The organism is Serratia sp. M24T3 (genome assembly GCF_000257645.1).
Lineage (GTDB): Bacteria > Pseudomonadota > Gammaproteobacteria > Enterobacterales > Enterobacteriaceae > Rouxiella.
Genome location: NZ_AJHJ01000002.1, coordinates 172,044 through 229,714, shown reverse-complemented (window position 1 = coordinate 229,714; position 57,671 = coordinate 172,044). Strand labels below are relative to the sequence as shown.

Sequence of the window (57,671 nt, the reverse complement as noted above, 5' to 3'; positions counted from 1 at the left end):
GCGGACAACCGGTGACATCACGGATTTTTATCGCCAGCAGTTCGGTACTCCAGCGGGAACGCTGATAACCGAAATCGCCGGGAGAATGCTTAACAAGCTCACTCAGCAATGCGCAAATATGTTCGAACGGCCAGCGTCTCCCACGTCCTGACGGTAATGACTTCAGGCCTTCAGCACCAGACAGCGTGAACCAGTTAATCCAGCGACCAATCGATGAGCGGGCACAGCAGAGCGTTCTGGCAACATGACTGACGGTGTCACCACGATGCAGCATCAGCATAGCGGTGAGCCGGCGGGCTTGGTTTTTGTCCTTTGTTTTATGGATAGTTTTCTGCATCAGGCGTCGTTCAGTTCTGGGTATTGGTGCTATGATCGGCATTGCTCAGTCCGGCTGGTGATTTGGGATATTCAGCGATTGATCAGATCGCATAAACCGGACTGAGTTCCCCCTGAGTGATCTACTATTCCGAGCAGTTATTTAGATTCTATGCCGTCAGCAGGTCATAGCTCACAAGCGATTAAGATGCTTAGCAAGATGCCGAACTCGGACGTCAGCACGATACAGCTCATGATATATGTATTCGATGTTTACCAGAGGCCGCTTTATGTGATCCGGTAGGGACAGGGACAGGGACAGGGTACAGGTCAGTAAACCAGCCTGTCTCCATCAGTAGCATGCATGCCGAACCTGGGGACATTGTGGAGGTCGATACCAGCGGCGTGGTGATTGTCCTATGCGCAAAAGCTGAAGATTGTCGATAGAGTCTCTCATGAGATCGAGAAAACGAAGTCGCGGATGAGTGCATTGGACAATGAAGGTAGCAGAGCGAATACGGAAAACCTGACGCGCCTTTTATGCCAGCTCAATGCTAGGTGTTTAAAGGATTTTCCTGGGGGGGTAGTATGTTCTGGGCAATAACTTAAGTATGCCATCACGTTGATGCCGGACGTCAGCCAGAGAAACATCGGAATAAGCGCTCAAGGCACCGGAGCATGAAAAGCAAGAAGCCCGTTTACTAGACGTGCTTCTGAAATTTGGTCAAGTATTCAAAGTGTTGATTGTACTGTAAGATCACCCTTTTGACAGAGTCTATCGAATGGCAAAAGTTGATGTGAAGTGCCCATTTTGTGAACAGACTGGACCCGTTAAAAAACACGGTCTGGGAAAAGCCGGTCATCAGCGTTTTCGGTGTCAAATGTGCTGCCGAACTTTCCAGCTCGATTACGCTTATCGCGCTTGTCACCCGGGTATGAAAGAGCAAATCCTTGACCTTGCTATGAACAACTCAGGTATCCGCGATACCGCACGGGCGCTGCATATCAGTATCAATGCTGTTGTGCGCACCTTAAAAAACTCTCGCCGCGATGTGTAACTACGCTGCCACTGGACAACCTGCAAATCCAGCTCATCTGCGAAGTTGATGAAATGTGGTCATTTGTAGGCAACAAGAAGCAGCAGCGCTGGTTGTGGTATGCATGGGAACCCCGTCTCAAACGAATTGTGGGTCTTCCGTAACTTGGGTGGAAGAAAATAAATGAAACTTATTAGTTAACAAGGATCTAAGTTGTTTTAAGTTAGCGACAACAAATGACGTCACTTCAGGCTCTGTTACAGTTGCCGCGCGGATGGCTGGTCTTCCAACAAATCACTAGCCCACTCGGGGTGAGTATCAATCTCCGGGCTACCCGGAAATCAGCCAATTGCCCTGAATGCCTGAAGCGCAGTAGTTCCGTACATAGTTGCCGACGGCGGCGTATACAGCATCTTCCGTGCTCAGGACAAACGCTTTATCTAACTTTTGCTGTCCGCCATTGGTACTGCCGTAACCCGGCGTGCTCGCGTAAAATCTTCACTGAATCTCTGGTCCCTTTCGCTGGTTCTAAGCAGCAATCCTCAGAGGCTCTGCAGAATTTACAGCATCAACTGGGGCTAATCGCCGGTGGCGAGGCCGGGAAGCGGGCCGCAACAGCCACCGGTATCCAAACCAGCGCTGATACTCTGTTGCGCAGAGTGGTTCAGGCGTCTGAACCAGTACAAGCTGTAACCCCGCATGTAGGGATCGATGAGTGGGCATGGCATCGTGGTCATCGATATGGCACGTTGATCGTCAATCTTGATACTCATCGCCCTCTGGTACTTCTTCCAGGACGCGAACAACGTGCCTTGGCGGCCTGGTTCAGAAAATATCCGGAAATACAGGTTGTCTCACGCGATCGCGGTGGCATCTATGCGATGGCCGCACGTGATGGTGCTCCGCAGGCCAGGCAGGTCGCCGATCGTTGGCACCTCCTGAAGAATATTGGTGACGCATTGGAACGGATGATGTACCGGCATATGCCACTGATACGACTGGTTGCCACTGAACTGTCGCCCAAAAAGAATGATCCTGAAGTTCAATCAGCAACCTCACCAGTACTTCTCCTTCCGGAACGGATCAAGCAGCAAAGACGTGAAAAGCGGCATGAACGTTGGGTGGAAGTGAGCTCACTCCATAAAAATGGGCGAGGGATCAGGGAAATATCTCGTATCACCGGGTTATCGCGGGTGACTGTTCGCCGATGGATACAGTCGGTTACGTTCCCTGAGATGTCAACCAGGCCACCGAAGGCGAGCCTTCTTGACTCATGGCGCGTCTGGTTGGAACAACAATGGGAAAATGGTAACCATAATGCCAGCCAGATATGGCGGGAAATGGTGACTATGGGCTTCACCGGCAGTGAAACAACAGTCAGAGATGCCATTACCAAATGGCGGAAGGGGGGGACAGATCCGATCATTGCTTCAGTCCGTCTTCCCTCAGCCTCAAGGGTCAGCCGCTGGTTGATGCCCTGGAGAATAATCAGAGGGGAAGAAAACTACGCATCACGGTTCATCGGGTTGATGTGCGAAAAAGAGCCTCAGCTGAAAATGGCACAGCAGCTGGCACTCGACTTTTACAGAATGCTGAAAACGAAAAATAAAACACTGTTAAACCCGTGGTTCATCAATGTAAGCGAAAGCGGGCTTATTGATCTGCAACGGGTTGCTGCAGGAATGGAATCTGATGCAGCCGCAACAGTTGAAGCTATCTGTTCCAGGTGGAGTAACGGAGTTGTTGAGGGGCATGTAAACCGACTGAAGATGTTGAAACGCCAAATGTATGGTCGTGCCGGGTTCGAGTTGCTGAGACGGCGAGTAATGAGTCCTCTTGCATGATCAGATCCACCCAAGTTGCGGAAGACCCATTTTACATCGGTAGCGACAGATACTCAAAATCAGTAGAAATGCATGACAAAATTATCGGTACATTCATCGAGCGTGAGTATTACCTACAATGACTAAATCTACACATTGAATACGTGACCCAAATGATACTTCGTGTATTCCACTGCCTGCACTCGCGTAAACGCCATTAAAGCCGATTGAATTCAGGTCCGTTTTTCGCTCATAACTGACCTAATCCGTTTCCGTGGATAGTTCTAAATGATAAGCGGACCTAACACTTTCGATTCACGCAGGTCAATTCGGTTGAAGATGCTCATAAACGGCTTAACAATTTCTTCGAGTTGAAGCCAGAAAAATGCCGAATCAGTACCAGACTGATACGGCTATTTCTGTGGTTTATTTTGTCAGAAGGGTTATCCCATTGTGCAACTGATTTCCTTCCCACAAATATAAGGTGGAGCATACGCTTTCCGGCACATATCCAGATAATCCGACCACCATTGCATCATCGCTTTACGGGCATCGAGATATTCTGCTTTATGGATGTAAGCCGCTCGAACGCTGTTACGCTCCTGGTGACTCATCTGCCGTTCAACCGCATCCTGTGCCCATAGGCCAGACTCCATCAGGGCACTACAGGCCATTGCCCGTAATCCGTGGCCGCAGATTTCATTTTTTGTGTCATATCTCATCAGGCGCAACGCCTTGTTGACGGTGTTTTCACACATTGGCTTATACGGATTATGGTCACTGGGGAATATCAGCACGCGATGCCCGGATATTTCCCGTATCTGTTTCAGAATAGCGATGGACTGACGGGAGAGTGGAACGATATGTGGTGTGCGCATTTTTGCACCACGCCCAGAGTAGCGGACACCAGGGATGGCCTCGCGAGTGGCAGGAATGGTCCAGATTCTATTTTTGAAATCGATCTCAGACCAACGGGCGAAACGCAGCTCGCTGGAACGGATGAATAGGTGAAGGGTGAGTAATACGGTCAGACGGGTTAACTCTCGTCCTTGCTTGTAGTCCTCAATGCGAGCCAATAGTTCCGGTAGCCGCTCCAACTGAAGGGCAGGGTAGTGACGTTTAACTGGAGGGGAGATTATACCCTCCAGATTTGCCGCGGGATTGTGCTCTATCAACTCCTGATGTACGGCATGACGCATGATGTTGCACATATGCTGCCGGGTACGTGCTGCGACTTCCAGCAGACCTTTTTTCTCAATGCTTTTCAGCAGGTCGATAAAGTGACGAGGTTTCAGTTCAGCTACCGGCAAGTGTCCAATCACAGGAAATATATGATTGTTCATGCTGGCAAGCAGGCGGGATGCGTGGTTCTCAGACCATGTTCGGTTGCTGTTATGCCAGTCCAGTGCCACATGTTTGAAGGTTTCTTCTGGTGTGGAAGTGGTTCTTTCAGCAGAGCGCTGTTGTGCTGGATTGATATTTTGCGCGAGGAGTTTACGGATACCATCACGCTGTTGACGAGCATCAGCCAAAGACACGTCAGGGTAGGCACCTAAGCCAAGGCGAGATTCTTTTCTATTGATACGATATTTGAGATACCAGAGACGTGAACCGCCTGGATTAACCAACAGGTACAGACCATGGGAATCGGAAATTTTGAAGGGTTTTTCGGATGGTTTTAAGTTGCGGATTTTTGAATCGTTAAGAGACATTTGGGGGTCACTCCGTCATCGAACCAACATGACCCCAAATCTGACCACCAAATTCTCCCGATGCAGAGGGAAAACTAAAAATGCATCGGGAAGATTTTTCGCGCTAACTTATTGAATCTAAATCACATAAGGATTCGCAAAGAGGCATGAAAACAAGAATTTGGCTCCTCTGACTGGACTCGAACCAGTGACATACGGATTAACAGTCCGCCGTTCTACCGACTGAACTACAGAGGAATCGTGTGAACGGGGCGCATCATATCCAGAGAGAGATAGCGTGTCAACGCGAAATTACGCCTTGGCGTTCGACTGCTCATCTACTGAACGATATTGATGAAATAACGCCTTTTTCAGCCCTCGCTGCTGAAAAATCAGCAGTCAGCAATCTTGCCGCGAGCTTGTCGCATCAGCGGGTCCTGTTTGTAAAATCGGCTGAAATGGCCGTAAACCAGGGGGAAGCGTTGCGAAAGTAGCTCCGGTGCGCTAAAAAAATATTCCGATAACACGGCAAAGCATTCGGCGGGGTCAGTGGCGGCATAGGCGTCCATGCTGGCGGCCTCTTCGCCCACCATATCGATTTCGTCTTGCAGATTTTCCATTGCTGCAAACAGGTCGTGCTCCCAGCAGACAACCTCTCGCAGAGGAATTGGCGGTATGCCGGTTGCCTCACCGCCATTGCGGATATCAAGTTTATGAGCAGCCTCGTGGATAATTAGATTGAAGCCGGACTTATCGAAGGAGTCTTGCACGTCAATCCAGTTCAGCACAATCGGCCCCTGATCCCAGCTTTGCCCCGACTGCACCTGGCTGCCTGAATGAACAATGCCGTTTTCATCCTGCCATGGAGTATCAACAATAAAGGGGGTCGGGTAGAGCAAGATTTCATGAAATCCGTCGAGCCATTCCGCGCCCAGCTCCATCACCGGTAAGGCAAACAACAGGGCAATCCTGGCTTGCATCATTTCATCAAGTGAGACGTCTTGCAGCTGGAGCAGTCTTTTTTGCTGTAAAAGTTGACCGGCAACGCGAATAAGTCGCTGCTGTTCATGGTGATTTAAATCCGATAGCAGCGGGATCTCAAGAGCCTGTTGCCAGACTTCGCTTTTATCGATTTTTAGTTGGTTATTTTTCCATGGCCATTTGATCATCTTTTTGCTCGCAAAGTGTGAACATTCAGTCGGTTATAATTAACGCATGTCCAAAACCCGAAGAATGGTACCAGCAACCGCAGCTTATGCCACTTGAGCGTTCATCTTATCAAACGTAGCTCACGTTAATGTTGCTGTCGTGAGGAATTCTAAAAATTTCTTTTAACTAAAAGGCTGTGGATTGATGAATATATAATATGTCACTCTTTCTGATTCAATCCTGAAAACAAACCCATTATTATTTCCACTTAATGCCGTATCCTGGCAATTTATCAGGGATTATCAGATGCTCTTTTCAGTAAAAAAATTACTCTCCGTTTCTCTACTTGCTGTTGCTATGACTTCTGGTGCTGCGGTTGCGGCTGACGCACCAAGCTACGGTCCGCAGTTGCAAGGCTTTGATTATCCTTACCCGTTGCAGCATTTTTCTTTCAATTCTCAAGGTACTCCGCTGCAAATGGGGTATATGGATGTTCAGCCGCTGGGGAGGAAAAACGGTCAGACCGTGGTGTTGATGCACGGTAAAAACTTCTGTGGTGCAACCTGGGGTGGCACCATCAAAGCTCTGCTGGGGCAGGGTTATCGTGTGGTGGCTCCAGACCAGATTGGTTTTTGCTCCTCGACTAAACCTGAGCATTATCAGTACACTTTCCAGCAATTGGCCACTAATACCAACGATTTGCTGAAAAGTTTGAAGATTAATAAAGCGGTAATTGTCGGGCATTCTACCGGTGGAATGCTGGCAACGCGCTACGCGCTGATGTTTCCACAACAGGTTTCAAAACTGGTGCTAGTTAATCCAATCGGTCTGGAAGACTGGAAAGCCAAAGGCGCGCCTTACCGTACCGTTGACCAGTGGTACGATCGCGAGCTTAAACTTTCAGCAAAAAGTATTCACGATTACGAGTTGAAAACTTATTATGTGGGTAAATGGAAGCCGGAATACGATCGCTGGGTTGACATGCTGGCAGGTCTGAATGAAGGTCCAGGACACAAGCTGGTGGCCTGGAACTCGGCGCTTATCTACGACATGATATTCACCCAGCCGGTGTTCTATGAGTTGAAAAACTTGCGCGTGCCGACCACGTTAATGATTGGTACGTCAGACACGACGGCAATCGGCAGCGATATCGCCTCTCCGGCGGTTAAAGCGCGTTTGGGCCACTACAATGTGCTGGGCAAGCAGGCCGCGAAATTAATCCCGCACGCTAAACTGATTGAATTCAAAGGACTAGGCCATGCTCCGCAAATGGAGGAGCCAGAGAAGTTCAATCAGGCGCTGTTTAAGGTCTTGCGCTAATTATTCACGTCCTTAGGGGATCTGCTGAGTTGGGATCCCCTTGTAGCAACACTTTCAAGTTGAGGAAAGCAAAGTGACTCTCCAATCCTCAGAATGGTTTAGCCGCAACGGCATTGAATGTTCGCGTATTAAAGCGAGCCAATCCTGTTTCCCGAAACATACTCATGATGAATATGTCATCAGCGCCAACCTGAGTGGTACCGAAGAGATTTGGCTCTCTGGAAAAGTTTCTACGGTGAATAGGGGGCAGGTTACTTTATACAACCCTGGTTCAATTCAATCCTCACGTTTTGGAAATGAAAGTGTTGAATTTATCAGCGTGCATCTTTCTCAATCATTGCTTAAAAGCGTGGCTGAAGAGGGTAATCTGTCAAGTCAGCATGGCGCGCCGATACTGTATGAAGGCGTATTCGATAACTCGATTCTGTTTAATGCGATAGGTCGCTATGCGGTTTCTGCTCGTCATTGCGATAGCGACGCCCAGGAACAGGAGCTTATCAGGCTGTGTGGCGAGCTGATTGATTCGCCAATCATGCCTGAAGGTGACGAGGAGCAAGCTATTAAAAGAGCCGTTGAGTATTTACGCGAGCATCTCAACATAAGACCTAAGTTAGAGGTTTTAGCGGGAATTTCCGGGCTGAGTAAATATCACTTTGTGCGTCGTTTCACGCAATATACGGGCATGCCGCCTCTGCAGTATCATATGCAGCTTCGCTTGCTCCGTGCGCGACATCTTTTGAGAAACAATGTCCATCCAATAGATGCGGCCAACGCATTAGGTTTCTACGATCAAAGTCATTTTATTAACTCTTTCAGGAAAATGATGGGCACAACGCCTCAACATTACTCTTCTCAGGTCGGCTCTTTTGTCGCTGTATCAGGTTGCAATAAATTCTCGATACCCTGAAACAATGACGTAGAGGGCAAAGTAGCTAAAAATTATTGCCGAAGCGATATAGGAATACTTAAGCAAGCGGTGGCCAAGCAGCTTGCCGCCAAAGCTGCCGACCAGGCAGAGCACGCAGGTCCAGAACACGCCAGCAATAAAAAACCCACCCAAAAACTGTGATGATGCCGTGGCGTTTTGATGGCCCATGCGAGAAATCAAAGCCCCTCCTACAGTGGCGAACCACAAAATTGCCGTTGGCGAGGACATGGCCAGCAGCAGCCCACGGGTAAACTCGCGCAGCAATGATCGAGGCTGATGTGCTTCGTTGACGTTGAGTTCAATTGCCTGACGCACGGCAGCAATAATCATTTTGACCGCAAACCACACCAGCATGGCCCCGCCGCCAATCCACAGCACCCAGCGCACGGCTGCAAATTGCAATAACACCGCCATGCCAGCCAGTGCGAGCAGGGCGTAGATGAGATCTCCTACGCAAGTACCGATCCCGAGCCAGAACCCGTGTAAATAACCGCGCTGCATAGCCAGAGTGATCATCGCAATGTTGGCAAGGCCAATATCAAGACATAAAGAAAGGCTTAGCAGAAAGCCATTGGAAAACGGCAGCATAAAAAAGGGCCTCAATGGTTATTAAGGCCCCTAATTAATCATGTCAGGTCATTCTTGTATTGGAAGGAATTGCGATGTTTAGGAAATTAGCGCAAATTTTCAGGAAAATTTTTCGGTAACTCGCTGGCGGCGCAGTTAATCACCTCTTCATTATTCGCACCACAGTCGCGCACGAATGTAATGGTGGCGAACTCGTCAATCACCTCAGTGGGATAGGCCGGTCCGGCATCGCGATAGGCTTTCATCTGCGGAATATGTTCATTCTGGAAGCAGACGGTTTTTTCTGGATTATTCATTACCCAGCGAGGGAAGAAAATTGTGCCGTGAAACACGTTATCGCCTAAATTAACAATCAAACTGACATCAGTCCCGGTCGGTTCGGTCCATGATATTTTAAATACCTGCCGGGCAACGCGAACAATATACGCCTGCTGGCCTTTGACCCAGCGGTTGCCAACTATGCCGCTGTGGATGCGGTAGTCTATAGTTTCGGCATTTTTGACGTATATCTCGTAATTCCAGCCGTTATCATAGGTATAGACTACATGTTTGCCGATAAACTCGCTTAAATCTGATTTATCAAAACTGCTCATCTTTAGCTCCTTGAGGATGTACAAACCGGTAGCGGGTGCGATATCCCTACATTACTCCTTGCAAATTCGATTGAATAACGCTGATATGTGATGATAACAATCTAATAACTAGATGGATTGGATTATGGAATTACCCCACACCACGCTGGAACAATGGATCGTATTACAGACGGTCGTCAATGAAGGAAGTTATGCTCAGGCTGCAGACGTGCTCTACCGCAGTCAGTCTTCGGTAAGTTATGCCCTCGCCAGTTTGCAACAGCGGTTGGGATTGCCGTTATTGCAGATCGTGGGTCGAAAAGCCGAGCTGACGGAACAGGGGCGGGCATTACTTTCACAGGCTCAACCGCTAATTACTGCTTTTGCCCAGCTCGAGGCGCGAGCCGTGGGGCTTCGGCAGGGAGTTAAAACGCAAATTAGCCTGGTCGTAGATGCGGTGTTTCCGAAAGAGAATCTTTTTTTGTCACTTCAGGTTTTTCAGCAACAGTTTCCAGATACTCGGCTTCAGCTCACTGAAATCTTGCGTAATGAAACCGACCGGCAATTGCAGGAACGCGCCGCTGATCTGTATATCACGACTCAGCCCGCCGAGAATGCGCTTAACAGCCGCTGGCTGATGGACGTCGATTTTGTGCCCGTTGCGGCCCGCGAGCATCCTTTGCTGTTAAAACCCGACACGCTGACCCACGCTGAATTAGCGCATTATCCTTTGATCACGCTGGTGGATCGCGATTCACAGCGTGATGAAAAACGTAAGGCCTCTCAGACGGTTAACTGGAGTTTTACCACTATAGAAACCGCTATCGAAGCGATTGTTCATGGCGTGGGGTATGGCTGGGTTCCGTTGCATGTGGTGCAACAGCGTATTAATAGCGGAGAGTTGGTGCGTCTGCCGTTAGGGGAGCGTGCAGTAAGAAAAACTGCACTTTATCTGACATATAACAGTGAACAGCACAGCTACGATCCGACGCTCAATGCTTTGGTCGCAGAGCTTGAGCGCCGGAAAGATTAAGGCCTTTTATTGCGCCGTTTTACAGGTTTTAAAGATATCAAGCGTAGGGTCGATCACCGAAGTTTTCACGTCCATTGCGTCAAGCACGGTATGGAACAGATTATCCTGTGAGTAGTCGTTTTTCGCGGCCTGCTCTTGTAAACAACTCAGCGAAAGGCCCTGTGCAGCAGTGTATTGCGGCGATAGCCAGAACATCATGGGAACATGAGTTTGCTGTGGAGGTGCTACGCGGTACGGCGTGCCGTGCAGATACAGGCCGTCTTCACCCAGAGATTCACCGTGATCGGACAAATAAATCATCGCGACGTTATATTTGTCCTGATACTGCCTGGCCTTGGCAATCACTTGGGTCAGCACGTAATCGGTGTAACGCACGGTGTTATCGTAAGTATTAACCAGCTGTTCGTGAGTACAGTTCTGAATGTCGCTGCGCTCACAGTCTGGTGTGAAGAAACGGAAATTATCCGGATAACGGCGGTAATAAGCCGGGCCGTGGCTGCCAATCAGGTGCAGGCCAATGAGTTTATTTTTGCCATCATCGATGATTTTAGCGTCTAAACCTTCCAGCAAGGCGGCGTCATAGCAGGTTTCACCATCGCAATATTTGCCGTCTTTAGTGGTTGGAATGGTGACATTTGGCACACGATCGCACACGCCTTTACAGCCTTCGTCGTTGTCTTTCCAGTAAACCGACACGCCAGCACGTTGCAGAATATCCAGGAAACTGTCGCTGCTGTGGGCTCGGTCATTATCGAAATCGACACGTTTCATATCCGAGAACATACAAGGCACGGAAACCGCGGTTGCGGTGCCACATGAGCTAACGTGATTGAAGAATACTACATCAGGCGTTTTCTGCATGAAGCTGTTGGTTGGGCGATCGTAACCATTATAAGACTGGTTTTGAGCACGGCCGGTTTCACCTATCACCAGGAACATTAGCGTCGGTTTCTGACCCGGTTTTTGCACCAGTTTGGCGTCGGTGCCGACTTTCTCATATTTCAGCGGCTTGACCAGATACTTGTGATACAGGTATTGCCCGGTGCTGTAGAGGTAGTTAGTTGGCAGGATTTCGACGTTTAGTGTCCGATTGTTACGGCCAACCGAGGCGTAATCTTGATAATACTGGCTCGCGACACCGGCAATAATTGCCAACGAAACAATCATCGAAGCAATGCGAACGCCCAGGCGTTTTATTATCGTCTGGTTATATTTGATAGGCACCAGGAACAGTAATATGGCCGGTAATACACCGGTAATGACAAACCAGGAGATCACCGAAAAGTTTAAATATGAGGACGCTTCGCTTTGCTGAGTTTCGAAAATGTTTTCAATCATTCCACGGTCAAACACCACGTGGAAGGTCAATTCTGAATAAGACGCCAGTCCACTGGTAAGCAATAGAAAGATAAAGAAAATTTTGAAAATCGGCTTGAAGGTAAATGGCGTGAATACGAAGTTCAACGCGGCAAAAAGAACGACGGGAATAGAGAGCGCGAATCCAATTTTATAAGCCGACAGGGCATGTAATATGTTGTAGAAGTGCAGAAGAACCGGGAAGTTAACGATAAAAGTAAAGTACAAACTAATCAACAATGTCAGCCAAAAGTAGCTGATTTTAGGGATAAAGTTGCGCAATGTAGGCTCCAAAAAACACGAATTGGCAACGTGTGCCACAAGAAAGAAACAAATGGAGATCCCTTAAAGATCCCTCAAGGCAATATAAAGCGACATATCATGGCCCCTCAATCTGAAGAAAGCCTTAATTTTTTAATTTTAACATCAGTATTGGTAGCCGAGTACACAGTGTTTTTGTTCCCAAAGGTAAATTTTTTTAAGATTGTGAAGTTAAACAACAGAGAGAGCCTGACAGTCACATCGGCGGTTGTTTTATTAAACTCAAAGCACAAAAAGTTCAAAAAATAAATAAATTAAACAATGCTGGGTTGTAACACCTTTTTATCTATTCTGCTTGCATTGATATGCCCGTTTTTCACTAAGGTTCTGTGACTTGATCCATTCTTCGGCTGTTATCGCAAGAAACAGTATTATTGAAAAAGGTGCCATCATCGGGGCCAATGTTCGTATCGGCCCTTTTTGTTATATCCAGTCAAATGTCGAGATAGGCGAGGGGACGGTTATCCTTTCTCATGCCGTGATTAATGGCCATACCCGCATTGGTCGCGAAAACATCATTGATAGCTATTGCTCACTCGGTGAGATTAATCAGGATTTAAAATACGCGGGCGAGGCGACCCGTCTTGAGATTGGTCATCGTAATCGTATTGGCGGAAATGCGACTTTTCATCGCGGAACCGTGCAGGGAACCGGTGTTACGAAAATCGGTGACGACAACGTTTTTATGGAACAGATTCACCTCGGCCACGACTGTGCCGTTGGCAACTTTACGCATTTTGGCCTGGGAGCCGTTCTGGCAGGTCACGTAGAAATTGATGATTACGTTCAGCTTGAACAGCAAGCGGCGGTGCATCAGTTTTGCATAATCGGCACTGCTGCGAAAATTTTGGCCCTGTCATGTGTGGTACAGGATATTCCGCCCTTCTTCTGCGTAGAAGGTAACCGCTGCCGACCGATTGGCATTAATGAGCAGGCTCTGGCGCGGCTGGTTGACCAAGCCCCTTTGCGGCAAATTATTCTCAACCTTTATCAGCGTATGTATTATTGTGGTGAGGCTCTGGAAACCGTGCGCGAAGAAATCGTCGAGTTGCAGCGCGAGTATCCTTTATTACAATGCTTTGAACACTTCTTTGCTCGGTCTAAGCGTGGTGTCACACGTTAGCCTGAAAATCTCTCTGCGAAAGTAAGCTGTCGCAGAGAGAGGAAAAAACTTACGCTTCTAATGCCAACAGAGCAAAGGTCGCCAGCCAGTGCTCTCCGGCATAATCACTATCAAGATGATCCAGCGCGCTGGCAAGATGTTGACTGGCCGAGGCATTGAGCAAAGCAATACGTGGATCACCTGCCGGTAACGCTGCCGCCAGCGACCGCTGACACCAGGCGCGACTGAGATTTAAACCATCCAGATGACCTATCTTACCGTCGCTGCGGTCGGTAACCGTGGCCGGAGTAAACAGTGTCTCGGGCTTGCCCTGCGCCAGATGCGGTAAAAATCTACCAAACCAGGTGATAAAAGCCTGCGGGGCCAGTACCCGCCGCATCAGCTCTGCCTCCATCAACGATGGCGATAAAAACTCATCACCACCGGGCTCCCACGCCTGACAGTTGACGTCTTCCAGATGCCAGCGCAAAGCCGTTTCTTCAATCATTCCAGCCAGCTTTTTTCGCGAGGCGCTGCGGGCATAATCGAGTGCCAATGCTAGCGCAAACGCGGTGTTAAAATGGCTACCCACTCGCAACGGGTAAGTCGCTTTGGGCAAAAACTCACAGAAGCTTTTTACAAAAAATTCGGTCATGGGTGCCAGCGTTTTTGCCCAGCCTTTAGCCTGTGGCAGTGACATACCTGCCAGCTGTTGGCTCAACGCCAGAAACCACGCCCAGCCGTAAGGGCGTTCGAAACCGCTGTGCTGTTTTTGCTGCAAATAGTGCATTTCGCCCGCGACGTTTTCCACAGTAAAATGTGCTTCAACGACGGCAATGATTTTGCTCGCTTCCGGCAGATCGGGATAGCTATCGAGCAAACGCAGCAGCAGCCAATAGCCGTGCACGCAAGAGTGCCAGTCGTAACTGCCGTAAAAAATCGGATGTAGCGCACGCGGCCCCTGAATATCGGCCGAACTCGCCATGGCGTGAGTCAGTTTGTTGGGATATTCGCGGGTGAGATGGTTTAAAGCCAATGAGGCAAAACGCGACGCCATTTCTGGCGTCGGTTGCAGGTTGGTTTGCTCAGTCAAATTATAGTCCCCATGAATGTTCGGCTATCAAAAGCGGAAGACAAAGAAATACATAAACGCGGTGTTGACCAGCAGCAGCAAAATACCAGTCAGTGCCTGAGCCTTGATAACCCCATGTTTGTCTTGCAATTCCAGCAGTGCGGCCGGGACAATATTGAAGTTGGCGGCCATCGGCGTCAGCAGCGTACCGCAGAAACCAGACAGCATGCCGATTGCGCCCATAATCGCCGGATTGCCACCTAACTGATGCACGATGAGCGGCAAACCGATACCCGCCGTCATCACCGGGAACGCTGCAAAACCGTTACCCATAATCATGGTAAATAGTGCCATACCAAAGGTGTAGGCGATCACAATAGCCAAAGGTGAACCCATCGGGATCACGTCTTTAACCAGATTGGCGACGACACCGCCAACGCCCGCCAGCGCAAACAGTCCACCCAGCGCCGCCAGCATCTGCGGCAGAATAGCCGCCCAACCGACAGTATCCATGATTTGCCCACCGGCTTTAATCGCTTTTAACGGCGAATCACGCAGCATCAGCAAGGCGACGACAAATGCCACGATAGTCGCCAGCACCAGCGAAATAAGCGTGACATTTTTAGCTTCTACCAGCGGGGTATACTTCAGCGTCAGTGTGCCGACGAGTGTCAGGACTGGGATAAGCAGGGCTGGAATAAATAATTTGTTGCCGAAACGTTTGGCATTGGCTTCACGCCTGACCGCGACCTCCGGTTGGTCAGCATCGGTCTTCCCTTTGCCCAACTGGCCTGTTCCGGCGATTACTGCCAGCAGGATCGCCATACAGCCGGTCACAAAATGCGGTAACTCGGTGCCTATCAGAAAGCTGACTGCGTAAACGCCCCAGAACAGCGCATTCACGTAGCGTTTAGGATTGGTATTGTCGCGCAGATTAAAAATAGCAAAAGCTGCAAACAGCAGACCGGCAATAAAGTAAACAGTGTTTAAAGTAATCATTTACCGACGCTCCCTTGCTGCGCATCAAAGCGTTTGGCGAGTGAGCGGTCGAGCAACCAAAGGCGAATAAAGTGAATAATCAATGCTGCGATGGCAGTGGGGATCGCCCAAACAGAAAGATGCAGCGGTTCGACAAACACGCCATTTTGGTCGAGGAAACCTTTAATCAGCAAAATTGACTGCACGGCGATAAAAATATCCTCGCCGAAGAACACTGCAACGTTGTCTACCGCCGCAGCATTGGCGCGGATTTTTTGGCGCACGTCGTTAGGCAAATCACCGTATTTGGTGACGGCGGCCGCTTCAGCCATTGGGGCAATTAGCGGGCGAACCATCTGCGCGTGACCACCAAGTGAGGTGAGACCTAGTGCGGCGGTCATCTGGCGGATAAAGAAATACATCATCAACACGCGACCTGTAGTGGCGGCGTGGATTTTGGAAATCAGATGTTTGGCCTGTTCACGCAGGCCGCTGCGCTCCAGAATGGCGATTACCGGTAATGTGAGCCAGACAAGCCCCATGTAACGGTTATCGATAAAAGCTTTACCAAAGGCGCTGACGATTTCAACGGTGTGCATGCCGCCCGCTAAACCGGTTGAGATCCCGGCGATGGTCACAACTAATAGCGGATTAAACCGCAGCGCAAAGCCAATCACTACGATTGGTATGCCAATAAGAACCCACATTTTATATCCCCTGTTTCTGAATGTTCATTGCAAAATGAATAAGGTGTTTGAACTGTTTTATTTCATATCGATTTGATTTATTGGAATATATTTTTCATTAAATTTTTTAATAAAAAAAGCATATAAAACAGTAAGTCCGGAAAGTAACAAGCAGCAACGACTTAAGCAAGTTTCAACCAAGTAAAACTCATACGAATTAATGATATTGAGGAGGGGATCATAAGATAGGGGAATAACCCGGCCAGAAACCGGGTTGAAAGTAGGGCATTATTGACGATTATTGGTCGTCTTCATCACCATAATACTTAACGCCGAGCTTAATCAGCGGACGGCCTTGCTCCTTGCGGTGCAGGTTGGTATCACGCAGTGAATAAACGCAACCGCAATATTCTTGCTGGTAAAAGTGCTCACGTTTACTGATTTCGACCATGCGCGCCGCGCCGCCTTTTTTCCGCCAGTTGTAATCCCAATACACCATGCCGGGATAAGGCGCAGCAGAGCGCTCTCCGCAACCATTGATCTGCTTCATGTCTTTCCAGCGCGAAATACCCAGCGAGCTGGAAATAGCGGTGTAGCCATGCTCAAAGGCATAGAGTGCGGTGCGTTCGAAGCGCATATCAAAGCACATCGTGCAGCGGATACCGCGCTCTGGCTCTTTTTCCATTCCGCGTGCACGTTCGAACCAATTATCGGTGTCGTAATCTGCATCAATAAAGGGAATATTGTGCTGTTCGGCAAAGCGAATATTTTCTTCTTTGCGCAGCAGATATTCTTTCTGCGGGTGAATATTGGGATTGTAGAAAAAAATGGCGTATTCGATGCCGGAAGCTTGAATGGCCTCCATGACCTCTCCAGAACAGGGCGCGCAGCAGGAATGCAGCAACAATTTACTGTGGCCGGGAGGAAGCGAAAGTTTTTCACGAATAAGTTCGGTCATTAGTTGGCCTGTTGGTTCACGTTACCAGGGTAATGATAGGGAATGAAATTTCCTTGTCAAAAAAACAGCGGATCTATGCCATTGAAACTTCGGTGCTATGATGTTGTTAAGGGCGGGAAACAAACCCGCGTTTTATCAAAGTAAGGACGCAGCAATGCAAATAATGAGACCGCATCATATCCGCTGGTTGAGCCTGTTGATTATTATGGGGGGGCTTATCCTGGTTCTGCCGCTCCATCTTTTGGGATGTCTTATTTCCGGTTTTATCGTTTATGAACTGGTTAATGGGCTGACGCCTTATTTTCAGAAAATTATTCGCGGCGATCGTGCCCGCTGGTTGGTAGTGGCGCTTATCAGCACCATTGTGGTCAGCCTGCTCATATTGGCAGTGATGGGGATTGTGACCTATCTGTTGCACGATGTGCGCAACCCTGAAGTATTTAATAACAAGGTTAGCCAACTGTTAAGTGACGCGCAGAGTCGGCTGTCACCGGTGATGCTGCACTATCTGCCAGCCAATCTTGAGGAACTGCAGCGCGAGTTTATTCAATGGATGCGCGAAAACGTGACTATGCTGCAAACGGCGGGTAAAAATGCGGCTCACACATTTTTAACCATGCTAGTGGGGATGATCCTCGGGGCGATTATTTCACTCCAACACAGTGGGGGAGAGGATCAACACGCGCCGCTGAAAAATGATTTGGTACAGCGCATGCGTTTGCTCAGCCAGTCATTTCGCAACGTGGTGTTCGCACAGTTTCAGATATCACTGATTAATACTGTGCTGTCTGCGGTGTTCCTGTTTGGCGTGCTGCCGCTGTTTGGCATCCACCTGCCGCTGTCAAAAACGCTGGTGGTCTTTACCTTTGTCTGTGGCCTGCTGCCGGTAGTGGGTAACCTTATTTCCAATACGGTAATTTGCATCGTGGGGCTTTCATTATCACTATGGGTTGGCGCTATCGTACTGGCTTACTTGATTATTATTCACAAAGTTGAATATTTTCTTAACGCGCGGATTGTCGGCACCAGCATCAATGCCAAGTCCTGGGAAGTGCTGCTGGCGATGCTGATTTTCGAATCGGCTTTCGGTCTGCCGGGCGTAGTGGCGGCGCCGATTTACTATGCTTATTTGAAAAGTGAATTGAAAGCCGCAAGGCTGATTTAATCCCCACTCGCCGAGCGTTGCCTATAATGTCTGGTGCCATGCTCGAGCCTGCTCGTTGCATAGCACTTAACCATAAATCCTGAAAAAAACAGGTTTAGGCAAGTACTCGCGAGGATCGTTATAACGATATTCCTTTATTTCCCTGCATACTTTACCTCGGTGGCGTTCTGGTGAGCGCTGCCCGTAATACTTTCGTTTACCCCTCAGGAGAAAAACAGATGACTCTTAACGTCCGAGGTTTTGCCGCCCAGTCCGCAGAGACTCCGCTGGCACCCCATAACTTTGTCCGCCGCGACCCACGCGATAATGATGTTGTTATCGACATTAAATACTGCGGCGTTTGTCACTCAGACATTCATCAGGCGCGTAACGAATGGCATCAGAGCGTTTATCCGCTGGTTCCTGGCCACGAAATTATTGGCCACGTGACGCACGTAGGCTCTAAAGTCACTCAATTCAAAGTCGGCGATTCCGTCGGTGTGGGTTGTATGGTTGACTCCTGTCAGCATTGCGAAAACTGCGAAGCCGATCTCGAGCAGTATTGCCTTGAAGGCGCAACCATGACTTACAACACCCCGGACCGTCATGACCATATGATGACCTACGGCGGTTATTCCGAGCAAATCGTAGTATCCGAGAACTTTGTTCTGCGCGTACCAGAAGCTCTGGATTTCAAAGCAGCGGCACCTCTGCTGTGTGCGGGTATCACGACTTATTCTCCTTTGAAGCATTGGGGCGTTAAAGCGGGCCACAAAGTTGCTATCGTAGGTTTGGGTGGTTTGGGTCACATGGGCCTGAAATTTGCTCATGCGATGGGCGCAGACGTGACTCTCTTCACGCGTTCCGCGGGCAAAGAGCAGGAAGCACGTCGCCTGGGAGCCAACCACGTGGTGCTGTCCACTGATGAAAAACAAATGGCAGAAGTAAAAGGCCACTTTGACTTTATCCTCGACACCGTTCCACATCAGCACGACCTGAACCCATACCTTGATACCCTCAAGCGTGATGGTGTGCACATCCTGGTTGGCCTGATTGAGCCAGTAGAGCCTGCGGTTCATGCCGGTAAACTTATCATGGGTCGCAAAAGCCTGGTGGGTTCACTGATTGGCGGTATCGCTGAGACTCAGGAAATGCTCGATTTCTGTGCCGAGCACAACATTGGTTGTGACGTAGAGATGATCAAGATGGATGAGATCAACGAAGCCTACACTCGTATGCTGAACAGCGACGTTAAGTACCGTTTCGTTATCGATATGGAGTCTCTCAAAAAGGCATAACCCTTACAGGTTAAACATTTTTTGAGATTTCAAGCGCCTGTCTGACGTATTAGACAGGCGCTTTGCTGTTAAATTTCACCTTTCCCCGCGTTGCCGACTTCTCGCCTTGTTGTCTCAGTGGTATTCTTCTGCTTTCGCCGAGCGAAGGAAAATCAGTGGCCAAGAATTTTGATGAACTAATCAGAGATATCGATCTGATTATTGAACATGTTGACAGTCTGAAAAATCTGCCACCGCGTGAACAGCAGACCCCACAGAAGCCACCCGCCGAGAAGCTGGCATATGATTCGTTCTCAGAAATCTATGCGCTCAAGGCGGTAATGAGGGCGTTTATTTCTTCTGTTGATACCATCGTAAAAGTGCAAATTGCCCACAAGGTCGAGCAGGACATCGGACATCTTGAAAATCGGGTACGCTCAATCGGTGGCGACAGCGCAAAGGCTGAAGATCTGGAGCAGATAACCGCCTATGTGCGACACGCGGTGTCGGAGATAATGGAATAGGTTTTGTGTAGCAACTTCCTGACGCTGAATGCTTTTCTCACCTTTTTAAGACAGAGAAAAGCATTCAGCGTTTTTTAATTTCATTTTTTCATAACACTTTTTACAGCAACTTATTTGAAAACAGGGACATAACTGGTGATTTATCAAGCTAAGTGCTGGTTAGTTCGACGATTTAGGGTGATTGCTACCAGTTACTGTCAAAAAGAGTTGCTATTAGTGAGCAGTCATGAGTAAATAGCTCTCGGCCTGTGGTACAGACCTATTTATGCACGACATCCTGAGTAAAGTGGTTCAAATTTAATGCGTTATCCTTGATAACACTGATCTGACGAATTTCCTTCTTAGTGCCTCCATAAGTAACGACTGAAATCCGGCTATAACATGCCCATGGTGGCAAAATTTATATTTAAAAGGTAATTCGCATGTCAAATTTGATGAAAGGTCAAGTTAAGTGGTTCAACGAGTCTAAAGGCTTTGGCTTCATCACTCCTGCAGACGGCAGCAAAGATGTATTCGTACATTTCTCTGCAATCCAGGATCAAGGTTTCAAGACCCTGGCTGAAGGCCAGAACGTACAGTTCTCTATTGAGAACGGTGCTAAAGGTCCGTCAGCGGCTAACGTTACCGCTATCTAATCTCTCTTATTCGCTGTTTACAGCGTGTAAAGAAGATTACTAAAACCCGCTAAGGCGGGTTTTTTATTGCCTGTAATTTCTCGTTTTTTATATATTCCTCGCCAATTTTTGCTCTTCGTCATCTTTTGACCCTCGTGTACTAGAATAAAATACAATAAAGCCCCAGCAGACGCTGTAAACGCTCATCAGGATGTAAAGACATGAAGGTTGACGATCTGGTTACAGTTAAAACTGACGGCGGCCCACGCCGTGAAGGCAAGGTTCTGGCCGTTGAGGCATTCTATGAAGGGGTAATGTATCTGGTGGCGCTGGAGGACTATCCAGCCGGTATCTGGTTCTTTAATGAGACACAGAGTAAGGATGGGACTTTCGTGGAGCCGAGAGAGGCTCTCTAAGAGTGCGGCAATAACTTGTGCTTAACGGGAGAAAGCTCCCACTGATGTATTAATCCCTACAGTGGGAGCCGTTAAAAAACACTCAACTGACATATATTCCCTCGGTCAATGAATCACTCAATCGTACAACATGATAAATAATGTGTTTGTTCTGAGTTTTGATTTTTCTTTTTATGCTGCCCTTGTAAGACGACACTGTTTTAACCTTAATGCGCAATTTATCAGAGATTTGAATAGTGCCTTCCCCTGACATCCACATTTTAAGCATGTTTGACTCACTACGGCTAAGCACCACCGGCGAATCATCAAACAGACTGCTTCCAGAACCTGCCAAATTGTGTTGGCAAATATGATGGCTTAACAGCTGGTTGAGAGAGGTCGTTTTGATCGACTTGGAGGTAATAATCACATTCTTACGCACAAAAACGTATTCCTCAAAGTGGTTCCTGGTGCTAGACATAAAAATAACAAACAAACATTCGGGGTGTTCGCCGATAAGACTGCGTATTTTACTGCAATTTTGTGACTGCGGTGACAGACAGGTTTCGTTGATAAAAACAAATCCAGGCTGCAGTTGCTCACAACTAATTTTAAGTTCATCGAGGTCGTTGGGGTAACTGATATCCCTAGTATTGACGCCGTTCACATCCAGCGAATGAATTAAACCCAAACGAGTGAAGCGACATAAATCGAGGATTATTGTCTGCATAGTTTAGTTCCTTATGGACATCCATGTACTGCATTTGATTTTAGGTTAGAGGGATGAATGTCTTAAGACGAGTAAATATAAGCCCGTCTTGCGTATCCTTTTTGCTCTTAAAATGGACGAAATACAAAGGGAATTTTTTTTAGTAAACCAGTTAACCGAGATCATATAAATTTAGCTTATGGAATTTAAAATGACGGGAAGATACCGGGGGGACTATATCGTTACTGAACATTAACGATTGCCTACACATAGCAATTTAAACCACAATTAAACAAAATTAAAATAGTTGTTAAAAGTTAGTTACAGCGCTATCTGTTAGTTTAGTTAATAAAAATTATTCACAGATCATCTGCTCTCTCTCAACGGTGTTAAGGTTAGTTAACACCGCTGAGAATCGTGCCTTTAGAGCTCTTGGCGGCAGTGAGCCATAGACTCAAAAGCTTTTTCGATGTCTTTTTCTTCTGTCATCCAGTTGACCAGCGCTGCGCGAATGCCGGGCTTATCATTTAAGGAGGTGGCCGTACAGCGAACAACGCCTGCCTGATCGAGCTTCTTAAGGAATTGATCCCGTTTCGCGCGCTCGTTTGGCGTATCATCCGCGCTGTCGAGAGCAAAACACACCACGTTCAGTAATACCGGCGCAAGCAGAGTGAATCCGGCCGCCTGCTCAAGTTTATCGGCCAATTTGTAAGCCAATTCAACGTTACGCTCAACGATTTCTGCGATCCCACTGCGACCATACGCCTTTAGCGCCATCCACACCGGCAGCGCGCGAAAGCGCCGGGAGTTCTCTGGCGTCAAGTGCAAGTAGTTGTCTGGCCTGACACTGGGAGGTTCAAGATAGGCAGAATGATTTTGGAAAACCTGTACCTGCAAAGCTAAATGTTTTTCAAGGGTGAATTGAACCGCGCTGTCATAAGGCACATTCAGCCATTTATGAGCATCAATGGTGATGGAATCAGCCTGCTGCCAACCATCAAGAAGCGTGGCGTAGCGGGGAGAAGCGGCGGCGATACCGCCAAAGGCCGCATCGACGTGTAGCCAGAAGCCAAACCGTTCGCGCAACGCCAGTAAAGCGGGCAGGTTGTCGAAAGCCACAGTATTGACCGTTCCTGCACTGGCCAGTACCAGCGTAGGCAAGTCGGTAGCAGCCAGCAGAGCCTGCTCGAGCGCTTTGGGGTCGATAGCTTCACTTCCAGGTAAAGTTGCCACGCTGACCAACGCATCGCGGCCAATACCCAGCATACTTAATGCTTTGATGCTGCTGGAGTGGGCCGCCGCAGAGATAACCCTGATTGGCCCCAAAGCATGCAAACCCTGCTGTGCAACATCTACGCCACGCTGTTGCCCCAACCACTGGCGGGCGATGGCCATGCTCACAAAGTTGGCCATCGTCGCGCCACTGACGAATGAGCCACATTGATTATCCGGTAAGCCCAGCAACTGCCTGAGTTGTCCGATGGTCGCCAGTTCAATCGCCGACGACACAGAATCAAAGGTGAGTTGAGTATTCTGATCGATAGTACTGACTAACCAGTCGGCAGCCAGGGCGGCAGGCGTAGCCCCACCTGTGACGAATGCAAAATATCGCGGACCGGCGCTGGCAGAAAGCCCGGCCGAGTAGTCTTGCCAGAATTGTTCAACCGCTCGCTGTGCGCCGACGCCTTGCTCTGACAGTATCTCGTCACCGGCTTTGAGCTGTTGGTAAGCTGAGGGCGCGCAAGCCGGCAGTATCGGTAATGCGTTCAAATGCGTTAATGCAGTATCACAAGCTTGTCTAAGTATTTCAGGTAAATGTTCTAAGTCATGTTGCAAGAGGGGATGCATAAATAACGTCCTGATAAAGTTAGGATTAGCGGTCAGGATGACTAGAATCTACGCTAATGGATTTATGCCGGAAGTAAAAACGACTTATTTTCATGTTGGCTGTAACAATGAAGGTAATAAAAGCTTACAGATTGCGACCGTATTGCGTGAATCAGCATCAAATTAGATAAAGCAGCTATTAGCAGAATGCTCTTAAAATTCAATGAATCCGGCCATTAATTCGCCGCTTGTTTACCGGTTTTTGACAGATGCCGATTTTATCCGCAGCCCCCGCCAAATCTTGTTCTGACGAGCCCGGGCGCGGCAATGTTGCAAGTACTTTTTTAGCTGAATGCATTCAATTTGTGGTACTCGTAATGTGAATTTTAAGTTAGCCTTGTGGTCGTAATTTTTAACACCGACTGCATGCTTCCTTAAATGTTTGAGTTTCTCACATCACAGGGCGCGGTCGGGTTCATACACTTGCTGAGCCAAAGGAAACCCTTCCGGCATGGAACGTAGAGCATTTATTAAAGCTTCAATGGCGTTTGCCGCCTATTGTGGTGTGCCTGCCATGGCATCACTGTTCACCGGTTCGGCTGAGGCTGCGCAGGGAAGTGTGGCCGACGGCGGTGCGTCCTCCTTCGACTTCTCCGTGTTGCAGAAAATGGCCGCGTCACTGGCGAAACAGCCTTATGGCGGCGCACCTGAGCCTTTGCCTGCTACCTTGGCGAACCTTACGCCTCAGGCTTACAACAGCATTCAATACGATCATACCCATTCTTTATGGCACGATATTCCTAACCGCCAGCTTGACGTAGAGCTGTTCCACGTTGGGATGGGCTTTAAGCGCCGAGTTAAAATGTTTGCTCTTGACGGTGACAAACACCAGGCGCGTGAGATCCATTTCCGCCCTGAATTGTTTAACTATCACGATGCCGGAGTGGACACCAAACAGCTGGAAGGTAAATCCAACCTTGGTTTCGCTGGTTTTAAAGTCAATAAAGCGCCTGAACTGACTTCGCGTGACGTGGTCTCTTTCCTCGGAGCCAGCTATTTCCGCGCTGTCGATGACACCTACCAATACGGTTTGTCTGCTCGTGGCGTTGCAGTCGATACCTTCACCAACCAACCTGAAGAGTTTCCTGATTTCGTTTCCTTCTGGTTTGAAACTCCGAAAGCTGATTCGACGACCTTTGTGGTTTATGCCCTGCTGGATGGCCCAAGCGTGACCGGTGCCTATAAATTCACTATCCATTGCGAGCCGACTCGCGTGGTAATGGAAATCGATAAACACCTGCATGCCCGCAAGGACGTTAAGCAGCTCGGCATCTCACCGATGACCACCATGTTCAGCTGTGGCACCAACGAGCGCGGCCGCTGTGACACTATTCACCCGCAAATTCACGATTCCGATCGTCTGGCGATGTGGCGCGGGAACGGTGAATGGATCTGCCGACCGTTAAACAATCCTCAAAAGCTGCAATTCAATTCTTTTGCGGATGAAAATCCAAAAGGTTTCGGCCTGTTACAGCTGGATCATGACTTTAATGATTATCAGGATGTGATCGGTTGGTATAACAAACGTCCTAGCCTGTGGGTTGAGCCGAAAGGCAACTGGGGCAAAGGTTCGGTTAACCTGATGGAGATCCCGACGACCGGGGAAACACTGGATAATGTTGTTTGCTTCTGGCAGCCGGAAAAACCGATCAAGGCCGGGGATTCACTAGACTTTAGCTATCGTCTGTATTGGAGCAATGAACCGCCGGTCCGCAGCCCAATGGCAAAAGTGCTGGCAACTCGCACTGGTATGGGCGGCTTCCCGGAAGGATGGGCGCCGGGCGAACATTATCCAACTGTGTGGGCGCGCCGCTTTGCTATCGACTTTGTTGGCGGTGAACTGAAGGCCTACGCTGACAAGGGTATCGAGCCGGTAATTAATGTGTCTTCTGGCAAGGTCAGCAGCATCGAAATTCTTTACGTTCAACCGTTTGATGGCTATCGAATTTTGTTTGACTGGACACCAACCAGCGACTCGGTTGAGCCGGTAGAGTTGCGTATGTTCCTGCGTTCGCACGATCATGCGCTGAGCGAAACCTGGCTTTACCAGTATTTCCCGCCAGCGCCGGACAAGCGTAAGTACGTAGACGACCGTCAAATGTCATAATTGAGTTTGAAACTGGAAAGTTTCTGGTTCTAAAGGGGATCTTGAAACTGGAAAGTTTCTTGTTCTAAAGGGAATCTTGGAACTCGAAAGTTTCGGGTTCTAAAAGACGTTAAAATCGGCCATGGGAGAAATATTATGGTCGATTTTATTTTTTAATTTCAAATTTTCTTTTTTAAATTCAACTTCTTAAATTCAAATTCAAATTCAAATTCAAATTCATGCGCTTCGCTTACTGGGTTGCGACCCAGACACGCCCAAAGGGTATTCCAAGGCAAATACCCTTTGGAATCCCGTGCCTTTTAGTGTTGTTTACACGTACGGCACCAGTCGATGAGTTTATTTCAGTGGCATTCGTGTATGGCGTTGGTCGCGCCGCTACGCGGTTCCTTCACGTCGCTCGAAAGCCAAAAACGTCTTTCTCTCCTCCGTTCAGCGCCGCCCTGATGCCGCCAATTTGGGCATCTAAATAAAAACCGGCAACTTGAAGTTAGGTCAAAAGATTTTTCTTCAAGAAAAAGACTTTTCTTTAAAGATGACGTTCTGTGGCGGCTTCTTAAGCAGTTAATATTCTGTTTTTTCTAAGTTAAAAAACGCATGCAAAAATTGAATTTAACTCCGAACAAACTTAAAAGATGTGGGTTGAGGGATCGGTTTTTGACTGCTGTAGAGTTGCCGGTTTTTCTTGTTAGCTACTATTGGCGGCCTCAGGCCTACGCTGAGCGAGGGGAAGGGAGACGTTTTTGGCTCCCGACTGAGTGAAGGAAGCCCGAAGGGCCGTGGCCAACGCCACGCGTGGGGGTAACTGAAACGATCTCCTTTTTTTGCACTAATCTAGTCGCGAGGGATAAAACGCGGGAGTCCAGAGGGCGCGCGTTTATGCGCCTTCTGGCTGGTCTGGGCCAGCGCCCAGTAAGCGAAGCGCATGAACTGCACAAAACTGAATTCGGCTCAGTCCAGCCAAAACTTCCCCCTGCATAAATTAAAAAGCTTTTGCCATTAATCCGTTTTTTACATCGTGACCCAGCTTGAGCAAGTTCTCAAAAGACTGCTCGGTTTTCTTGAGCTGTTCCATGAATTCCTGTGGCGTGAAATCATGTGCTTTGCTGCTCATATAAGCCAAGGCGAGTTCTTTGGAGTGATAGCGTTGAAAGTTATACATAAAAATCCTTAATAATCATTTAAGTAAAAGATAGCTGACAACGTGCTTACTTATGCAACTTACTATCTAGCGGTCAATGGGCTTATTTTTACGGATTATGCTTATAAGGTAAAAGCGTTTTCATTGATAGATTTGATAGCTGAAATTAAGCAAACTTTAGCTATTTAAATAAATAGTAAGGAATCAGTGGGCAAATAAATGAATAAAACCAGGAGATAGTTAATATATTGTTAATATTGATCTAGAAATGTTGATCCAAGTATTAAGTTAATTAGTTGAGAGAGGTTGCTATTACAAACTGTTGATACAAATGAAATAACTGCATTGATTAAAAATGCGATATCTAAAAAAGTGTAATGAGTTTAATACCATGCGGGACTAAGCTTAAAGGCAGGATATTTAGCAAGACCGATTTACCTATCATAAAAATTCCACTACTGAGGTGTTAATTATGAGTAAATTTATCTTCTCGTCTCCGCGTAAGTATGTTCAAGGCCGTGGTGTGCTCGACGATCTTGGCGATTATTTACCTGCGTTAGGCGGTAAATCTCTGTTGATTGCCGATGAAATGGTCTGGAGTATTGTTGGTAGCCGTGTCAAAGCCTCGCTGGACAAGGCCAACGTTGATTTTCATTATCAGCAGTTCAAAGGCGAAGCCTCAACCAATGAAATTAATCGATTGATAGAACTGGCACGCAAAGAAGGTACCAAAGTGGTGGTCGGGATCGGCGGTGGCAAAACTCTCGATACCGCCAAGGCGATAGCCGATGAGCTAAAACAAAACGTTGCCATCGTGCCAACTGCGGCTTCAACCGATGCTCCTTGCAGCGCACTTTCAGTGATTTACACCGACGACGGCATTTTTGACACTTACCGCTTCTACGATAAAAACCCCGATTTAGTGCTGGTAGATACCCAAGTCTGCGCCCAGGCTCCTGTGAGGTTATTTGCTTCCGGGATCGCCGACGGTTTGGCAACTTTCGTTGAAGCTCAGGCCGTGCTGCGCTCGCACTCATCTTCCATGGTAGGGGGTTCGCCTACCATTGCGGGTATCGCTATTGCTGAAGCCTGTGAAAAAACCCTGCTGACCTACGGCTACAGCGCCTATACCGCCGTTGAACAAAAGTTGGTAACGCCGGCGGTCGAAGCCGTGGTCGAGGCGAATACTCTGCTTTCAGGCCTCGGCTTTGAAAATGCCGGACTCGCAGGCGCACACGCCATCCATAACGGTTTTACGGCTATAAAAGGTGACGTACACCATCTCACCCACGGGGAAAAAGTTGCCTATGGCACCTTGACGCAAATGGTTCTTGAGCAGCGCCCTGATGAAGAAATTGCCAAATACGTTCGCTTCTATCGCTCGATTAATATACCGACTACCTTGAAAGAAATGCATCTCGAAAAAGAAAGCTACGAAAATCTGGTCAAGGTCGGGGCATTGGCGGGCGGCGAGGGGGATACGTTAGGGAACCTGAATCCTAATCTTTCGGCAGAAGACGTGGCTAACGCGATTTTAGCGGTAGATGCGTTTAGTAAAACAGTGAAGTAATTTTACTCGCAAGTCGCCCGCCATTGCCGGGCGACTATCTGAACAACTTGAACATTATTTTTGCAGTGCTTGCCACAGCAGAGGCAACGCCAAAGGAAGCTGTGAAATCAGATAAAGTATCAGTCCAATGCCTGCACCCACCAGCGTACCGTTGATACGGATAAACTGTAGATCTTTGCCGATATTTAACTCAATCTGCCGCGACATGTCCTTTTCATCCCAACTCTTTACCGTATCGCTAATATGGCGAGTCAGGAATTGAGCAAAGTCGGGGGCCATTTTTTCTGCCAGCACTTCCATTTGCTGATTCAACGAACTGCGCAGTGCCGGATCTTTACTTAGCGAATTACCTAGCCACAATCCCGCCTCGGCAACGCGTGCGTGCAGCCTTGAATCCTCACTATCCAGATCCTGCTTGATCCAATTACGCAGATCGCTCCACAGCTCGACAATATATTGACTGAGTTTGGGATCGTTTTTCAGATAGCTTTTAATTTCTTCGGCTCGGACGGCCATTTGCGGATCATTTTGCAGACGGGCTATAAACTTCTCCAGTATGCGGTCAAAACTTTGGCGGAAAGCATGACCGCGATCGCTGCCTATATCGTCCAGTAAAGAATTAACCGCATTCGATACCATCGACGCACCGTTTTCACCTAACCATTCTGTCGGCAGCATTTTCGATTTAATTGGATGCTCGCGTTTGACCCAGCGAATAATCTGAGTCGCGATAAATTGACGGCTAGCAGGCTGGTCGAGCAAAACAATCAACTTTTGCATAGCCTGATCCAGCAATGCCTGATGGCGGCTATCTTTGGTCAGACTTTCAAGCAAAGCGGCGACAGATTTAGTCAGGTCAACCTTATCAATTGCGGCATACAGAGCATCTTTAACCCATTGCTGAATACGCTTGTCGTCAGTGATATCCAGAAAGTTTCGCATAAAGCTGAGCAGATAACTGCCGAACTGTTTTGTATTATCCTCCGAGGTTAGCCATTTACCAATAAACTGCGCCGGATCGTGCTGGCGTATAAGGCGAACCAGCGAACCTGGATCGAGAAACTTTTCCTGCACGAAGATGGCCAGATTATCGGCAATCTTATTTTTGTTTTTTGGGATAATAGCGGTATGTGCCGCGATAAAGGGAATAGGTACGCGCTTAAATAACGCGACTACCGCAAACCAGTCAGCCAGTGCCCCAACCATCGCCGCTTCACTGATGGCTTTGACGCCGTTGATCCATAGGTTTTGCGGCAAGAATAGGGTGACAACAAACAGTGCTGCGGCAATTAACAGCAGCAACAGCGCATTGCGTTTACTTCTTCTGAGTTCATTTTCTTTGTTCATTACAGAAGTTTAGGACGATGTTCACACCTCTGTCAGCTTTTTTACTCGCCAGCCACTTAATGAAAGTGAGAATTAGTCTTGATCTCATTATCGCGGCCATTAAACTGCGTCCAGTTCAAATAAATCGAGAAAATCCCCATGGAGCTTTTACGCGTCGTTTTCAAACAATATCGCTGGCCGTTTATTGGCGTAATTGTATTAAGTCTGGCCAGCGCTGCGCTATGTATTGGCCTGATTGCCTTCATTAACATCAAGCTGATTGAAACTTCTCATGCTTCTATGGCGGTGCTTCCCCAGTTTCTCGGATTCTTATTATTGTTAATGGCCGTCACGCTGGGTTCTCAGTTGGCATTAACGACGCTCGGTCACCATTTTGTTTATCAACTGCGTGGGCAGTTTATTAAACGAATTATGGATACTGATATTGAACGCATTGAGCAAATTGGTAATGCGCAGCTGCTCGCGAGCCTGAGCAGCGATATTCGCAATATTACTTTAGCCTTTGTTCGCCTACCTGAATTACTGCAGGGCATTATTCTTACTCTCGGCTGCGCAGCGTATCTTGGCTGGCTGGCACCTAAAATGCTGGCAGTGACTGTGGTGTGGCTAGTCATCACTCTCTTTGTCAGTTTTAAACTGGTGGCGCGCGTCTATAATCACCTTAATCATGTTCGTGAAGCTGAAGACCGGCTGCAAAAGGATTACGAGACGGTGATTCAGGGGCGAAAAGAGCTGGCTCTGAATCGTCAGCGCGCGAAGCAAATTTATCAAGATGACTATCAGCGTAATGCAGCGGAATATCGCAAGCACGTCATTGGCGCAGACACTTTCCATTTAAGTGCGGTTAACTGGTCAAATATCATGATGCTCGGTGCGATCGGTATGGTGTTTTACATGGCAAATTCGCTGGGATGGTCAGATAACGCTGTCGCCGCGACCTTCTCGCTCACGCTGCTGTTTCTTCGCACGCCGCTGCTACAGGCCGTGGGGGCTCTGCCTACTTTACTCAGCGCTCAAGTGGCATTCAGAAAGCTGAAAACGCTGCGCCTGGCTGAATATCAGGCCGATTTTTCTCTTCCGATGCCGAATCGCCAATGGCAGCAGCTTGAACTTCGTGACCTGTGTTTTGCCTATGAAGGGCAGGGATTCGGCATTGGGCCAGTTAACTTGACCATTAAACGCGGTGAAATGATTTTTCTGATTGGTGGCAATGGCAGCGGTAAATCGACACTGGCGTTGTTACTTACCGGGCTTTTCACGCCTAAATCAGGGCAAATCCTGCTTGATGGAGTAGCTGTAGACGCCAGCAGTCGCGAACATTATCGCCAGCTCTTTTCAGCGGTATTTACCGATTTCCACCTGTTTGGCCAGATGATCGGTCCTGACGGTCAGGCGCCTGATAGCAGGTTAGTTGATGAATGGCTGCAGCAGCTCAAAATGTCTGAAAAGCTTAAAATCGAAAATAACAGGATTGCCAATTTGCAACTCTCGCAGGGGCAACAAAAACGCGTGGCGCTCCTGTTGGCGGCTGCCGAAGGTCGAGATTTCCTGCTGCTCGATGAATGGGCGGCCGATCAGGATCCGCAGTTTCGTCGCGTATTTTATCGCGATCTGTTGCCGCGCCTTTCGGCATTGGGAAAGACGGTACTGGCTATTAGTCATGACGATCATTATTTTCAGCATGCCGACCGCCTGCTCGAGATGCGCGATGGACACCTGCATGAGTTAACTGGTAAAGACAGAGATCAGGCTTCCCACGATGCTGTGGCAGCCATTAACTGATCGACGTAGTGAATTGAGCGAGAACGGGAGCAAAAACCCTCCTGTTATTATTTTTTAATGTGATTTCGTTTTTTAAGACTTACCTTACATAGCATCGCACCCAGTAACAGTTTAAGATTTACTTTAGTTAGTCATGCTTTCTTTCCAGAAAAATAAGACGCATTTTCGACACATGAAACTTTGGGTAATCCACTTTATGCAAAAGATTTTCCGGGCACCGTTCTACGTTGCTCTGTTATTGGCGTTGATGTTTTCCCCACTGCTGGCGAGCGCCGCTGCTGATTCTTCGCCGGATCAGGAGCAAGCAACCGCGGACAGCCAGCCAATTGATGCGCCTGCTGCATTGGCGTCGCTACAAAAGCGGCTCGATACTATCAAGCAACAAGTCTCTAACGTTAAGACCAGCAAGTTACTCGATGGTCTTAATGATGATGCAATAAAATTGGCCGCCGATGCCGACACATTAGGAACGGCATTACAGCCACTGCGTGCGCAGGTTCAGGCCAAGCTCGATGTACTAGGCCCTGCGCCTGCTGCGGGAGCATTGCCTGAAACGCCTCAGGTGATTAAGCAGCGAAAAGATTTTAATGCCAACAAAGCCACACTGGATAACCAGATCCAGCAGGCGGGAAGTATTAAAGCCAGCGCCAACAACCTGTCTGCGCAAATTGTCGGGTTGCGCCGCGACCTGCTGAAAACCCAGCTGGCGCTGAATACCGGAAGTATTTTTGGCCCGACATTCTGGTCTGCTTTAACCTCTCCGTCTGATGACGATCAAGAGCGTTTTGGTGAGTTCAGGCAGCAAATTAAAGATGCCTGGCACCTCGCGTGGCAGCCTGAATGGCGCATTGGCACCGGACTGCTGTTGATCAGTGCGCTGCTGCTGGGCGTGTTTGGCGGTCGGGTGCTTGATGGCCCGTTGGCCTGGCTAACGCCGCGCTGGCTGCCGGTTGGTCGCCTGCGTCGCAGCTTCTTTGCCTTTGCTACGGCGATGATCAGTATTATGGCCCTAGGCGGCGCGGCTAAGCTTTTCTCACTGGCCTTTACTCGCATGCCAGACGTCAGCGACTGGGTGCATGAGACTGGCGACCTAATCGTCAAGCTGTCTATTTTCTCCGCGCTGATCGTTGGCCTTGGCCGTGCGCTGCTATCACTGGCGCACCCTAGCTGGCGCTTGCCGGGCATTGCCGATCCGGTGGCGAAAACGTTGGATAGCTTTCCGAAAATGCTGTCTGCTTTTATCCTGATTTTTGGCTTTATCGAACAAACTAATAGTGTGGTCGGTACCAGCGTCGCGGTAACCTTGTTTGGTAACGGGCTTTCGGCTTTGCTGGTGGCTTTCAGTGCCGGTTTTGCGCCAATGCGCGTCAACCGTCTGCGTCGCAAGCTGCTGGCAAAAGGTGAGCAACCGGAAGCGCGTTCTACCCTCGCGGGCCTCCTGCATCTGGCGACCAGCCTGGTGGCGTTGGCGATATTTATCGCGCTGGTGATTGGTTATGTGCCGCTGGCACGATTCCTGACCTATGAACTGCTGTGGATTGGTACGGTCATTGCTTGCCTGTATATCCTGATGCATCTGGCCATCGACCTCAGCGAAAGTCTGTTTTCCCCATCGACTACTACCGGAAAACTGCTTAAACATTCACTGAGCGTCAGCGATCGTCATCTTTCGCTGGCCGCAACACTGGTTTCGGCGGTGGCTAAAACCATGCTGCTGCTGATTGCGATCACCTTGCTGCTGGGCGGTAATTTCGGCACCACCACGCCGCTGGAGATTTTCAGTAAATTAGTCGATGTCTGGGGAGGGAAGGGGCTCGAACACCTGAACATTATCCCTGGTCACATGGTCAATGCGCTCATCTTCCTGATCGTCGGTTTCTATGTGTTGCGCTCTGCCAAGCGCTGGCTGGACGTTGATTTCCTGCCGAAAACCAATATGGATACCGGCATGCGTGCCTCACTGGTGACCCTGTTTGCCAACGTGGGTCTGGTGTTGGTTATCCTGGTTACGCTTTCGGTGCTGGGGATTGAATGGAACCGGCTGGCGTGGATTGTCAGTGCATTGTCGGTGGGTATCGGTTTTGGTTTGCAGGAGATAGTGAAGAACTTTATCTCGGGGCTGATCCTGCTTACCGAGCGCCCGGTAAAAGTGGGCGATTTAGTCAGTATTGGTGGAGTTGAAGGGGATATTCGCCGCATCAACGTCAGAGCAACCGAGTTGCAACTGGGCGACCGCTCGACGGTTATCGTGCCAAACTCGCAGTTCATTTCGCAAAACGTGCGTAACGCCACCATGGGTAACGCGCAGGGTGTGGCAACTATCGCGCTGACTTTCCCGCTGGATATCGATCCAGAAGCGGTGCGTAATATTCTGCTTGAAGCTTATCAGGCGCACGAGTCGATTCAAGACTCGCCACCGCCGTCGGTAACGTTTAGTCAGTTAGGGCCGGACGGCATTGTGTTGAGTGTCACCGGTTACGTCAGCAGCCCTCGCGTTGTCAGTAAAACCAAGAGCGACTTGCTGTACGAGATCCTTAAAAAGCTGCGCGTAGCAGGCGTCTCGCTCGGCCGTACTCAGACTATGATTTTGGCCAAGCAGGATAGAAATCTGGTGGCGGCAACTCAGGAAGAGGAGCCAAACAGCTAATCTTTCTGCAGACTTGATACTTTCCCCGCGTTAACAGCGGGGAAAGACTTATAGCCAACCCGACTTTTTCAATTTCACATATAACGCCACACAGCCCACGATAGTTATCCCAAGCGTTACCGGATATCCCCACGCATCGTTCAGTTCGGGCATATCTTTAAAGTTCATGCCATAGAGGCTGAAAATCACCGTCGGGATCGCCAGAATCGCTCCCCAGCCCGCCAGGCGTTGCACCACTTCGTTTTGATGGACAGAAACCAGCGCCAAATTTACGTGCATGGCGTTGGCCAGCATCTCGCGCATATCGTCAGTGGTAGTGACGACCTGATGAGCGTGATCCTGCACGTCGCGTAAATAGGCACGCAGCGTTTTCGGCACCAGGCCGTCATGATGCTGAATCAGCTGATTGCAGATGTCACCCATCGGCATCGCTGCGTTATGTAAAGACAGCAGCTCGCGGCGCAGGCGATAAACTTCATGGACGGCATTTTGATCAAACTCGGATTTAAACATCCGTTGTTCAATCTGCTGAAACTGCTGAGTGTACTCATGCAGAATAGTCAGATAATTATCGACAATCATGTCCAAAATGGCGTAAAGCGCGTAGCCGGGACCTTTCGCCAGCAAGTCAGGGCACTCTTCAGCATGTTTGCGCACCTGCGCGTAGCTTGTAGATGCCCCATGGCGAACCGTGACCAAAAAGTTTTTACCGACAAACAGGTGGGTTTCGCCGTATTTGATCACATCACCGACCAGCTGCGCGGTTTTCGCCACGATAAACAACGATTCGCCGTATTGCTCGATTTTAGGTCTCTGGTGCGCGGTCAGCGCGTCTTCGATGGCGAGATCGTGCAGGCCAAACTCCTGCTGGATCTCACGCATATATTCATTGGTGGGTTGAACCAGTCCCAGCCAGACAAAAGTATCGGGTTCTTTGATAACTTCACTGATGTCTTCGATGGTCACTTGCTGCAAAACCTTGCCATGACTATAGGCAACGGCGCTTATCACCGATTCTGGGCGTTTTTGGGATGGGGCAGTCATGTCGTTCATGAGAATAGCCAGAGTTTGAGTCGATCGTTTGAAAGTAAAAGGCCGGAGATTAACTCCGGCCTGCCTGACAATTACTGGTTTTTTACCGTTTCAGCCGGTCCAAAAACGCTGTAAGTCGGTAACTTCACGTTCTGGTAAGGCTCCCAACCGCCGCCCAGTGATTTATATAATGAAACCAGATCGGTGCTGGTTTGCACTTTGGCTACCGCGCTCTGCTGGCGCGCCTGTGCCAGCTGGCGCTGGGTATCCAGCACGGTGATAAACGAGGTCAGTCCTTTGCGGTAACCGTCAGTCGCCAGTTCGAAGCTGTTTTGCAGCGCGTTGGCCGAATCTTCCAGGCCGTTAACCCGATCCTGATCGGTGCGATAGTTGACCAGCGAGTTGTCTACGTCCTGCAAGGCAGTCAGCACAGTCTGGCGATAGTTCAGCACGGCATTGGCCTGTTGGGCGCGGGAAACTTGTACGCCAGACACCAAACGTCCTCCCTGGAAGATGGGAATGGAAACCGTAGGCCCGAAGGAATAGAAATTACTGCTCCAGTTGGTCAGATAGCCGGCATCGGTGTTACGCATGCCAAACTGGCCGGTCAATGAAAGGCTTGGGAACAGCTGCGCCACGGAGACGCCAATATTGGCGGTTGCTGAATGCAGATCTGCCTCGGCCTTGCGCACGTCAGGACGGCGACGCGCCAGCTCCGACGGAATACCCACGGCCACGGCATTTGGAATAGTAGGCAGCGGTTTAGGCTGCACCAGCTCTTTGTCCAGCGAGCCGGGGATCTGCCCCAGCAACACGGCTAAACCGTTCATCGCCTGTCGCTGTTGTGCCTCATACTGCGGCAACTGAGCGCGCAACGAACCCAGCTGTGCCCGCGAGTTCTCGACATCTGTCTGCGGCGCAAGTCCGTGTTGAGCCTGGCTCTGCGTCAGACTCAGCGTTTGCTGGGCAACGTCTATCTGAGTCTGGATGGTCGCCAGTATAACCTGGGCACCGCGCAGTTGCAGATAGGTGCGAGCCACTTCTGCCTCGAGCGATACCAGCGCATCGTTGCGGCTTTCTATCGAAGACTCGGTTTCTGCATTGGCCATTTCTACCGAACGACGAGTGCCACCAAACAGGTCAAGCTCCCAGCTGGCATCGAAACTGCCCTGATAGACATTAATCGGCCCGGTGGCAGAATCGATCGCACTGGCCGCTTGTGGACTAATGTTTTCAATTTGGTCCTGCAAGCCGGTGGATTTCAGTTCACCTTTAGCGCCCAACTGCTGGCGAGTCATGCCAACGCTACCATTGACGCTGGGTAGCCAGGCACCTTTCGCCTGTGTCACCTGTTCGCGCGCGCCAACAATACGCAACACCGCCTGTTGCAGAGTGAGATTGCCGGCAATGGCCCGGTCAATCAGGCTATCAAGCTGCTGATCGTTAAACGATTTCCACCATTGAGGATTCGGCTGTGACGCGAGAGCAACAGAGTCAGTCGGATTCTTCTTTGGTTGGTTCATGTCATTAAACGCGGCCGGTGTTTTAGGCTGCGGGGCCTGATAATCAGGTCCGACCGAGCATCCGGCTAATGCCAGCGCCAGTACTGAAAGAGTAAAACGTGATACGTAGGCCGACATAGTTAATGGGCTCCGGCACTGCCTTCGCTCTTGACTGGCGAAAGCAGAAAACAAAATGGGATCAAAATACAGGCAAGCATGACGCAGTAGCTGAACGTGTCGATGTAGGCGAGGATCTTCGATTGCGAGACCATCTCCTGATACATACGACTGGTCGCCAGCGACGTCGGATCGCCGACAATGCTGGTGAAATCACGTATTGCCACCGCACTTTTCTGCACCGCAAGATTGAACTGCTCATTCAGCGGCGTCATGTTATGCACCATGTGTGCGCTGTTGGCCTGCGTTCGCTCGGTGATACTCGCCGTCGCCGCCGAGATTCCAATCGAGCCGAACACATTACGGAACATAGTAAATAGTGCAGCGCCATCGGCGTTCTGACTCTGCGGCAGCGTGATAAATGCTATCGTTGTCAATGGCACAAACAGGAAGCCTAGCCCCAATGACTGTGCGCTGCGATACATAACCAGCGTGCCAAAATCAATGTTCGGCACCAATGTCATTGAGTACACGAATGAAGCCGCCATGATTGAAAAACCGAAGGCAATCAGATAACGAGTCTGAATTTTCGGCATCATCAGCAGCACCAGCGGAATACTCAACACCACCACCACGGCACCCGGAGTCATGACTAACCCGGACAGGGTCGCGGTATAGCCAAGCTGCTGCTGGGCAAGCTGAGGGATCAGTATCGAGCTGGCATAAAGAATCAGCGCCATGCCGCTCATCAACACGCTGGACACTGCGAAGTTGCGGTCTTTCAGGCAGCGTAGGTCAACCACGGGTTTCTTGGCATAAAGCAGCCAAAATACCGCGCTGACAATTCCCACCAGCGCCAATGCGGCAAAGGTGATGATAAAGTTCGAATGGAACCAGTCTTCATCTTCTCCGCGGTCCATCATGACCTGCAAACAGCCAAGTCCCAAAGCAATCAGGCTGATACCGATGTAGTCGATGCTCAATTTATCTTTGGACTTCTGCTCCCACGGTGGATCTTCCAGCAGGTGATAAATCGCAATCAGAGCCACTATCCCAATAGGAATATTAATCAGGAATACCCAGCGCCAGGTGTAGCTGTCAGTAATGAAACCGCCCAGCGTAGGCCCAAGGATCGGGGCGACGATAATGGCGATAGAGGACAGGCCAAACGCCTTGCCGCGGTCTTCTTTCTTGAAGTAATCCAGCAGTACCGATTGCTGTACCGGCTGCAGGCCGCCGCCGAAAAACCCCTGCAATAGACGGAACAGGATCATTTGCCACAGCTCGGTGGCAATTCCGCACAGGAAGGAGCAAACGGTAAACATCAGAATACAAATCATGAAATAGTTCTTGCGACCAAACGTTCGGCTGAGGAACGCCGAGATGGGCAAGACAATACCGTTGGCGACCAGGTACGAGGTAAGTACCCAGGTGGCCTCATCGTAGCTTGAAGACAGCGTTCCCGCGATGTGCGGCAATGCCACGTTCACAATGGTGGTGTCGAGGATCTCCATAAATACCGCGATGGTGACCACGATGGCCACCGCCCACTGATTATTTTTGGGGACCCAACTGCTCCGTTCGTCACTCATTCAACAGTTACCGTCGGGTCAACAGACAGGCCCAGCGGCAAGGGTTTTTTTGGATCCAGACCACTGTCGATCACTATTTTAACCGGTACGCGCTGAACGATTTTTACGTAGTTACCCGTGGCGTTTTCAGCCGGGAAGGCCGAGAAACGCGAGCCGGTACCTTGCTGGATGCTGTCTACGTGGCCGTGAAGTTCGATATTCGGATAGGCATCGATTTTAACGTCCACTTTATCGCCAGGATTCATGCGTTCCAGCTGCGATTCTTTAAAGTTGGCAGTGATCCAGATATCCGGCGAAACCAGCGAGAACAGCGAAGATCCGGCTTGAACCAGAGTACCCAGCTGAACGTTACGCATAGTGACGAATCCGTCAAACGGTGCGCGAACGTCGGCATAGGAAAGGTTAAGGTTCGCGGTTTCCAGCTGTGCTTTAGCCTGCTCAACCTGCTGCTGACGGGCTTCGACGTTAGCGGCGGCATTGCGGATATTTAACTGTACCTGCGCCGCAACCAGAACCTGTGCCTTGGCATTGGCCAAATCGGCATTGGCAGAACGCATCTGTGCGGTTGCGGTATCAATATTTTGTTGCGAGGTGGCACGTGGATCAACGCCGTGCTGACGACGATAATCGGCAGTTGCGTTCAACAGGTTGGCTTCGGCACGAGCTTCCTGCGCCTGAGCCTGAGCCAGCTGTGCAGGATATTGCACTTTGGCCAAATCGTATTGAACCTGTGCCTGGTGCAGCTGTGACACGGCCAGACCAAGCTGTGCAGTGGCCTGATCGCGCTGGGCGGTAGCATCTCGCGGATCAATCTGGACAACCAGCTGACCTTTTTTCACAAATTCGTTGTCCTTGACCGCCAGATTAACCACATAACCGGCAATTTTAGGCGCGACGGTCACGGTGTTTGCCTCGGTAAAGGCATCATCGGTGGTTTCAAGATTGCGATTCAGGAACCAGAAAATCAAGGCGGCGATCACGATTATCACGACCACAATGCCCAAAATGATTAGCGGTTTTTTACCAGGGCCTTTGCCCTTTTGGCCTTCCTTGTCGTTGTCGTCCTGTTTTTGATTGTTAGTGCTCTCATCAGGGCTACTATGGCCTTCGCCAGATTTGACCTGTGAGGAGTTAATCGCTGATTTGCTGCTGTCCGTTGCATCGTTGGCGTGCTGGGTGGTTTCTTTTTTGTTATCAGTCATATTGTTATGATCGCTGGTTGTGTTGCTCATCGAAGAGTGGGCACGCAGGTTGCCTTGATAAGTATTTAAAAGAAGCTCGCTTTACCCTAGAAGATCTTGATGTAAAAGCAAGTAAATTTAAGTCAGTACGTTTACCTTTTAGCCAATTGCTTATCGATTGTTTTGGCGAAAAGGGAAAAATCTTTATGGCAAGTGCAAAAAGTGGCAAACTAGCCCCCTCTGCTGCGAAAACCTTCACATAATTCAATTACCTTTATTAGGGTTTAATTTCCACTTCCTTTCAGCATTGCGAACTCATTTCTTATTTAAAATTATTCAATTTTTAGGATAGCCGTGTGACAAATTTAGAGACTTCTTCTGCGGGCAATGACCGAAGTTTAAAAGGTCTGACTCGAATTGCTTCGATGGTGTCACTGATCGTGGCTTTGGTTTTGGTCGGAGTCAAAGTCTGGGCTTGGGTTGCAACCGGTTCCATTGCATTGCTGACCTCTGCAGCCGATGGCCTGGTCGACGTGCTTGCTTCTCTGGTGACGCTGATAGGCGTGCGCTACGCCGGTCGTCCTGCTGATAAAGGTCATCGTTACGGGCACGGCAAGGCAGAAGCGGTAGCAGCCTTTGTCCAGGCACTGTTGCTGGGAGCTGCGGGCCTGGTGCTGGGCATTGAATCGGTAGGGCGTTTGCTGGATCCGCAGCCTTTGGCACAGCTGGGGCTGGGTATCTGGGTGATTATTGGCAGTTCACTGGCCGCCGTGGGTTTGGTGATGATGCAAACTTACGTGGTCAAACGCACGGCTTCGACTGCAATTGCCGCCGACCGCGCGCATTACGTGACTGATGTGGCGGTGAATGTTGCAGTGTTGCTGGCGCTGGTGCTTGAACACTATTTTGGCTGGACGCGTTCCGACTCCACCGGCGCGCTGCTTATCTCTTTCTACATGATTTGGAACGCCAAGGGCATGGCGGCGGATGCGTTAAAGCAACTGCTGGACCGTGAGCTGGATGTTGAAGACCGCAAACGCGTCAGAGCCGCAGTCATGGGCGTTGAAGGCGTGAAGGGCGTGCATGATATTCGCACCCGCAACGGTGGCGATCGGGTGTTTGTCGAATTTCATTTAGAGGTAGATGGCATGCTGTCGGTAGACGTTGGCCACGATATCGGCGACGCAGCCGAGGCCGCTGTTATGCAGCTTTTCACCGCCGCCGACGTCACCGCACACCTCGAACCTGCCGGCATCGACGATGACCGGCTGGACGATTTATTTAAGTAGTTGTTACTCTTCCAGAAAACGATCGTCGATGGTGGCTTGCAACGCCACCATCGCCCTCTCCGCATGGCACATATGTTCAGTCATAATCTGCTCGACCTTCTGCGCATCCTTACGGCGCATTGCATCAATCAATCGATATTGAAACTCAATGCCTTCACTGCGTTGTACCGGTTCTGGGCGTTTGTAAATATCTTTGCATACTGCCAGGTCTTTCAGCAGACGTTGCAAGAAATGGCAGATGAACGCCAACAGCACGTTATCGGAATAGCTGGCTACCACACCATGAAAATCCAGTTCGGCCATACGCTGGTCCCAGCGCTCCTGGTCATCTGCCGGTTCGTGGTCATAAATGCCGATCAGCTCGTGTAATTTGTCAAAGCCTGCCTTGTCGATGTTTTCGATGGCGCTGACTGCGACCACCGGCTCCAGGGCTTTACGCAGGGCATAGATATCGCTGATGGAAATTTGTCGGGTAAACAGATAGTTCGATAGCAGGCTCATCGCGCGGGTTTCGCTCATCGATTCGATAAACGCGCCGCCGCCCGGTCCGGTACGAGTGCGAATGAGGCCTTGGACCTCCAGGGATTTCAGCGCTTCTCGCACAGTGCCTTTGCCAGCTGCAAAACGGGTGGTGAGGTCTTTCTCCTGCGGCAGTCGGTCGCCGGGCACCAGATTATCGTTAATGATGGTTTTTTTAATCTCATCGACAATTTCATCGGTGCGCTTTCGTCGCGCGGGGTCGGCGACAGAGGCACTTTCTTTCGACATTGATTCGTTGGTCATAGGTTCCTTTCCATTAACAAGGGATTGTCGGTAAAGATTATTCCGTTGCGGCAACCAGTCTTGGCGCACTGGCCAGCAGGCTTTGAGTGTAAGGATGGGATGCCTGGGCAAAAAGCGTCTGGCTATCTGCACACTCGACCCATTCTCCTAAATACATCACGGCCACGCGGTCTGCGACTGACTCCACCACAGCCAGGTCGTGACTAATGAATATGTAGGATAGGCCAAATTGTTGTTTTAGTTGATCCAAAAGTAATAAAACTTGTGCCTGTACTGAGACATCTAACGCGCTGACTGGTTCGTCGAGCACCAGAATTTTCGCTTCGGCAGCCAGCGATCGGGCAATCGCCAGCCTCTGAGCCTGTCCTCCCGAAAACTCGTGGGGGTAGCAGGCCAGTGCATCCTGTGGCATGTTCACGGCCTGCATTAACTGCTGCATTTTCTCGCGCTGCTGGAGGCTGGAATAGCCGCAAAGCTGTGCCAATGGCACCGCCAGCGTTTCGGCAATAGTCTTGCGCGGATTGAGTGAGGCAACCGGGTCCTGAAACACATACTGGATGGTTTTGCCAAAGGCTCTGGCCCCTCGTTTGCGCCACTGTGCCGCATCCTGACCCATCAATTTAAGCGAGCCGGAGGTGGGATGTTCGAGCCCGACCAGCATCCTCGCCAGCGTACTTTTCCCCGAGCCGCTTTCACCGACGATCGCCAGCGTTTCACCCTGTTGCAGGCTAAATGAGACGTTTTTCACCGCCTGAACCTGATGCTCGGCGCGAGAAAACCAGCGCTTGTCGCGACCAAAGGTTTTAACCAGATTGCTGGTTTCAATTACCTGATTCATGCTTGCTCCTGCCGGGAAGAATACAGCGATTTTACACGCCCAAGAAACTCACGGCCCTGACCCAAATGTGGCACGCAGGCGATCAGCCGCTGGGTGTAGGGATGCTGAGGATGGTTCAATACGCGACTCGTTTCGCCGGTTTCAACGATTTCTCCATGCTGCATCACCGCCACCCGATCGCAAATCTGGCTGACTACGCCAAAATCGTGAGTAATAAACAGCAGCGTGAGTCCGCGTTCGCGCCGCAGTTGCTGTAACAGTTCAAGGACTCGCGCCTGCACCGTGACATCCAGCGCGGTAGTGGGTTCATCGGCAATAATAATTTGCGGATCGTTGGCCAGCGCCATAGCTATACCGACACGCTGACGCTGTCCCCCCGAAAGCTGATGTGGATAAGCCGCATAGCGCTGTTCGGCTTCGTTAATCCCCACGCTATCGAGCAGAGCAATCGCCTGTACTTTGGCCTGCTGCTTATTCAGTGGTTGATGGGCAATAATGGCTTCGCTGAGCTGATAACCAATGCTGAACTGCGGGTGCAGCGTGGTTAGCGGGTCTTGAAAAATATAGGCCACGCGAGCGCCGCGCCGTTGTTGCAATTTTTGTGATGGCAGAGACAGCATTTCTTCGCCGCAAACGTAAGCCGCACCGCCGACAATCACTGCGGGCGGCGAGGCGACCAGCCCCATGATTGACAGCGCGGTCACACTTTTGCCCGATCCGCTTTCACCGATCAATCCAAGACATTCGCCTTTTGCGACCTGAAAACTGATGCCTTTGACCGCGGCCGAGGCGTGAGGGCCACGACCAAAATTGACCTTTAAATCGACGATTTCCAATAAAGCTTCAGGAAAGCGTGGTGCGGGGATCGACGGGCGCTCAACCTCGGTGATGGCTTTCGCGCGCTGCAAAACGCCCGATTTTAAGCGCGGATCCAGCAGATCCCGCACGCCATCGCCCAGCAAGTTGACGCTAATCACCAGCAGAAAAATCATCACCCCCGGCACCAGCGTAACGTGCGGCGCGCTGAACATCTGCTCGCGGCCCTGACCCAGCATCGAACCTAAATCGGCATTCGGCGGTTGAGTGCCAAGGCCTAAAAACGACAAACCCGCGGTTTCGAGGATCATCCAGCCGAGGGTGGTTGACATGGTGACCACAATAATCGGCAACACGTTGGGCAGTAATTCGGTAAACAGCACCTGCCAGTGATTTTTGCCGGAAAGCCGCGCTGCCTGAATAAAATCACGCTGGCGTAAACCGAGAGTTAATCCACGAATGTTGCGGGCAAAAAACGGAATATTGACGATAGCGATGGCGTAGAGCGCGTTAAGCAGGCCGGGGCCAAGCACGGCGACAATCGCCAGCGCCAGCAAAATATAAGGAAAGGCCATCAACATATCGATAAAGCGCATCAGCAGACTGTCGGTGCGGCCGCCCGCATAGCCCGCGATTAAGCCAATCAGCGTTCCCAGCAGCGCGGCGAGCACGGTGGCGCTGATACCGACCACCAATGAAACACGAGTGCCCCACAGCAGGCGCGATAACAAATCGCGCCCCAGAGCGTCAGTGCCGAGCCAGTGGCCCGCAGTGAGCGGCGGCTGCAGGCGTTGCAGCAAATCGGTCGCGTCCGGATTGGCCAGCGGCAGCCACGGGGCAAGCAGCGCGGCGACAATAATCATCAGCAGTACCAGCAGACCGCCTGCCGCCAGACGATTGTTTAACAGCAGCGCGACTGTCGAGGGGCGATGGCGAGCGGGGGAAGCATTGCGCGTGTCGGTCATGATTTCAGCCTCGGATCGAGCAACGCCTGCATGACGTCGGTGAAAAGATTGATCAGCACATAAGCCGCGGCGGCAACCAGCACGCCGCCCTGAACCAGCATAATATCGCGGGTCGAAACCGCTTTGACCAGCATTGCGCCCAGCCCCGGCCACTGAAAAACGGTCTCGATATATACCGCGCCGCCGAGCACGAAACCGGCCTGAATACCCACCACTGGGATAACCGACACCAGCGCCATGCGAAAGGCGTGACGATAAATGACTTTGCGCTCGCTCAGCCCCTTGGCTCGCGCGGTGCGGATAAAGTCCTGACGCAGCACCTCAAGCATGGCGGTGCGGGTCAGGCGGGCAATGACGCCGGTGGCAACAATCGACAGGGTAATCGCGGGCATCACCAAATGGTGCAAGATGTCGGTCCAACCGCCTCCACCCCAGGCTTCAACCATGCCAGATGCCGGAAACCACTGAAGCTGCACGGCAAACAGCATGATCATCAACAGGCCAATCCAGAATGAAGGCAACGAAATGCCGACCAGTACCAGCAGGGTAATTAATCGATCGCCCCAGCCAAATTGCCTGACCGCCGAGAAAATGCCGGCCAATATGCCGAGCGCGGTGCTTAACAACAGCGCGCTGCCGCCGAGGATCAGCGTAGCGGAAAACCGCTGCATCACTTCATCGATTACCGGGCGGTTCATCACGTAGGAGCGCCCAAAATCGCCGTGCAGCATGTTGTTGACCCAAATCAGGTATTGCTGCCACAGCGGTTTGTCAAGCCCTAATTCCTGATTGATGCGCGCGACGTTTTCTGGCGTCGCCCAGGCTCCCAGCAGCGCCTGGGCCGGATCACCCGGGATCATCGACATAATGAAAAACACAATCAGCGACAGGCCGATAAATATCGGCACCGTGGCCAACAGGCGTTTGATAACGTAGCTCCACATAAAGTCTCTCCGTTATTGGCGCGGCAAATACCGCGCCCGCTTACTGTTTGCTGACGTGATTAAGCAGCAGGGTAAAGTTTGGCTGTAGCGAGAAGTTTTTCACTCGGGAAGAGGTCACGGCGTCCTGTTTCCAGTTGGCAACGAAAATCCACGGCGCATCCTGATGCACCAGCGCCTGAACCTGTTTGTAGAGTTTGCCGCGCTCATCCTGCGAGGTGCTTTCTCTGGCCTTGTCGAGCAGAGCATCAACTTTGGGATTGCTGTAATAACCTGAGTTGAAGCCACCTTTATCTGGCCACGCCTGAGTTCGTAAAGTCAGGAACGGCAGGGTATCCGGGTCGTTGGTCATCCACGCCATTTCCGCCATATCGGTCTGTTTGTTCAGACCCGCGTTCACTTTTGACAGATAGGTATTCCATTCATAAGTCTGAATCGCGACGTTCAGCCCGACCGCCTTGAGATCTGCCTGAATCGCGGTGGCCATCGGGATGGGATCCAGCATGCCGGATCCTCCTTCCGTTACGTAAAACGTCAGTTTGGCTCCCTCGGCTCCGGCAGCTTTAAGCAATTCCCGCGCCTTTTGCGGGTCATAAGGGTAAGGTTTCACCGCATCGTCATGCGCCCAGCCAAAGGCAGAAGGGATCGGGCCATCCGCCACCGCCGCCGAGCCTTGCAGGATATTTGTGACCATCGACTGTTTGTTAATCGCGTAATTCACCGCCTGACGAACGCGCACGTCGTTGAATGGGGGAACCTGAGTATTGAGCATCACGTACCAGACGTGCGGGCCGGTGGCCTGATGCAGCTGGAATTTAGGATTATTGGCAAACAGTTTTACGCTGTCTGGCGGAACTTCGACCATGGTATCAATACCGCCAGACAGCATTTCTGCCACTCGGGTATTGCCATCGGTAATCGGTCGGAAAACCAGCGTTTGCAGCTCGGGCTTGCCTTCCCAGTAGTGGGCGTTGGCGTTTAACACCACGCGCTGGTTTGACTGCCATTCAACAAAGCTGAATGCGCCGCTGCCCACCGGATGATGGCCAAAATCTTTGCCGTATTTCTTGACCGCCTCGGGAGAAACGATGAGTCCGGTTGGCGTTGCAAGGTTAGACAGGAAAGGGGCAAACGGCTCTTTAAGACTAAAGACAATTGTTGCGGCGTCGGGTGTCGTTATATGGTCGATAGAAGAAAAGAAGAACGACAACGGAAATGGACCGGTTGAATAATAAGGATTTTGCTTGTCGAGCATGCGCTCAAAGGTGAATTTTACCGCGTTGGCATCTACCGCGCTGCCGTCCTGGAATTTAACGTTTGGGCGCAGGTGGAAGGTATAAGTCAGCCCATCTGGACTGATTTCCCAGCGTTCGGCCAGTGAAGGCTCAATGTCCAGCTTGCCGGGCCCGTTGCGTACGAGCCCGTCATAAATGTTGACCAAAATGCGCGAGTCATTGGCCGCCGTTGCCACCTGCGGGTCCAGCGATTGAGGTTCGGCAACTTGTCCAATTAGCAGCACGTTGGCCGGGGAAGCAGCAAAAGTCAGGGACGGCGCCGTGAGACTACAGGCACCTATCCACAGCAGGAAAAATCCTTTTTGTAGCGCAGTTTTCATATCAACCTCTCCAATGATATAGGCGGTGGTCAAAAGTTGTTCTTTTATATTTATGAGTATAAATTGATCTGATTGCAATAATTTATGCGTATAAATTAGCTTTCAATTTGAATCCACTGTCATCACAGTTTTAAAACAGGAGCGCCATGATGACTTTTTCACTCGTCGCTCGCGACCCCAAAACCGGTATGTTCGGGGCAATCACCGCGACCGCAGGCCCTGCCGTTGGGGCCTTGGTGATTCACGGTCACAGCCACACCGGGGCCATTGCTACTCAGGCTATGACCAACCCGCTTTACGGCATTCAGGGGTTGGCACTGCTGAAACGCGGATTTAATGCTCGGCAAACGCTTGACAAACTGCTGGCCGATGACCCGGAACGTCAACGGAGGCAATTGATTATAGTGGATAAATCAGGAAATACAGCCCATTGTAACGGCATTCACTGTCAGGAATGGGTCGGCAGCCGCATTCACGACAATCTGGCTGTGGCTGGTAATTTTCTTGGCGAGCCGGAAACACTGGACAGCTTGATAGAGAGCTTTGTGCTGTATCAGGCATTGCCTTTTCCCCAACGTATGCTGGCAGCGATGCAGGCCGGGGCGAAGCAGGGCGGGGATCGGCGAGGGTTGAGATCTGCGGCACTCAAAGTGTGGAATGACCGAGATTATGCCGACATTGATGTGCGCGTTGACTGGTCTGAACGCCCGCTTGAGGCGCTGGAAGAGGTGTTGAGCGAAGTGCAGGGGGCGAGTTACGCGGATTTTTTCGAACAACTTCCCCGCACTCACAGCAGCGTCTGGCGGCCGTAGCGGCGGGAAAATCAGGATTTTTGGCAGCCGGTGCGAATGTCCTCACACAGCAGTCTGGCACAGCCGATACTGAGTTCTTTACGCGTGTGCGCATCGCCCGGCAAGCGCGCCATTTGATCCAGCATGCCGACAAAACATTGCCCCATCTGTACCGCGCTGATGTCCTGTCGATACAGTCCGTTGCGTTGTTCTTTGGCGATGTTCTGACTTATCCACTGTGCCAGCCCGGCTTTGGTTTCGGTGCAGCCCGGCGGCTGGAAGAAGCCAATCTGAGTAAGGTCAGGATCTTCGGCAAGAAAATCAAGCAGCATCTGGAAACTCAGCGCAACGCGGTTAAAAACCTGCTCGGCATGGGCGTCACCTTCAATTAAAAAGGTCAGCGTTAACGCTTCGAGACGCGAGCGAAATTCAATCATCAAATCATCGTAAGCCATCTCTTTGCTTTCGAAATAGCAGTAAAAGGTGGGCTGTGACACGCCAGTCGCCTTGACGATATCGCTGACTTTAGTGTTGTGATAACCCAGACGGGCAAATTCCGCCGCCGCGTGGCGACGAAGATTGGCGTGGGTGCGTTCACCTTTGCTTAGCGCGGCGCCGTTATCGGGCACCGCTGCGTGAGAAAGGGAAGACGTTTTGTTACGCATAACGACTTTCACAAATCCTTTATGACTATTTATTAAAAAAAGCTTTCTCGGGAACTAGGCGCTTTCAGCAGCAAGTTCGCGGTTGGCACTGCGGCTGGCAACCACCAGAACCAGTCCCAGCAGAGCCAGCACGGCACCTGCAGGAGGGATCCAGGCAAAGTTCAGGCCAGAGCTTATCACTGCGCCGCCCAGCGCTGCACCCAATGCGTTACCGAGGTTGAATGCCCCGATGTTAACCGAAGAAGCCATACCGGGAGCTTCGTGTGCTGCATCCATGACGCGCATCTGCAATGGAGAAATCAGCCCGAACGACATCATGCCCCACAGTACCAAAGAGATTGCGGCACCGATGTGACTTGTCGCAGAGAAAGGCAACACGAACATCGACACGGCCAATAAGCTGAAAAACAATACTAAAGTGCCATCGACCGAGCGGTCAACCAGTTTGCCGCTGATAAAGTTACCCAGTGTGAAACCTACGCCAATCAGCATCAGCATGGCGGTGACGAACTCACCTGAAGCGTGTGTCAGCTGCTCAAGGATCGGCGTGATATAGGTATAAAGAGTAAACATCGCACCGGCACCCAGCACTGTAGTGGACAGCGAACGCAGCACCACCGGACGCACCAGCACCGACAGCTCTTTCTTCACTTCAGGCATTTTGCCGACATCACCTTTAGGCAGGGTGCGGGAAAGGGCAATAAACGCGGCGACACCCAGCATTGCCGTGGCAGCAAAAGTAGTACGCCAGCCGATCGTCTGACCAATCCAGGTCGCCACAGGGACGCCGCCGATGTTGGCAACGGTCAAGCCCATAAACATTAGCGAGACGGCACTGCCGCGCTTGTGGGCAGGAACCAGGCTCATTGCCACCAGCGCGCCAAATCCGAAGAACGCGCCATGCGCCATGCTAGTAACCAGACGAGAAAGCAGCAACATGGTGTAGTTAGGGGCAATAGCAGACAACAGGTTGCCGACGATGAAAATAACCATCAGCATTAGCAGGCCACTTTTGCGGCGAAAACGACCCAGTAAAAGAGTCATCAATGGTGCACCGACCATTACGCCGATCGCATAGGCGCTGATTAACAACCCAGCGGTAGGAATCGACACTCCAACACCCTGTGCAATTGTTGGCAACAGGCCCATTGGTGCGAATTCGGTGGTACCGATCCCGAATGCACTCAGTGCCAATGCCAGAAGTGGCCATTTGGACGACATAATTTTACCCTCAAATAATAATTAGCTGTTTATTGAGCTGCGATCAAAAGTGTGATCGCCCGCTCATTCTTTGGAAAATCTTACTTAGTAGTAAACTTACTTGCAAGTAAGTTTTTCGCCTGTGAGGGTTCAATTTGTGCTAAATAAAGCAACATTTTAGTGACATTGTCACTTATTGCTGAGAGTTGACGATTTCCTCATTCACCCACTGCATAAGCTGCTTGACTGCTTTTGACAGGATTTGGTTCTGACGCAAGATATAACCCAGCCGCGTGGCGGGGAATTCGGGTAACGGGGTAATCTTGGTGGTGAGGTGTTTCTTGGTACGCAGGGAAAATTCGGGGACGATGGCGACGCCAAAACCGGCCTCCGCCCAGTCGATTTGCGCGTCCACGCTGCCGACTTCCATCACTCTATAACGAGGTAAATTTAACAGCGGCAACGCCTGATCCAGCAAATCACGGGTGCGGGTATCGTGGCCAAGCAGGATCAGCGTGGGTTGATCGGCATGGACAGTTTCCTCGGATTGCTGCTGCCAGGCCTGTAAATTATTGCCCAGTGCACACCATTTGATCTGCTGTAACTCTGTGAAGTACAGCGGTTGGCTCTCCTTTTGTTCGATCACAAAACCCAGGTCGGCCTTGGCATTTTTTACCAGTTCGGACGCCTGCGATGAAGTGGTATTAACCAGGGTGAAATCGATGCCGGGAAACTCTTTCTTAAACAGCTGGAAAGGCTTGATAAGCAGCAGACGCGAAATTATATCGCTGGCGGCGATGGTCAGGGTGCCTCGGCTCTGGTCATTAATGGCGTTTAAATCGGCCTGGCAAACCTGCAACTCCATTAAGGTGCGTTGACTGGTTTCCAGCAGGCGAAAACCGGCCTGTGTCAGCCGAAATGGGTTACGTTCAATCAGTTTTACTCGCGTAGTTTGCTCGAGCTGCTTGATCTGCAGGCTAACGTTTGGCTGCGTCATATGCAGCGCTGCCGCGGCTTTGCCAAAATGTTGCAGTTCTGCCAGCGTGACGAAGGTTTTTAACCAGTTGATATCTAGCATCTATTAGAGTTTCTCTCGAATTTATTCGTCATTTTCAAAGTTTGAAATTGAACACTCGTAATGACGAATCTATATGGAATCCTTATTGAGATGATAATTATAATTAATTTCTCATATTTAAACTACCGCCGTAGCATAGCTCCTTAACCAATGAGGAGAGTTGAATATGCCGTCGATTGTGGTTGTAGGTGCAAACTGGGGCGATGAAGGCAAAGGCCGCATCGTAGATTTACTGGCAGCAGATGCCGCAGCAAGCGTCCGTTTTCAGGGCGGTAACAACGCGGGTCACACCGTTGTTAACGACTTCGGTACCTTTAAACTACACCAATTGCCGAGCGGCATTTTCAACAAAGGCTGTGTAGCCGTTCTCGGCCCTGGCATGGTTATTAGCCCTGCCGCGTTGACTCAGGAAATCGCAGAAGTTAAAGCCGCTGGCGTTGATGTCAAACTGTGCATCTCTGACCGTGCAACTCTGTGCCTGCCGCTGCACGCATTGGAAGATACTCTTGAAGAACAACGCCTTGGCGATGCAGCTTACGGCTCTACCCGTCAAGGTATCGCGCCGGCCTACGGCGACCGCGTTATGAAAAAAGGCATCCTGATTGGTTGGTTGAACCAGCCTGAAGTATTGCAGGAACGTATCCAGTTCATGCTTGACTGGAAACTGCCACAGCTGAAAGCGCTTTACCCAAGCTTTGACTTCAACCAGACCGCTGCTGAAATGACTGCATGGCTGCTGGACGTAACGGCACCTTGGCGCGAATTCATCTGTAACGTGACCGAGCCACTGAAAGCGTTGCAGAAACAAGATGCTAACCTGCTGTTCGAAGCGCAGCTTGGCGCAGGTCGTGACCTGGTTTACGGTGAATATCCTTGGACTACCTCGTCCAACGTGACCGCCGCTTACGCCGGTATCGGCAGTGGTTTGCCAGCTTTGCGCCCCGAGCGCGTGATTGCTGTAGCCAAAGCGTTTAGTTCTTCTGTAGGTACCGGCACGCTGGTAACCGCAATGGAAGAGCAGGACAACTTCCGTGAAAACGCCAACGAGTTCGGTGCTACCACCGGTCGTCCGCGTGACATGGGTTACTTCGATGCGGTTGCAACTCGCAACGGCGTTGAATTGCAGGCTGCGACTGAAATCGCCCTGACTAAAATTGACTGTCTGTCTGGCCTGGCTGACCTGAAAATCTGTGTCGCCTACGCCGGTGAGCACACTGAGAACCCAATCTGGCCGCAGACTGCTGCTCTGGCACCGGTTTACGAGAAGATGGAATCGTGGCAGGAAGATATCACCGGTTGCCGTACTTTCGAGAGCCTGCCGGTTGCCGCACAGCGTTACGTTGAGCGTATCGAAGAACTGATGGGCGTTCGCGTCAGCATGGTTTCTGTCGGTCCAGAACGTGACCAGATGATTAATCGTTAATCATCGATTAGAAATTTGTCTAAAAAGCCCCGCCACGGTAAGTGAGCGGGGCTTTTTTTGGCCTGACATTGCTGTTACAACCCTTTGCAATCAAGGATTTCCATTAGGAACGCGGTTAAACCGCATTGAGTCTTGCAATGATGGCTGCTGTCCCGCGTTGACAGCCTACAACAGGCAGAGGCCGAGTGTAGACGCCGACAGAATTATCAATACTTACTCAAAATCTTAAGAGAAGAAATTAAGCCGATCTTCAATATCAATTTTGGCGGCGGTTAATTTCTCAATGTAAAAGTCTTGATCATACTTAGCCCTGATGGCCGGTGAGAGTATGGTAATGGAGAATTTTCCAAAATTAGTCTTAAGTGCTGCTGAAAAAGTACACACTCCTTCAATGTGATCTTGTTCGTCAATGCCAATACCGGTCTCTCTAATTTTTTTTATTTGTTGGATAAGAGAATCACGGGTGACCTTTGAACCGCGAGCAACAATTATATTCTCCGGTATGTATTTCTCGATTAACTCATCTGGCAGTGTTGACATTAGTACTTGCCCAGCCGCTGTTGCGTAGCAGGGGGCTTCAAGACCAACGGGAAATGAAACTCGCAGATCCCGCTCATAGATAATACAATCGGCAACATGCAATTTATCGCCATATAGTGTGGCCAGTGAAACGGACTCCCTGACTTCGGAGGATAAATTACGCAAAAAGGGACGCGTGCTGGCAACAAGATCGGATTGAGTATTTTGCAGCAGAAGGCCCAAGCCAGGACCCATTCGGTAGCCACCGCCTTTACCCGTCTGTTCGACAAGTAACTCAGACTCGAGCGTGGCCACGATGCGTTGTACAGTAGAGCGAGGGAAATTGACACTTTGCGACAGCTCGCTGAGCGACATACCTGAAGGGGTATTGCTTAACTGTCGTAATACGTCAACAGCCTTGTGCAAGACCTTAATTCCACTCTCTCTGTTTTCACCAGACATGATCTTCACCAGACATAATGTTCACTTAATGCGTTTTACAAAACGGCATTTTAGATTAAAAAAAAGGGACGTAAAACAATACGTCCCAAGTGTAACAGTCATTGAGAGTGAATATTATTGTTTTAAACTATGTCGGATCATACGGTCGTACTCGGGAATAACATTTTCAATAAAAAGAATTTTATCAGCCATTAACGTTAACTCTGAAGACTGGGCATTTTCTTTAACAATTGCATGCAACTGTGTCGTGTCTTCGGCATTAAAGTCTTTTTGAGCAAGAACATCTTTCTTCCACTCTGAAATATTCTTAAATAATGAATTCGGAAGCTCCATGAGTGCAGCTTGTCGACTTAAGGCTCGAATCGTCCTATTAACTTCTAAAGCTCGGTTACCTTCTAAAACAACTTCTTTGCGTGTTTGATCAACCTCTTGCATCGAGGAGGTTGCCAGCTTATCAATTATTCTGGCATTGATTCTCTCGATGGTCTTGAAACGATTCCCTTTGTCAATCTCCAGGGCATCATTCATTTCACTATTGAACAATTTTTTACCCGATCCAAATGAGTTAAATAGGGTATTTATTGGAATTAATACAAACAAACGCTGCAATACTAAAACACCCAAGGCTATTGCCAATGTACGAACAACCGCGAAAGATATATCCAGCGTATAATCGAAATTGTTTTCTGGCAGAACTGTAACTAAATACCCAATATTAAAACCTGCCGAAGCAGCAAAGGAAGATAGGCTTGAAAGTCCCATTAAACCAAAAAATAGTGGTATGCCAGCAATAATTATATATAGCTCAATGGCTGATGGCATCTGAGCGGTAATTATATAAACCACTACACCTACAGGAACGGACAATAGCATTCCTTTGACAACCTTGGCGATTAAAATATCCGCATGAGGCAGTCTGCTGAACATAATACTAAACACGATGGGAACTACGCATATTAAAAAGCTATAAGTCCATGATGTAATGTACCACATGAAATAGGCGATAACAAAATATGTGGCAGTACGTGTTCCGTTGCGCAAGAAATTATTAAAATCAAAAGTCTTTTTAACCTTTATTGTGGAGTTATAAAACTTCCGATCGTGGAATAACTTATTTTGTAACTCTTTCATCGTACAAAAACTTTTGACACAAGAGTGCAGTTTATCGACAAATACAAACTCTACTGGAGTCAGGGACCCATTTGCAAGATGGTCTATTTTTTCTCTCAATACGTTGCCCATTTGCATTAATTCGCTATGCTCTTTATCAATGGCATGTAACGCGTGATGCTTGAGTTTTAGCAAAGAGAGGAAATCCTGGAAACAAGCTTTCAGATTATCTGAGACCTTATCATTGTTTTCCAGCAAAAATACGCTGTCACCAAAGACTGTAAACGCCATCTCATTTATTTTTCGCGCAATTCGTGCGGCATTCCGCGAGGTATTGCTCTCAAATGTACTGTGTTTGGCAGTATCGTCGATTTGCGCTATCAAAGAGGTGATTTTCAGTAATGATTGTTTATGATCTTTCTCTGGATCAATTTCCTCTGACAGCAGATCAATAAGCTGTTTTGTACTTCCTTTCAGCATATCAGCTGAATACATTGGCCAGAAGCAAATACTGACAAAGGCTACCCAGAAAATACCGAAAACGATAGTCCCCACACGGTCGAGAAATATCTCCATCAGCGTATAAGGTGTCGGCCCTAAAATTACCGGGACCATCACCATAATACAAATAGTTACACAGGTGAAGGCGCAGCAGAACGACAAATTCATATCACGCGTGTTATAACCGATCCCTGAAAAGATAAAAACAAGTATTGCTACACACATCACAGTCAGTAACGGACTTTGCAGCGTGAAAGACATCATTATGAGGCCAATCAGCCCCCCAAGGATGGTTGCTACGCATTGAGCCATACATTTCTTTAAAACCTGTGCGTGATCAAGACCAAAGAATGAAATAATTCCGGTGATCGTGACCCACACAGGGTGCTCAAAATTCATTAAGAGCGCGATAATCAAACCACCCCATACGGAGATACTTAACTTTATCCCCGTACGCACGGCAAATTTGTTCGTTAACAGAAAAGAGTCCGATGCTGGTCCCATTTTATACTCCGGAAAAACTTGTTTTAATCTAGAACCGCGCCAATATCAGCCAGAATTGAATGCATCCCGGAAGTTCTAGCTTTATCGTCCGCATTAACAACCCGCACACTTGCAGACATACCGGATGAGATATTCATATCCGCTGGAATATTATCAATCTTGATATTTACCGGGATACGTTGCGCCAATCTAATCCAGCTATAGCCTGCCTCGACATCGGGTAGCATTTGATTTCCCGCCGTAATATTCGTGTTGGAAATACCTGCATCGATTGAAGTCACGTGTCCGGTAAGATGACGAGTACCCGCCATCATCCAAATATCCACGCTGTCACCAATATGAATTTCTGGCAGCTTGGTTTCTTCGAAATAACCGGTCAGGTAGTAACTTCCTTTAACCGTTAACGCCAGTTTGGTCACACCCTTGTTGACGTAATCGCCTTTAGAAACATCCAGGTTAGTAATCTTTCCGTCATCGGGAGATAGGTAAGTGGTACGTTGCAAGTCAATCAGCGCAGACTGCGTTTCAGCCTGGGTTTCCTGATACGTGGCCAGTGCAGATGCCGCATCCAGACGAGAGTTATCAATGTCTTCTTTACTCACTGCAGTTTGCAAACGCGCACGGCGATCGGCAATGTTTTGAGCGCGTTGCCAGGCAACTTTTGCCTGAGCTTCCTGTGCAACAGCCTGATCGTAGGCCACCTGATAGCGTGCCTTATCAACGGTAAACAGGACCTGGCCCTTGCTTACCTGTGAAGTGTTGTGCGCATTGAGCTCTGTGAGCCAGCCTGAGACGTCCGGTGCGATATTAATAACATCTGCACGAACTCTGGCATCACGTGTCCAAGGGGTATACATATATTTGTTCCATATATATGTCGCCGCACAAACAATGAAAACAATCAGGATGAGTGTTATAAGAATGTTAATTGTTTTTTTCATTTACCGAATACCGTAGTCATTTGAATCAGGATAACCAATATAAAAGCACTGAGCCCAACAAGAGGTTCAAGCTTTTTCATAAAAGCAGGAAGCAACCTGGCAATAACCTTGTTCAATATTAATGATGCCACTATGGCGATGAGAACCATGCGCGTAAACGGGCTCCATAGTAGATCCATAAAAACTAGCTCATGCACTGCCGCCTCCAATAAATCTTTATAAATCATTATTTTGTTAATTCTGGCATCAATTGTGAAAGAATTAATCAACCACATTATGATAATATTAACCGCATTGTGATACAAGATTTGAATCTTAAGATCACAATTAGTGCTAATTAAGCAGAGAGGTTGGTTATAATTTATGCCTATGAACGAGAGCTCGCTTACTGACGACAGTGCAGGGACGTCTGTGCAGTCAATAAGCCGTGCCATGCAAATAATCCACCTTTTGGAGGCAACGGCTTACCCGTTAACGCTGGGTCAGATTGCCAAACAGGTTTCGCTACCGCGCTCGACGGTGCAGCGTTTAACCAATGCTTTGAAAGAGGAAGGCGTGTTGACCTCATTGCCGGGGTTAGGCTTGGCATTACAGAAGAAAGGGGCGGCGAGCTGTAAAAACAGAACCCTTAATCTGCTTTCTGAAAATGGCAGCAAAGGACTGGCTGCGTTCAAATGCTATCTGGAAAATCCCTATTATGAGGATAACTCATTGATAATTTGCAATATAAACGAAAAGAAAATGACACCAGTACTGTCAGTTTCACCACGAGTTCCCTTCGCATTTAATTTAGAAGCAGGTCTCGATGATGCTCTTTTAAAGGAGATTCATGCTTATCTAAAGAGTCAGATAGTGGCAATCGATAAAAGCAAAGGTATCAATAACCCTAACATCCTGAAAAATGATGCTAATTCAACCTACGTAGAAAAGGGAGGAATTAATCCTTACCTTGGAACAGTTTCTGTGATTAAAGAATACCAAGGTGAAAAATATTCAATGACTATTTTTGGCCTGATTTCTAATATAAAAAAATACTTTGGTAAAAAGTAAGTCAGGCCTAAAAAATAAATCTTATAATGATGGAAGTAAACGATGAATCGTATAATGCAAGAAAGTGTCATTAAAAGCCTTTTAGACTGGATTGAAGAGAACTTACACCTTCCGCTTTCCGTCGACTATGTCGCCAGCAAAGCGGGATATTCAAAATGGCATCTTCAGCGAATCTTTAAAGACCATACCGGTATCACTCTAGGTGATTACACCCGAGGGCGCAGGCTTTCCGAGTGCGCTACTATTTTGAAAATCACCAAAAGGGATATTTATGATATCGCTCTGGAGTACGGATTTGACTCTAAGCCGCACTTTTGTCGAGCGTTTAAAAATCAGTTTGGCGTTACTCCCAGGGCTTTCAGGAAGTCTGAAATATTAGAAACCAGGCAGTTTTGTGCGCCGATAAAATATAACAGCGAGCCTTCACTCGAAGCTAATATTGTGACACTTGAAAAAATGCAGCTAGTGGGCAAGAAGAAAGAGATTCGTAGCGAGGTAGGGGATAATGAATACTTCAATTTCAACTCCAGAATGAAGAGTTGGGATGACCATTTCCCCCATTTGGTGGATAAACCTGCCTCACTTATCGGCCTGGTTGACTATATATCTGCAAGCAATTCAAAACGGGAATATGCGTTTCAGTATACGATGGCCACGGTTCCATCAGATGCAAATATGCCTGCTGA

The 57,671-nt window shown here is 49.4% G+C and carries 49 protein-coding genes, 1 tRNA gene and 1 pseudogene (2 of these 51 cut by a window edge); 20 read left to right on the top strand and 31 right to left on the bottom strand.

What is annotated here, in order from left to right; translation table 11 throughout:
• On the bottom strand, positions 1-379 hold the beginning of the coding sequence (locus SPM24T3_RS02730) for an IS630 family transposase (protein WP_009635162.1). 653 nt of this gene lie to the left of the window's left edge; the window shows 379 of its 1,032 coding nt (coding positions 1-379); its start codon is at positions 377-379; the stop codon falls past the left edge of the window.
• A 718-nt stretch (positions 380-1,097) separates the two neighbouring features.
• Here SPM24T3_RS02730 and SPM24T3_RS02725 point away from each other — a divergent pair.
• Positions 1,098-1,504: pseudogene (locus tag SPM24T3_RS02725) on the top strand (IS1 family transposase); the annotation flags it as partial.
• Between the two features lie 84 nt (positions 1,505-1,588).
• Entirely contained in the window at positions 1,589-3,196 is a 1,608-nt protein-coding gene (locus SPM24T3_RS02720) for an ISL3 family transposase (protein ID WP_009635160.1), read from the top strand.
• A 422-nt stretch (positions 3,197-3,618) separates the two neighbouring features.
• Here the strand turns inward: SPM24T3_RS02720 and SPM24T3_RS02715 are convergent, their stop codons facing one another.
• From SPM24T3_RS02715 to mtfA, 3 genes are all read right to left on the bottom strand, one after another.
• Positions 3,619-4,887 carry an integrase arm-type DNA-binding domain-containing protein gene (locus tag SPM24T3_RS02715; RefSeq protein ID WP_009635158.1) on the bottom strand — a complete coding sequence of 423 codons (1,269 nt, stop codon included), beginning with the start codon at positions 4,885-4,887 and terminating at the stop codon, positions 3,619-3,621.
• 161 nt (positions 4,888-5,048) lie between these two features.
• Positions 5,049-5,124 (bottom strand) — tRNA-Asn (locus SPM24T3_RS02710).
• Between the two features lie 134 nt (positions 5,125-5,258).
• Positions 5,259-6,035 (bottom strand): DgsA anti-repressor MtfA, encoded by a 777-nt coding sequence (gene mtfA / locus SPM24T3_RS02705; protein WP_009635157.1) that lies wholly within the window; start codon positions 6,033-6,035, stop codon positions 5,259-5,261.
• Positions 6,036-6,321: 286 nt separating this feature from the next.
• Between mtfA and SPM24T3_RS02700 the strand changes: the two genes are divergently transcribed.
• The gene (locus tag SPM24T3_RS02700; RefSeq protein ID WP_009635156.1) at positions 6,322-7,335 is read left to right on the top strand and encodes an alpha/beta fold hydrolase; all 1,014 of its coding nucleotides are present in this window, start codon (positions 6,322-6,324) and stop codon (positions 7,333-7,335) included.
• 73 nt (positions 7,336-7,408) lie between these two features.
• The gene (locus tag SPM24T3_RS02695) at positions 7,409-8,242 is read left to right on the top strand and encodes an AraC family transcriptional regulator (RefSeq protein WP_009635155.1); all 834 of its coding nucleotides are present in this window, start codon (positions 7,409-7,411) and stop codon (positions 8,240-8,242) included.
• Here SPM24T3_RS02695 and SPM24T3_RS02690 read toward each other — a convergent pair.
• A complete protein-coding gene (locus tag SPM24T3_RS02690) occupies positions 8,213-8,851 on the bottom strand; it encodes a LysE family translocator (protein WP_009635154.1) in 639 nt (212 codons plus the stop codon). The two genes, SPM24T3_RS02695 and SPM24T3_RS02690, sit on opposite strands and share 30 nt — an antisense overlap.
• An 86-nt stretch (positions 8,852-8,937) precedes the next feature.
• Entirely contained in the window at positions 8,938-9,444 is a 507-nt protein-coding gene (locus tag SPM24T3_RS02685; RefSeq protein WP_009635153.1) for a phenolic acid decarboxylase, read from the bottom strand.
• A gap of 124 nt (positions 9,445-9,568) precedes the next feature.
• Between SPM24T3_RS02685 and SPM24T3_RS02680 the strand changes: the two genes are divergently transcribed.
• Entirely contained in the window at positions 9,569-10,456 is an 888-nt protein-coding gene (locus tag SPM24T3_RS02680; protein WP_009635152.1) for a LysR family transcriptional regulator, read from the top strand.
• Between the two features lie 6 nt (positions 10,457-10,462).
• Here the strand turns inward: SPM24T3_RS02680 and SPM24T3_RS02675 are convergent, their stop codons facing one another.
• Positions 10,463-12,094: a phosphoethanolamine transferase gene (locus SPM24T3_RS02675; RefSeq protein WP_009635151.1), complete on the bottom strand. Its 1,632-nt coding sequence runs from the start codon at positions 12,092-12,094 to the stop codon at positions 10,463-10,465.
• Between the two features lie 373 nt (positions 12,095-12,467).
• Between SPM24T3_RS02675 and lpxA the strand changes: the two genes are divergently transcribed.
• Entirely contained in the window at positions 12,468-13,256 is a 789-nt protein-coding gene (lpxA, locus tag SPM24T3_RS02665; protein ID WP_009635149.1) for an acyl-ACP--UDP-N-acetylglucosamine O-acyltransferase, read from the top strand.
• A 49-nt stretch (positions 13,257-13,305) separates the two neighbouring features.
• Here lpxA and SPM24T3_RS02660 read toward each other — a convergent pair whose 3' ends face one another.
• The 4 genes from SPM24T3_RS02660 to SPM24T3_RS02645 all read right to left on the bottom strand — a co-directional run bounded on the left by SPM24T3_RS02660 (position 13,306) and on the right by SPM24T3_RS02645 (position 16,929).
• On the bottom strand, positions 13,306-14,328 hold the full coding sequence (locus SPM24T3_RS02660) for a DUF2891 domain-containing protein (RefSeq protein ID WP_009635148.1): 1,023 nt from the start codon (positions 14,326-14,328) through the stop codon (positions 13,306-13,308).
• Positions 14,329-14,355: 27 nt separating this feature from the next.
• On the bottom strand, positions 14,356-15,306 hold the full coding sequence (locus tag SPM24T3_RS02655) for a DUF979 domain-containing protein (protein ID WP_009635147.1): 951 nt from the start codon (positions 15,304-15,306) through the stop codon (positions 14,356-14,358).
• Positions 15,303-15,992, bottom strand: coding sequence for a DUF969 domain-containing protein (locus SPM24T3_RS02650; protein WP_009635146.1), 690 nt, complete (start codon positions 15,990-15,992; stop codon positions 15,303-15,305). The genes SPM24T3_RS02655 and SPM24T3_RS02650 overlap by 4 nt, the downstream gene beginning before the upstream one ends.
• 277 nt (positions 15,993-16,269) lie before the next feature.
• Positions 16,270-16,929, bottom strand: coding sequence for an epoxyqueuosine reductase QueH (locus SPM24T3_RS02645; RefSeq protein WP_009635145.1), 660 nt, complete (start codon positions 16,927-16,929; stop codon positions 16,270-16,272).
• 154 nt (positions 16,930-17,083) lie between these two features.
• Between SPM24T3_RS02645 and SPM24T3_RS02640 the strand changes: the two genes are divergently transcribed.
• The 5 genes from SPM24T3_RS02640 (at position 17,084) to dsrB (ending at position 20,904) form a co-directional block, all read left to right on the top strand.
• A complete protein-coding gene (locus SPM24T3_RS02640; protein WP_009635144.1) occupies positions 17,084-18,094 on the top strand; it encodes an AI-2E family transporter in 1,011 nt (336 codons plus the stop codon).
• A gap of 218 nt (positions 18,095-18,312) precedes the next feature.
• Positions 18,313-19,371 (top strand): NAD(P)-dependent alcohol dehydrogenase, encoded by a 1,059-nt coding sequence (locus SPM24T3_RS02635; protein WP_009635143.1) that lies wholly within the window; start codon positions 18,313-18,315, stop codon positions 19,369-19,371.
• A gap of 155 nt (positions 19,372-19,526) precedes the next feature.
• Positions 19,527-19,874, top strand: coding sequence for a hypothetical protein (locus tag SPM24T3_RS02630; RefSeq protein ID WP_009635142.1), 348 nt, complete (start codon positions 19,527-19,529; stop codon positions 19,872-19,874).
• A gap of 422 nt (positions 19,875-20,296) precedes the next feature.
• On the top strand, positions 20,297-20,509 hold the full coding sequence (gene cspE, locus SPM24T3_RS02625) for a transcription antiterminator/RNA stability regulator CspE (protein WP_009635141.1): 213 nt from the start codon (positions 20,297-20,299) through the stop codon (positions 20,507-20,509).
• Between the two features lie 200 nt (positions 20,510-20,709).
• Positions 20,710-20,904: a protein DsrB gene (gene dsrB / locus SPM24T3_RS02620; RefSeq protein WP_009635140.1), complete on the top strand. Its 195-nt coding sequence runs from the start codon at positions 20,710-20,712 to the stop codon at positions 20,902-20,904.
• A gap of 82 nt (positions 20,905-20,986) precedes the next feature.
• Here dsrB and rcsA read toward each other — a convergent pair whose 3' ends face one another.
• Positions 20,987-21,613, bottom strand: a complete 627-nt coding sequence (gene rcsA / locus SPM24T3_RS02615; RefSeq protein ID WP_009635139.1) for a transcriptional regulator RcsA — start codon at positions 21,611-21,613, stop codon at positions 20,987-20,989.
• A gap of 402 nt (positions 21,614-22,015) precedes the next feature.
• Positions 22,016-23,440: a pyridoxal-dependent decarboxylase gene (locus SPM24T3_RS02610; protein WP_009635138.1), complete on the bottom strand. Its 1,425-nt coding sequence runs from the start codon at positions 23,438-23,440 to the stop codon at positions 22,016-22,018.
• Between the two features lie 490 nt (positions 23,441-23,930).
• Between SPM24T3_RS02610 and SPM24T3_RS02605 the strand changes: the two genes are divergently transcribed.
• On the top strand, positions 23,931-25,586 hold the full coding sequence (locus SPM24T3_RS02605) for a glucan biosynthesis protein D (protein ID WP_009635137.1): 1,656 nt from the start codon (positions 23,931-23,933) through the stop codon (positions 25,584-25,586).
• A 979-nt stretch (positions 25,587-26,565) separates the two neighbouring features.
• On the opposite strand, the gene SPM24T3_RS02600 is transcribed toward SPM24T3_RS02605, so the two are convergent.
• Positions 26,566-26,745, bottom strand: coding sequence for a hypothetical protein (locus tag SPM24T3_RS02600; RefSeq protein ID WP_009635136.1), 180 nt, complete (start codon positions 26,743-26,745; stop codon positions 26,566-26,568).
• A 451-nt stretch (positions 26,746-27,196) separates the two neighbouring features.
• Here SPM24T3_RS02600 and SPM24T3_RS02595 point away from each other — a divergent pair, with 451 nt between their 5' ends.
• Positions 27,197-28,294 (top strand): glycerol dehydrogenase, encoded by a 1,098-nt coding sequence (locus SPM24T3_RS02595; protein WP_009635135.1) that lies wholly within the window; start codon positions 27,197-27,199, stop codon positions 28,292-28,294.
• 54 nt (positions 28,295-28,348) lie between these two features.
• Here SPM24T3_RS02595 and SPM24T3_RS02590 read toward each other — a convergent pair whose 3' ends face one another.
• Positions 28,349-29,641, bottom strand: coding sequence for a DUF445 domain-containing protein (locus SPM24T3_RS02590; RefSeq protein ID WP_009635134.1), 1,293 nt, complete (start codon positions 29,639-29,641; stop codon positions 28,349-28,351).
• A gap of 138 nt (positions 29,642-29,779) precedes the next feature.
• On the opposite strand from SPM24T3_RS02590, the gene SPM24T3_RS02585 reads away from it, so the two are divergent.
• Positions 29,780-31,423 carry a multidrug ABC transporter permease/ATP-binding protein gene (locus SPM24T3_RS02585; protein ID WP_009635133.1) on the top strand — a complete coding sequence of 548 codons (1,644 nt, stop codon included), beginning with the start codon at positions 29,780-29,782 and terminating at the stop codon, positions 31,421-31,423.
• Between the two features lie 196 nt (positions 31,424-31,619).
• The gene (locus SPM24T3_RS02580; RefSeq protein ID WP_037377432.1) at positions 31,620-34,070 is read left to right on the top strand and encodes a DUF3772 domain-containing protein; all 2,451 of its coding nucleotides are present in this window, start codon (positions 31,620-31,622) and stop codon (positions 34,068-34,070) included.
• Between the two features lie 48 nt (positions 34,071-34,118).
• Here the strand turns inward: SPM24T3_RS02580 and corA are convergent, their stop codons facing one another.
• The 4 genes from corA to SPM24T3_RS02560 all read right to left on the bottom strand — a co-directional run bounded on the left by corA (position 34,119) and on the right by SPM24T3_RS02560 (position 39,545).
• Positions 34,119-35,114 carry a magnesium/cobalt transporter CorA gene (gene corA, locus SPM24T3_RS02575; protein WP_009635131.1) on the bottom strand — a complete coding sequence of 332 codons (996 nt, stop codon included), beginning with the start codon at positions 35,112-35,114 and terminating at the stop codon, positions 34,119-34,121.
• A gap of 80 nt (positions 35,115-35,194) precedes the next feature.
• Positions 35,195-36,742, bottom strand: coding sequence for an efflux transporter outer membrane subunit (locus SPM24T3_RS02570; RefSeq protein ID WP_009635130.1), 1,548 nt, complete (start codon positions 36,740-36,742; stop codon positions 35,195-35,197).
• A 2-nt stretch (positions 36,743-36,744) separates the two neighbouring features.
• Complete coding sequence (locus tag SPM24T3_RS02565) at positions 36,745-38,313, bottom strand: DHA2 family efflux MFS transporter permease subunit (protein WP_009635129.1); 1,569 nt, start codon at positions 38,311-38,313, stop codon at positions 36,745-36,747.
• Entirely contained in the window at positions 38,310-39,545 is a 1,236-nt protein-coding gene (locus SPM24T3_RS02560) for an HlyD family secretion protein (RefSeq protein WP_009635128.1), read from the bottom strand. The genes SPM24T3_RS02565 and SPM24T3_RS02560 overlap by 4 nt, the downstream gene beginning before the upstream one ends.
• 305 nt (positions 39,546-39,850) lie before the next feature.
• Between SPM24T3_RS02560 and SPM24T3_RS02555 the strand changes: the two genes are divergently transcribed.
• Positions 39,851-40,783 carry a cation diffusion facilitator family transporter gene (locus SPM24T3_RS02555; protein ID WP_009635127.1) on the top strand — a complete coding sequence of 311 codons (933 nt, stop codon included), beginning with the start codon at positions 39,851-39,853 and terminating at the stop codon, positions 40,781-40,783.
• 3 nt (positions 40,784-40,786) lie between these two features.
• Here SPM24T3_RS02555 and SPM24T3_RS02550 read toward each other — a convergent pair whose 3' ends face one another.
• From SPM24T3_RS02550 to SPM24T3_RS02530, 5 genes are read right to left on the bottom strand one after another with little or no spacing between them, the layout of a single operon-like run.
• Positions 40,787-41,566 carry a FadR/GntR family transcriptional regulator gene (locus SPM24T3_RS02550; protein WP_009635126.1) on the bottom strand — a complete coding sequence of 260 codons (780 nt, stop codon included), beginning with the start codon at positions 41,564-41,566 and terminating at the stop codon, positions 40,787-40,789.
• Between the two features lie 37 nt (positions 41,567-41,603).
• Positions 41,604-42,404: an ATP-binding cassette domain-containing protein gene (locus SPM24T3_RS02545; protein WP_009635125.1), complete on the bottom strand. Its 801-nt coding sequence runs from the start codon at positions 42,402-42,404 to the stop codon at positions 41,604-41,606.
• A complete protein-coding gene (locus tag SPM24T3_RS02540; protein WP_009635124.1) occupies positions 42,401-44,185 on the bottom strand; it encodes a dipeptide/oligopeptide/nickel ABC transporter permease/ATP-binding protein in 1,785 nt (594 codons plus the stop codon). Before SPM24T3_RS02540 ends, SPM24T3_RS02545 begins: the two co-directional genes overlap by 4 nt.
• Complete coding sequence (locus SPM24T3_RS02535) at positions 44,182-45,129, bottom strand: ABC transporter permease (RefSeq protein ID WP_009635123.1); 948 nt, start codon at positions 45,127-45,129, stop codon at positions 44,182-44,184. Before SPM24T3_RS02535 ends, SPM24T3_RS02540 begins: the two co-directional genes overlap by 4 nt.
• A 40-nt stretch (positions 45,130-45,169) precedes the next feature.
• A complete protein-coding gene (locus tag SPM24T3_RS02530) occupies positions 45,170-46,741 on the bottom strand; it encodes an ABC transporter substrate-binding protein (RefSeq protein WP_037377358.1) in 1,572 nt (523 codons plus the stop codon).
• 146 nt (positions 46,742-46,887) lie between these two features.
• Between SPM24T3_RS02530 and SPM24T3_RS02525 the strand changes: the two genes are divergently transcribed.
• Positions 46,888-47,553: a DUF1028 domain-containing protein gene (locus SPM24T3_RS02525; protein WP_369699977.1), complete on the top strand. Its 666-nt coding sequence runs from the start codon at positions 46,888-46,890 to the stop codon at positions 47,551-47,553.
• An 11-nt stretch (positions 47,554-47,564) separates the two neighbouring features.
• On the opposite strand, the gene SPM24T3_RS02520 is transcribed toward SPM24T3_RS02525, so the two are convergent.
• The 3 genes from SPM24T3_RS02520 to SPM24T3_RS02510 form a co-directional block, all read right to left on the bottom strand.
• Positions 47,565-48,197 (bottom strand): TetR/AcrR family transcriptional regulator, encoded by a 633-nt coding sequence (locus SPM24T3_RS02520; RefSeq protein WP_009635120.1) that lies wholly within the window; start codon positions 48,195-48,197, stop codon positions 47,565-47,567.
• Positions 48,198-48,251: 54 nt separating this feature from the next.
• Positions 48,252-49,418, bottom strand: coding sequence for an MFS transporter (locus SPM24T3_RS02515; protein WP_009635119.1), 1,167 nt, complete (start codon positions 49,416-49,418; stop codon positions 48,252-48,254).
• Positions 49,419-49,590: 172 nt separating this feature from the next.
• Positions 49,591-50,475, bottom strand: coding sequence for a LysR family transcriptional regulator (locus SPM24T3_RS02510; protein ID WP_009635118.1), 885 nt, complete (start codon positions 50,473-50,475; stop codon positions 49,591-49,593).
• A 166-nt stretch (positions 50,476-50,641) separates the two neighbouring features.
• On the opposite strand from SPM24T3_RS02510, the gene SPM24T3_RS02505 reads away from it, so the two are divergent.
• Positions 50,642-51,898 (top strand): adenylosuccinate synthase, encoded by a 1,257-nt coding sequence (locus SPM24T3_RS02505; protein WP_009635117.1) that lies wholly within the window; start codon positions 50,642-50,644, stop codon positions 51,896-51,898.
• 225 nt (positions 51,899-52,123) lie between these two features.
• Here the strand turns inward: SPM24T3_RS02505 and SPM24T3_RS02500 are convergent, their stop codons facing one another.
• The 4 genes from SPM24T3_RS02500 to SPM24T3_RS02485 form a co-directional block, all read right to left on the bottom strand.
• Positions 52,124-52,879, bottom strand: coding sequence for an IclR family transcriptional regulator (locus SPM24T3_RS02500; RefSeq protein WP_009635116.1), 756 nt, complete (start codon positions 52,877-52,879; stop codon positions 52,124-52,126).
• A gap of 114 nt (positions 52,880-52,993) precedes the next feature.
• Entirely contained in the window at positions 52,994-54,994 is a 2,001-nt protein-coding gene (locus tag SPM24T3_RS02495; protein WP_009635115.1) for an FUSC family protein, read from the bottom strand.
• A gap of 23 nt (positions 54,995-55,017) precedes the next feature.
• Positions 55,018-55,851, bottom strand: a complete 834-nt coding sequence (locus tag SPM24T3_RS02490) for an efflux RND transporter periplasmic adaptor subunit (protein ID WP_009635114.1) — start codon at positions 55,849-55,851, stop codon at positions 55,018-55,020.
• 80 nt (positions 55,852-55,931) lie between these two features.
• A complete protein-coding gene (locus SPM24T3_RS02485; RefSeq protein WP_157135228.1) occupies positions 55,932-56,162 on the bottom strand; it encodes a hypothetical protein in 231 nt (76 codons plus the stop codon).
• Positions 56,163-56,298: 136 nt separating this feature from the next.
• On the opposite strand from SPM24T3_RS02485, the gene SPM24T3_RS02480 reads away from it, so the two are divergent.
• Together SPM24T3_RS02480 and SPM24T3_RS02475 are read left to right on the top strand one after the other, a co-directional pair.
• Complete coding sequence (locus SPM24T3_RS02480) at positions 56,299-56,985, top strand: helix-turn-helix domain-containing protein (protein ID WP_083836166.1); 687 nt, start codon at positions 56,299-56,301, stop codon at positions 56,983-56,985.
• A 54-nt stretch (positions 56,986-57,039) separates the two neighbouring features.
• Positions 57,040-57,671, top strand: the 5' portion of a protein-coding gene (locus tag SPM24T3_RS02475) for a helix-turn-helix domain-containing protein (protein WP_237712958.1). It continues 223 nt past the right edge of the window; 632 of the gene's 855 nt are visible here — the first part of the coding sequence; its start codon is at positions 57,040-57,042; its stop codon lies beyond the right edge, outside the window.

Coding starts and splice junctions, on each gene's coding strand:
- SPM24T3_RS02720 (WP_009635160.1), top strand. CDS start 1,589: ATGACGTCACTTCAGGCTCTGTTACAGTTGCCGCGCGGATGGCTGGTC.
- SPM24T3_RS02715 (WP_009635158.1), bottom strand. CDS start 4,887: ATGTCTCTTAACGATTCAAAAATCCGCAACTTAAAACCATCCGAAAAA.
- mtfA (WP_009635157.1), bottom strand. CDS start 6,035: ATGATCAAATGGCCATGGAAAAATAACCAACTAAAAATCGATAAAAGC.
- SPM24T3_RS02700 (WP_009635156.1), top strand. CDS start 6,322: ATGCTCTTTTCAGTAAAAAAATTACTCTCCGTTTCTCTACTTGCTGTT.
- SPM24T3_RS02690 (WP_009635154.1), bottom strand. CDS start 8,851: ATGCTGCCGTTTTCCAATGGCTTTCTGCTAAGCCTTTCTTTATGTCTT.
- SPM24T3_RS02685 (WP_009635153.1), bottom strand. CDS start 9,444: ATGAGCAGTTTTGATAAATCAGATTTAAGCGAGTTTATCGGCAAACAT.
- SPM24T3_RS02680 (WP_009635152.1), top strand. CDS start 9,569: ATGGAATTACCCCACACCACGCTGGAACAATGGATCGTATTACAGACG.
- SPM24T3_RS02655 (WP_009635147.1), bottom strand. CDS start 15,306: ATGATTACTTTAAACACTGTTTACTTTATTGCCGGTCTGCTGTTTGCA.
- SPM24T3_RS02650 (WP_009635146.1), bottom strand. CDS start 15,992: ATGTGGGTTCTTATTGGCATACCAATCGTAGTGATTGGCTTTGCGCTG.
- SPM24T3_RS02645 (WP_009635145.1), bottom strand. CDS start 16,929: ATGACCGAACTTATTCGTGAAAAACTTTCGCTTCCTCCCGGCCACAGT.
- SPM24T3_RS02640 (WP_009635144.1), top strand. CDS start 17,084: ATGCAAATAATGAGACCGCATCATATCCGCTGGTTGAGCCTGTTGATT.
- SPM24T3_RS02635 (WP_009635143.1), top strand. CDS start 18,313: ATGACTCTTAACGTCCGAGGTTTTGCCGCCCAGTCCGCAGAGACTCCG.
- cspE (WP_009635141.1), top strand. CDS start 20,297: ATGTCAAATTTGATGAAAGGTCAAGTTAAGTGGTTCAACGAGTCTAAA.
- dsrB (WP_009635140.1), top strand. CDS start 20,710: ATGAAGGTTGACGATCTGGTTACAGTTAAAACTGACGGCGGCCCACGC.
- rcsA (WP_009635139.1), bottom strand. CDS start 21,613: ATGCAGACAATAATCCTCGATTTATGTCGCTTCACTCGTTTGGGTTTA.
- SPM24T3_RS02610 (WP_009635138.1), bottom strand. CDS start 23,440: ATGCATCCCCTCTTGCAACATGACTTAGAACATTTACCTGAAATACTT.
- SPM24T3_RS02605 (WP_009635137.1), top strand. CDS start 23,931: ATGGAACGTAGAGCATTTATTAAAGCTTCAATGGCGTTTGCCGCCTAT.
- SPM24T3_RS02600 (WP_009635136.1), bottom strand. CDS start 26,745: ATGTATAACTTTCAACGCTATCACTCCAAAGAACTCGCCTTGGCTTAT.
- SPM24T3_RS02595 (WP_009635135.1), top strand. CDS start 27,197: ATGAGTAAATTTATCTTCTCGTCTCCGCGTAAGTATGTTCAAGGCCGT.
- SPM24T3_RS02590 (WP_009635134.1), bottom strand. CDS start 29,641: ATGAACAAAGAAAATGAACTCAGAAGAAGTAAACGCAATGCGCTGTTG.
- SPM24T3_RS02585 (WP_009635133.1), top strand. CDS start 29,780: ATGGAGCTTTTACGCGTCGTTTTCAAACAATATCGCTGGCCGTTTATT.
- SPM24T3_RS02580 (WP_037377432.1), top strand. CDS start 31,620: ATGCAAAAGATTTTCCGGGCACCGTTCTACGTTGCTCTGTTATTGGCG.
- corA (WP_009635131.1), bottom strand. CDS start 35,114: ATGACTGCCCCATCCCAAAAACGCCCAGAATCGGTGATAAGCGCCGTT.
- SPM24T3_RS02570 (WP_009635130.1), bottom strand. CDS start 36,742: ATGTCGGCCTACGTATCACGTTTTACTCTTTCAGTACTGGCGCTGGCA.
- SPM24T3_RS02565 (WP_009635129.1), bottom strand. CDS start 38,313: ATGAGTGACGAACGGAGCAGTTGGGTCCCCAAAAATAATCAGTGGGCG.
- SPM24T3_RS02560 (WP_009635128.1), bottom strand. CDS start 39,545: ATGAGCAACACAACCAGCGATCATAACAATATGACTGATAACAAAAAA.
- SPM24T3_RS02550 (WP_009635126.1), bottom strand. CDS start 41,566: ATGACCAACGAATCAATGTCGAAAGAAAGTGCCTCTGTCGCCGACCCC.
- SPM24T3_RS02545 (WP_009635125.1), bottom strand. CDS start 42,404: ATGAATCAGGTAATTGAAACCAGCAATCTGGTTAAAACCTTTGGTCGC.
- SPM24T3_RS02540 (WP_009635124.1), bottom strand. CDS start 44,185: ATGACCGACACGCGCAATGCTTCCCCCGCTCGCCATCGCCCCTCGACA.
- SPM24T3_RS02535 (WP_009635123.1), bottom strand. CDS start 45,129: ATGTGGAGCTACGTTATCAAACGCCTGTTGGCCACGGTGCCGATATTT.
- SPM24T3_RS02530 (WP_037377358.1), bottom strand. CDS start 46,741: ATGAAAACTGCGCTACAAAAAGGATTTTTCCTGCTGTGGATAGGTGCC.
- SPM24T3_RS02525 (WP_369699977.1), top strand. CDS start 46,888: ATGATGACTTTTTCACTCGTCGCTCGCGACCCCAAAACCGGTATGTTC.
- SPM24T3_RS02520 (WP_009635120.1), bottom strand. CDS start 48,197: ATGCGTAACAAAACGTCTTCCCTTTCTCACGCAGCGGTGCCCGATAAC.
- SPM24T3_RS02515 (WP_009635119.1), bottom strand. CDS start 49,418: ATGTCGTCCAAATGGCCACTTCTGGCATTGGCACTGAGTGCATTCGGG.
- SPM24T3_RS02510 (WP_009635118.1), bottom strand. CDS start 50,475: ATGCTAGATATCAACTGGTTAAAAACCTTCGTCACGCTGGCAGAACTG.
- SPM24T3_RS02505 (WP_009635117.1), top strand. CDS start 50,642: ATGCCGTCGATTGTGGTTGTAGGTGCAAACTGGGGCGATGAAGGCAAA.
- SPM24T3_RS02500 (WP_009635116.1), bottom strand. CDS start 52,879: ATGTCTGGTGAAAACAGAGAGAGTGGAATTAAGGTCTTGCACAAGGCT.
- SPM24T3_RS02495 (WP_009635115.1), bottom strand. CDS start 54,994: ATGGGACCAGCATCGGACTCTTTTCTGTTAACGAACAAATTTGCCGTG.
- SPM24T3_RS02490 (WP_009635114.1), bottom strand. CDS start 55,851: ATGTATACCCCTTGGACACGTGATGCCAGAGTTCGTGCAGATGTTATT.
- SPM24T3_RS02485 (WP_157135228.1), bottom strand. CDS start 56,162: ATGATTTATAAAGATTTATTGGAGGCGGCAGTGCATGAGCTAGTTTTT.
- SPM24T3_RS02480 (WP_083836166.1), top strand. CDS start 56,299: ATGCCTATGAACGAGAGCTCGCTTACTGACGACAGTGCAGGGACGTCT.